General features: G+C 71.4%; 47 protein-coding genes (2 of these 47 cut by a window edge). 18 read left to right on the plus strand and 29 right to left on the minus strand.

Going from position 1 to position 57671, the window contains the following annotated elements:
* A protein-coding gene (locus WMF29_RS27000) for a protein kinase domain-containing protein (RefSeq protein ID WP_437323016.1) crosses the window boundary here: on the minus strand, positions 1–936 show its 5' portion. It extends 936 nt beyond the left edge of the window; the window shows 936 of its 1872 coding nt (coding positions 1–936); it begins with the start codon at positions 934–936; its stop codon lies off the left edge, out of view.
* Between the two features lie 191 nt (positions 937–1127).
* Positions 1128–2690: a serine/threonine-protein kinase gene (locus WMF29_RS27005; RefSeq protein ID WP_437323017.1), complete on the minus strand. Its 1563-nt coding sequence runs from the start codon at positions 2688–2690 to the stop codon at positions 1128–1130.
* 168 nt (positions 2691–2858) lie between these two features.
* On the opposite strand from WMF29_RS27005, the gene WMF29_RS27010 reads away from it, so the two are divergent.
* Together WMF29_RS27010 and WMF29_RS27015 are read left to right on the plus strand one after the other, a co-directional pair.
* Positions 2859–3164 carry a hypothetical protein gene (locus tag WMF29_RS27010; RefSeq protein ID WP_437323018.1) on the plus strand — a complete coding sequence of 102 codons (306 nt, stop codon included), beginning with the start codon at positions 2859–2861 and terminating at the stop codon, positions 3162–3164.
* A complete protein-coding gene (locus WMF29_RS27015) occupies positions 3161–3895 on the plus strand; it encodes a sigma-70 family RNA polymerase sigma factor (protein WP_437323019.1) in 735 nt (244 codons plus the stop codon). Before WMF29_RS27010 ends, WMF29_RS27015 begins: the two co-directional genes overlap by 4 nt.
* A 30-nt stretch (positions 3896–3925) precedes the next feature.
* Here the strand turns inward: WMF29_RS27015 and WMF29_RS27020 are convergent, their stop codons facing one another.
* From WMF29_RS27020 to WMF29_RS27045, 6 genes are all read right to left on the minus strand, one after another.
* Entirely contained in the window at positions 3926–4726 is an 801-nt protein-coding gene (locus WMF29_RS27020; protein ID WP_437323020.1) for a hypothetical protein, read from the minus strand.
* Entirely contained in the window at positions 4723–5808 is a 1086-nt protein-coding gene (locus WMF29_RS27025; protein ID WP_437323021.1) for an AAA family ATPase, read from the minus strand. Before WMF29_RS27025 ends, WMF29_RS27020 begins: the two co-directional genes overlap by 4 nt.
* Before the next feature lie 232 nt (positions 5809–6040).
* On the minus strand, positions 6041–6994 hold the full coding sequence (locus WMF29_RS27030; protein WP_437323022.1) for a hypothetical protein: 954 nt from the start codon (positions 6992–6994) through the stop codon (positions 6041–6043).
* Between the two features lie 687 nt (positions 6995–7681).
* Entirely contained in the window at positions 7682–8662 is a 981-nt protein-coding gene (locus WMF29_RS27035) for an extracellular catalytic domain type 1 short-chain-length polyhydroxyalkanoate depolymerase (protein WP_437323023.1), read from the minus strand.
* Between the two features lie 136 nt (positions 8663–8798).
* Positions 8799–9794: a serine/threonine-protein kinase gene (locus WMF29_RS27040; protein ID WP_437323024.1), complete on the minus strand. Its 996-nt coding sequence runs from the start codon at positions 9792–9794 to the stop codon at positions 8799–8801.
* Positions 9795–10210: 416 nt separating this feature from the next.
* Complete coding sequence (locus tag WMF29_RS27045) at positions 10211–11242, minus strand: synaptic vesicle VAT-1 family membrane protein (RefSeq protein ID WP_437323025.1); 1032 nt, start codon at positions 11240–11242, stop codon at positions 10211–10213.
* A 237-nt stretch (positions 11243–11479) separates the two neighbouring features.
* Here WMF29_RS27045 and WMF29_RS27050 point away from each other — a divergent pair, with 237 nt between their 5' ends.
* The gene (locus WMF29_RS27050) at positions 11480–12571 is read left to right on the plus strand and encodes a DUF2169 family type VI secretion system accessory protein (RefSeq protein ID WP_437323026.1); all 1092 of its coding nucleotides are present in this window, start codon (positions 11480–11482) and stop codon (positions 12569–12571) included.
* Positions 12572–12631: 60 nt separating this feature from the next.
* Here WMF29_RS27050 and WMF29_RS27055 read toward each other — a convergent pair whose 3' ends face one another.
* The 9 genes from WMF29_RS27055 to WMF29_RS27095 form a co-directional block, all read right to left on the minus strand.
* Positions 12632–13396 (minus strand): Imm49 family immunity protein, encoded by a 765-nt coding sequence (locus WMF29_RS27055; RefSeq protein ID WP_437323027.1) that lies wholly within the window; start codon positions 13394–13396, stop codon positions 12632–12634.
* 8 nt (positions 13397–13404) lie between these two features.
* Positions 13405–14406, minus strand: a complete 1002-nt coding sequence (locus WMF29_RS27060) for a hypothetical protein (protein WP_437323028.1) — start codon at positions 14404–14406, stop codon at positions 13405–13407.
* A gap of 130 nt (positions 14407–14536) precedes the next feature.
* Positions 14537–15118: an imm11 family protein gene (locus WMF29_RS27065; protein WP_437323029.1), complete on the minus strand. Its 582-nt coding sequence runs from the start codon at positions 15116–15118 to the stop codon at positions 14537–14539.
* A 31-nt stretch (positions 15119–15149) separates the two neighbouring features.
* Positions 15150–15833 (minus strand): AHH domain-containing protein, encoded by a 684-nt coding sequence (locus tag WMF29_RS27070; RefSeq protein WP_437323030.1) that lies wholly within the window; start codon positions 15831–15833, stop codon positions 15150–15152.
* A gap of 121 nt (positions 15834–15954) precedes the next feature.
* Positions 15955–16428: a DUF4150 domain-containing protein gene (locus WMF29_RS27075; RefSeq protein ID WP_437323031.1), complete on the minus strand. Its 474-nt coding sequence runs from the start codon at positions 16426–16428 to the stop codon at positions 15955–15957.
* 77 nt (positions 16429–16505) lie between these two features.
* Entirely contained in the window at positions 16506–17759 is a 1254-nt protein-coding gene (locus WMF29_RS27080; protein WP_437323032.1) for a TIGR02270 family protein, read from the minus strand.
* Entirely contained in the window at positions 17756–18238 is a 483-nt protein-coding gene (locus WMF29_RS27085) for a DUF6484 domain-containing protein (RefSeq protein WP_437331173.1), read from the minus strand. The genes WMF29_RS27080 and WMF29_RS27085 overlap by 4 nt, the downstream gene beginning before the upstream one ends.
* A gap of 217 nt (positions 18239–18455) precedes the next feature.
* Entirely contained in the window at positions 18456–20594 is a 2139-nt protein-coding gene (locus tag WMF29_RS27090; RefSeq protein ID WP_437323033.1) for a type VI secretion system Vgr family protein, read from the minus strand.
* Between the two features lie 192 nt (positions 20595–20786).
* Entirely contained in the window at positions 20787–22595 is a 1809-nt protein-coding gene (locus WMF29_RS27095) for a DUF2169 domain-containing protein (RefSeq protein ID WP_437323034.1), read from the minus strand.
* 127 nt (positions 22596–22722) lie between these two features.
* Between WMF29_RS27095 and WMF29_RS27100 the strand changes: the two genes are divergently transcribed.
* A complete protein-coding gene (locus WMF29_RS27100; RefSeq protein WP_437323035.1) occupies positions 22723–24774 on the plus strand; it encodes a B12-binding domain-containing radical SAM protein in 2052 nt (683 codons plus the stop codon).
* Between the two features lie 106 nt (positions 24775–24880).
* The gene (locus WMF29_RS27105) at positions 24881–25465 is read left to right on the plus strand and encodes a Uma2 family endonuclease (protein WP_437323036.1); all 585 of its coding nucleotides are present in this window, start codon (positions 24881–24883) and stop codon (positions 25463–25465) included.
* A 49-nt stretch (positions 25466–25514) separates the two neighbouring features.
* Here the strand turns inward: WMF29_RS27105 and WMF29_RS27110 are convergent, their stop codons facing one another.
* Complete coding sequence (locus WMF29_RS27110; RefSeq protein ID WP_272093945.1) at positions 25515–26822, minus strand: DUF362 domain-containing protein; 1308 nt, start codon at positions 26820–26822, stop codon at positions 25515–25517.
* 424 nt (positions 26823–27246) lie between these two features.
* Between WMF29_RS27110 and WMF29_RS27115 the strand changes: the two genes are divergently transcribed.
* The 3 genes from WMF29_RS27115 (at position 27247) to WMF29_RS27125 (ending at position 32728) form a co-directional block, all read left to right on the plus strand.
* On the plus strand, positions 27247–27411 hold the full coding sequence (locus WMF29_RS27115) for a DUF1328 family protein (RefSeq protein WP_437323037.1): 165 nt from the start codon (positions 27247–27249) through the stop codon (positions 27409–27411).
* Positions 27412–27476: 65 nt separating this feature from the next.
* The gene (locus tag WMF29_RS27120; protein ID WP_437323038.1) at positions 27477–27794 is read left to right on the plus strand and encodes a hypothetical protein; all 318 of its coding nucleotides are present in this window, start codon (positions 27477–27479) and stop codon (positions 27792–27794) included.
* A 5-nt stretch (positions 27795–27799) separates the two neighbouring features.
* Positions 27800–32728, plus strand: coding sequence for a translocation/assembly module TamB domain-containing protein (locus WMF29_RS27125; RefSeq protein ID WP_437323039.1), 4929 nt, complete (start codon positions 27800–27802; stop codon positions 32726–32728).
* Between the two features lie 71 nt (positions 32729–32799).
* On the opposite strand, the gene WMF29_RS27130 is transcribed toward WMF29_RS27125, so the two are convergent.
* Entirely contained in the window at positions 32800–33426 is a 627-nt protein-coding gene (locus WMF29_RS27130; protein ID WP_437323040.1) for a hypothetical protein, read from the minus strand.
* Between the two features lie 302 nt (positions 33427–33728).
* Positions 33729–35729 carry a hypothetical protein gene (locus tag WMF29_RS27135; RefSeq protein WP_437323041.1) on the minus strand — a complete coding sequence of 667 codons (2001 nt, stop codon included), beginning with the start codon at positions 35727–35729 and terminating at the stop codon, positions 33729–33731.
* Positions 35730–35940: 211 nt separating this feature from the next.
* Here WMF29_RS27135 and WMF29_RS27140 point away from each other — a divergent pair, with 211 nt between their 5' ends.
* Positions 35941–36102 carry a hypothetical protein gene (locus WMF29_RS27140; protein ID WP_437323042.1) on the plus strand — a complete coding sequence of 54 codons (162 nt, stop codon included), beginning with the start codon at positions 35941–35943 and terminating at the stop codon, positions 36100–36102.
* 65 nt (positions 36103–36167) lie between these two features.
* On the opposite strand, the gene WMF29_RS27145 is transcribed toward WMF29_RS27140, so the two are convergent.
* Genes WMF29_RS27145 through WMF29_RS27155 form a run of 3 tightly spaced genes read right to left on the minus strand, consistent with a single transcriptional unit; the run spans position 36168 to position 38883 of the window.
* Positions 36168–37325, minus strand: a complete 1158-nt coding sequence (locus tag WMF29_RS27145; RefSeq protein WP_437323043.1) for a hypothetical protein — start codon at positions 37323–37325, stop codon at positions 36168–36170.
* On the minus strand, positions 37322–38047 hold the full coding sequence (locus tag WMF29_RS27150; RefSeq protein WP_272093953.1) for an RNA polymerase sigma factor: 726 nt from the start codon (positions 38045–38047) through the stop codon (positions 37322–37324). Before WMF29_RS27150 ends, WMF29_RS27145 begins: the two co-directional genes overlap by 4 nt.
* Positions 38047–38883: a hypothetical protein gene (locus tag WMF29_RS27155; protein WP_437323044.1), complete on the minus strand. Its 837-nt coding sequence runs from the start codon at positions 38881–38883 to the stop codon at positions 38047–38049. The genes WMF29_RS27150 and WMF29_RS27155 overlap by 1 nt, the downstream gene beginning before the upstream one ends.
* A gap of 703 nt (positions 38884–39586) precedes the next feature.
* Between WMF29_RS27155 and WMF29_RS27160 the strand changes: the two genes are divergently transcribed.
* The 3 genes from WMF29_RS27160 to WMF29_RS27170 are packed head-to-tail and all read left to right on the plus strand — an operon-like array spanning position 39587 to position 41204.
* Positions 39587–39964 carry a hypothetical protein gene (locus WMF29_RS27160; protein WP_272093955.1) on the plus strand — a complete coding sequence of 126 codons (378 nt, stop codon included), beginning with the start codon at positions 39587–39589 and terminating at the stop codon, positions 39962–39964.
* Complete coding sequence (locus WMF29_RS27165) at positions 39964–40671, plus strand: DUF4166 domain-containing protein (protein WP_437323045.1); 708 nt, start codon at positions 39964–39966, stop codon at positions 40669–40671. Before WMF29_RS27160 ends, WMF29_RS27165 begins: the two co-directional genes overlap by 1 nt.
* Positions 40668–41204, plus strand: a complete 537-nt coding sequence (locus WMF29_RS27170) for a hypothetical protein (protein ID WP_437323046.1) — start codon at positions 40668–40670, stop codon at positions 41202–41204. Before WMF29_RS27165 ends, WMF29_RS27170 begins: the two co-directional genes overlap by 4 nt.
* A gap of 36 nt (positions 41205–41240) precedes the next feature.
* On the opposite strand, the gene WMF29_RS27175 is transcribed toward WMF29_RS27170, so the two are convergent.
* The 3 genes from WMF29_RS27175 to WMF29_RS27185 form a co-directional block, all read right to left on the minus strand.
* Positions 41241–42119 (minus strand): carbohydrate ABC transporter permease, encoded by an 879-nt coding sequence (locus WMF29_RS27175; RefSeq protein ID WP_437323047.1) that lies wholly within the window; start codon positions 42117–42119, stop codon positions 41241–41243.
* Between the two features lies 1 nt (position 42120).
* On the minus strand, positions 42121–43053 hold the full coding sequence (locus tag WMF29_RS27180) for a carbohydrate ABC transporter permease (protein WP_437323048.1): 933 nt from the start codon (positions 43051–43053) through the stop codon (positions 42121–42123).
* Between the two features lie 114 nt (positions 43054–43167).
* Positions 43168–44571, minus strand: coding sequence for an ABC transporter substrate-binding protein (locus WMF29_RS27185; protein WP_437323049.1), 1404 nt, complete (start codon positions 44569–44571; stop codon positions 43168–43170).
* Positions 44572–45313: 742 nt separating this feature from the next.
* Between WMF29_RS27185 and WMF29_RS27190 the strand changes: the two genes are divergently transcribed.
* The 3 genes from WMF29_RS27190 (at position 45314) to WMF29_RS27200 (ending at position 51151) form a co-directional block, all read left to right on the plus strand.
* Positions 45314–46594, plus strand: a complete 1281-nt coding sequence (locus WMF29_RS27190) for an isochorismate synthase (protein ID WP_437323050.1) — start codon at positions 45314–45316, stop codon at positions 46592–46594.
* Positions 46595–46691: 97 nt separating this feature from the next.
* Entirely contained in the window at positions 46692–48908 is a 2217-nt protein-coding gene (locus tag WMF29_RS27195; protein ID WP_437323051.1) for a chorismate-binding protein, read from the plus strand.
* Between the two features lie 89 nt (positions 48909–48997).
* Positions 48998–51151 carry an anthranilate synthase component I gene (locus tag WMF29_RS27200; RefSeq protein ID WP_437323052.1) on the plus strand — a complete coding sequence of 718 codons (2154 nt, stop codon included), beginning with the start codon at positions 48998–49000 and terminating at the stop codon, positions 51149–51151.
* A 489-nt stretch (positions 51152–51640) separates the two neighbouring features.
* Here the strand turns inward: WMF29_RS27200 and WMF29_RS27205 are convergent, their stop codons facing one another.
* The gene (locus WMF29_RS27205) at positions 51641–52468 is read right to left on the minus strand and encodes a GNAT family N-acetyltransferase (protein ID WP_437323053.1); all 828 of its coding nucleotides are present in this window, start codon (positions 52466–52468) and stop codon (positions 51641–51643) included.
* Positions 52469–52780: 312 nt separating this feature from the next.
* Between WMF29_RS27205 and argG the strand changes: the two genes are divergently transcribed.
* Both argG and WMF29_RS27215 read left to right on the plus strand, forming a co-directional pair.
* The gene (gene argG / locus WMF29_RS27210; RefSeq protein ID WP_437323054.1) at positions 52781–54133 is read left to right on the plus strand and encodes an argininosuccinate synthase; all 1353 of its coding nucleotides are present in this window, start codon (positions 52781–52783) and stop codon (positions 54131–54133) included.
* A gap of 150 nt (positions 54134–54283) precedes the next feature.
* Positions 54284–54643, plus strand: a complete 360-nt coding sequence (locus tag WMF29_RS27215) for a phage holin family protein (protein ID WP_437323055.1) — start codon at positions 54284–54286, stop codon at positions 54641–54643.
* A 19-nt stretch (positions 54644–54662) separates the two neighbouring features.
* On the opposite strand, the gene WMF29_RS27220 is transcribed toward WMF29_RS27215, so the two are convergent.
* Positions 54663–55646 carry an aldo/keto reductase gene (locus tag WMF29_RS27220; RefSeq protein ID WP_437323056.1) on the minus strand — a complete coding sequence of 328 codons (984 nt, stop codon included), beginning with the start codon at positions 55644–55646 and terminating at the stop codon, positions 54663–54665.
* A gap of 49 nt (positions 55647–55695) precedes the next feature.
* Complete coding sequence (locus WMF29_RS27225; protein ID WP_437323057.1) at positions 55696–57411, minus strand: MutS-related protein; 1716 nt, start codon at positions 57409–57411, stop codon at positions 55696–55698.
* Between the two features lie 190 nt (positions 57412–57601).
* Here WMF29_RS27225 and WMF29_RS27230 point away from each other — a divergent pair, with 190 nt between their 5' ends.
* Positions 57602–57671: the 5' portion of a BON domain-containing protein gene (locus WMF29_RS27230; RefSeq protein WP_437323058.1), read on the plus strand. 839 nt of this gene lie beyond the right edge of the window; only the first 70 of its 909 coding nucleotides appear in the window; the start codon lies at positions 57602–57604; its stop codon lies off the right edge, out of view.

Consider the following 57671-nt stretch of genomic DNA (forward strand, 5'->3'; position numbering starts at 1 on the left):
CGCGGACAGCAGCGGTGACAGTGGCCCTGCTGCCGCGGGTACGCCGGCTGCCTCCGGATCGGCGTGCGCAGCGCTCGTCCGCAGGATCTCCAGCAGCGCCGCCCCGTTCGCCGGCCGCTGGAGCGGCGACAGCGCGAGACTAGCCTCCACCGCCGCGCCCCACGGCCCGGCGAGCCCCCGCGGCGGCCACACGATGCGCCCCGCCTGCGCGGCTTTGTAAGCGCGTGCGTAGTCGACAAGCGTCGCGCTCGACGCAAGGCCGGTGGGGTGATTGTGGAACAGGACCTCCCACGCCATGATGCCGAACGCGAACAGATCGCGCGAGGGTCCCTCGGCTCGGCCCCACGTCGCCGGATCGACGAGCTCCGGCGCCATGTACGGGATCGTGCCCACCACCGCCCCCAACGACGTCAACGGCCGCGGATTGCCCGCCGACGCCGCGATGCCGAAGTCGAGCAGCTTGACCGCGCCAGGTCGCCGCGGGTCGGACCAGAAGCTGTCCGCGAGCAGCACGTTGTCCGGCTTCAGATCGCGGTGCACGAGCCCCGCGCCGTGCACGTACGCGAGCGCCGAGGCGACCTGCTCGAGCGCGGCCAGCGCGCGCTGGCCGTCCAGCTGCCCGTCGCTCGCCGCTACGCCCAGCGACCGGCCCCGCACGAAGTCCATCACCAGGCCCACGAGCCCAGCGTGCATATCCTCGAAGAAGCCGTGGCAGGCGACAAGCGCCGGGTGCTTCGCCGACGCGAGGATCTTGGCCTCGCGCCGGGCGCGGTCGAAGCTCTGCCGTCCGGCCTCCTCGAGGCGGACGAGCTTCAGGGCCCGGACCACGCCGCCTTCCCGCGGGTCGATAACCTTCCACACCGCGCCCTGCCCGCCCTCGCCGAGAGGCTTCACCAGCGTGTAGTGATCGACCCGATCGCCTGCGCGGAGCCGCATCCTGCCCCCTTACCCGCGCGCTGGCAGCATTGCCTGCAGCTCGCCCCACGCCACGATGATGACGGCCCCCTCTGCCGGCCTGCGCTCCTCCCCCTCCGGCGCGGTAAATAGCGCACCAGCGAGAGCCACGGGACCGCTGTCGCTGATCTTTGCCATCGTGGATCGGCGGATCGCTGGCATATGGTACGGCCTTATACCTCCACGAGCATAACCGCGAGAACGGCAAGGAGCGCCACGAGACCGAGCAGCAGCGCCACGACCAGCCCCCATCTCGTCCGAGAGAGCGCCACCCGCGTCGCCTTCACGCCGGCGCCAGCCTTCGCCTGCTCCCAGGGTTCCGTCCTCGCCAACCGCTCTCCCGCCGTGACACCCGCCATGAGGGCGGCCACCCCTTCCCACTTCTCCGTGCTCATCGGCGAGCCCGCCCCCGGCCCGACCGCGGCCGCTCCGTTCTGCTTCTCCGTGCTCACGAGCGCGCCCGTCCACATCGCGCGCGCCGCCGCTCCCGGCGCAATCTGCGCCTCAACCTCGGTTCCCGCTGCCCCGCCCTCCCCCGGCAGCGTCGGTGAAGGTGCCGTCTCCGCGCCAGCTTCGCTCCCGGTCCCAGGCGCGTTCCCCGCGCGCGCCGCACGGAGCCCCCACGCCGGCTCCACCCTGAACCGCTGCGCCATCGCCAGCCTGCTCCGCGCATCCGCGCCCGGCGCCGCGCTCCCCGGCATCACGCCCTGTCCCGGCAGCGCCGCCGCCAGCTGCACCGCGCTCGCTGCCCTCTCCTCCCGACGTGTTCCCGCGCGCTCCCGGATCGCCCGCTCCCTCGCCGCGTCCGCCGCCTCGCGCAGGAGCTGCCGCGCGCCCGCGTCGTCCGCAGCCCTCTCTGCCGTCACCGCGTTCCGCGCCACCTCGCGCAGCGCCGCCGCGAGCTCCGCCGCCCGCGCAAACCGCGCTTCGGGCCGCTTGGCAAGGCACCTGGCCACCGCGCTCCAGAGCGCCTCCGGACAGCCCGGGAGCACCTCGGGCAGGGGCGTCGCTTCCAGGTGCACGTGCGCCGCCTGGATCTCCGTCTCCCCGATGCCCGACGCCTCGTCGAGCACCGCGTACGGGTGCGCGCCGGCCAGCATCTCGTACAGGACCACGCCCAGCGCATACAGATCCGCGCGCGCGTCCACGGCGCCCCCGGCGACCTGCTCCGGGGCCATGTAGCGCGACGTCCCGACCGCCCTCCCTTGCCCTGTCAGCCCGAGGCCCACGCCCCGCGCGTCCTTCGCCACGCCGAAGTCGACGAGCCGCGCGCGCACGCCGTCGCTCACCAGGATGTTCTCGGGCTTCACGTCGCGGTGCACGAGGTCGGCCTCGTGCGCCGTCGAGAGCGCGTCCGCGATCTGGATCGCGTAGTGGAGCGCGCGCACCGCATCGAGCCGCGCGCCGCCCGCGATGATCTCCCGCAGCGGCACGCCCGAGGCGCGCTCCATCACCATGAAGAGCCGCCCGTCCGCGGCCCTGCCGGCGTCGTACAGCCGCACGATGTTCGGGTGCGCGACCCGCGCGGCGAGCTTCGTCTCCCGGAGGAAACGCTCGGCATAACGCGCCTCCCCCGCGAGGGAGCGGTGGATGATCTTGATCGCCACCGGCCGCTCCAGCACCGTGTCGACGGCGGCCCAGACCTCGCCCATCCCGCCGCGTCCGAGGAGGCGATCGATCAGGAAGCGCCCCTGGAACAGCGCCCCGGGGCTCAGCGGCTCATCGACGCTCGTCACCTCGCGACACCCTACCTCGCAGCAGCCGACGATGGCGAAAGAGCGCCCCGGCCCTCCTCGCTTCTCTGCCCTTGTTGACCCTCCCTGGGAAAGGTAGCGTCGGGTGTCCATCGCGCGAAGCGCGCCGAGCGCATGCAGCGCCAGCGGGCAGCGCGCCCCCGGAGCCCGATGTCGAGCCCCCGCCCCGACCCCGATGACGGCGATCCGACCCTCGAGGCCCGCGTCGCCCACGCAGTCGCGCCGTACGCCGATCTCCTGCCCGCCGAGGATCTCGAGGCGTTGCGCGCGCTGACCGCGCGCTTCCTCGCGACGCACCCCGTCGCGGCCCCGCTCGTCGACCGGCTCCGCCCGCGCGCGCCCCCCGCCGCGAGCGGCGAGGTCGACCGGCGCGAGCCCGGGGCGCTGGCCGAGGCGGCGCAGCGGCTCGCAGCGAAGGCGGGCGCCAGGGGGCGAGGGCAAGGCGGCGCCCGATGAGCCACGGCGACCGGCCGCGGAGGCCCCTGAGCCCCGAGCAGCAGGCGCTCGTCGCGGAGGCCGTGCCGCTCGTCGAGAAGCTCTGCGGCCACTTCCTCCGGCGGACGCGCGCGCACTACGTGGCCGACGATCTCCGCTCCGCCGCGGTCCAGGCGCTCCACGAGGCCGCGCTCGGCTACGATCCCGCCCGCGGCGTCCCCTTCCAGGTCTACGCGTGGCGGCGCGTCGACGGCGCGCTGTCGGACGCGCTAAAGCAGGAGTCGAAGCACTGGCGCGCCGCCCGCGAGGACGGGTACGAGGCCGCCGATGCGGCGCAGGACACGAGCGACGTGCTCGCCGACGGCGACGCCGAGACGACCGCGCAGGCCGACGGGATGGCCGACCAGGTCGCGGCCGCCGCGGTGCTCGGCCTCGTCGGCCGCGCGCTGACAGCGCAGGGCGAGGAGGGCCCGCGGCTCCGCGCCACGTACGACCGCGCCATACGCGCGGTGGAGGCTGCCCTGTCGCGGCTCCCGGACGAAGAGCGGCGCATCCTCGTGCTCCGCCACGTCGAGGAGCGGACCTGGCAGGCGATCGGCGCGGCGCTCGGCTGCTCGGAGCGGACCGCGAAGCGGCGCAGCGCGGAGGCCCAGAGGCGGTTCGCCGGCGCGCTGCGAGCGGACCGGGAGCGCGCGCAGGGCGGCGCCGCAGCGCCGGATCGGGTGGGGATGGCGGGCGCGACCTCCGGGTAGAGCACCAGGCGGAGCGTCTCCCCGCTGCCGCTATTCTTGCCGTCGAGCATGCCGAACGCTCGCAGGGGGCCCTTGGATCAGCGGCACGACGCGCGCCTTCACCTCCCCGAGAAACTCGCGCAGCCCAGAGACGGCGCCCCGCTCCTGCAACCGCTCGAGCGGCGCTTCGGTCAGGCAGCGCGCCTCACGCTCACGATCGTCGCCCATGAGCCGGCGGACCACCCGTTTCGGGTTCCGCTTCGCCTGCTCGTCTTTCGCGTTGAGCTGGTGCGCCTCGTCGCAGGGGGAGAAGCCGAGGTCGCGTCGAAGCTCGCCGAGGCGAGCGTGCTCTTCGTCCGACTCTGGCTCGAACCCGGCGAGCACCCAGGCCTCGCGCATCGGATCGGGGCAGCCGAGGACGATTTGAAAAGGCGCCCACCGCGAGGCCTCGGTCCGGGCTTGAGCAAGCCCTTTCCGGCGGAGCTCCCCCTGATCATCCATGTCCCAGACGATGAAGACGGCTCCCAGGCGGGTCGACGGATCCCGCTTCCCTACCTCGCGCGCGATCGCGAACGCGTTCCTCGCGGCCTGGGCGCCCGCCGCCCCCGGCTTTCCGTCGAAATGCCCCGGCATGAAGCGCACGTTGCCGAGGTCTCGCCTGTACGCCTCGAGTTTGTGGATGTCGAAGAACTCCTTGCCGTGGCCGTCGCTCGCCCATTCACGGACGGACTCCGGGTGGGAACGCAGCAGGTCGCTCACCCAAGCGGACCCCTCGTCGTGAAGCACGCGGTCCACGAGAGCGCTCGCTGTCAGGAAGTCAGCGGTGGCCTCACAGAAGACCAGGAGCTTCACGGCGCGCTCTCAGCGAGCACCCAGTCTCGCTCTGGATCCATGCTCCAGAGCTGGCCCGCCGAGAGCGTGCCTTTCACCTCGTTCGCCTGCGGGTGCTCGGAGAGGCGCTTGAGGGCGACGGTGCCGTCGTCGCGGAGCGCGAAGGCGTAGATCTCGGAGGGGTCGAGCTCGTCGAGGATGTAGGGAGAGTGCGTCGTGGCGACGATCTGGAGATCGTTGAACTCCTCGAGCAGGCGTCGGACCAGCCGCACCAGGTCCATCTGCGCCTGCGGGTGGAGCGACTCGGCGAAGTCATCCAGGAGCAGGACGTTCGGGCGGTTCGGGCCATGAAGCACGGTCAGGAGCGCCAGCGTGATGAGGGTCCCCTCGCTCGCCGCGTGCGCGGGGACGGAAGGGGCGCCGCGAAAATCGAAGTATACCTTGCTTCCGACGACGTCCTCGGCCTTATGAGGCAGCTCTGGATTCGGGCGTACGACCTTGGCCTGCCGGATGCGAACCCGCTCCACGTTCGGAATGATCCGACGGAGCGACTCTTCGATACGATCGAACACTTCGTCGTAACCGAGCTTGATCGCGGCGAGCGCGACAGCGGTGTTGGTCCCATCGTAGTCGACGTTGGGCGCGAGATCATCGCTGTATGCTGCGGCGGCGATGCGCTCCGCATTGAGCTTGTAGACGGTCGTGGGTGCGACGGCCTCGCCCAGCCACGGCAGCTGATCGCGGAGGGGCCGGGCGCTGTAAGCGGTGAACTCCTGCCCTTGGCCGCCTCGTTGCCAGTCGACAAGCACCGACGATTCCGAAAGCACGGTTCGGAAGCGCCAGGGCCCGTCGTCCAGTCTGCCCCATGAAGTCAGCTCGATCGGCCCCCCCTTGGCCCCCCGGCGCAGCAAATCCCCGGGCGACCAGTCACCCGTCAACACGTTCCAGGGCGCGTAGCCGACGAGGCGGCTCTGAAGCGCGAGCGCCTCGAGCACGCTCGTCTTCCCGGACCCGTTCGGGCCGACGAGCACGGTGAGCCGGCCGAGCGCGACGGTGCTGTCCCGATGGCCCTTGAATTCCTGGAGTCGAACGGACGTGATCATGCGGAAATTCCTACAGGTCGAGCTTCCCCTGGCCGGAGAGCAGCGGCATCCGGGTCCGCCCGCCGCGTCAGGCGCCACGGGCAGGCGGAAAGGTACGCCCGTGGGACCAGCCGGTGAAGCCTGTCCTGTGAAGGCCTGGGCGTCCTTCGGCCGTTCGGCGGAGGCCCGGGGGCGCTTCGCCGCCGCGCTGCGCGCTAACCGGGAGCGCGCAGCGCAGCGCCTCGGCACCAGCTCAGCCAGGGCTCTCCGTCACGAGCTCCGGGACGACAGGCGTCGCCCCCGGCTCCTCCCCGCTGCCGCTCCCACCACCGCCTCCGCCGTCACCGCGCCCGTCCCCCTCGCCTCCCTTCGGCGCCTCCTTCCTCGACGACCGGGCCGAGTTGGGCCTGCCCACCGCGAACAGCGACGGGAACCGCTCCTGGGTGCGCGAGCTCTTCCGCCACAGCCACAGCGCTGCCGCCCGCACCTCCTCGTAGCGCAGGCAGAGCAGCGTCCAGACCCGCACGTACCGGTCGAAGGCCTGCCGAGCCCTCGGCGTCATCGCCGTCGAGAGCTTCTGGATCATCACCCCGGCCAGCTCCCGCGCGCGCGCCGCGTCGTCGGCCCGGTAGTGCTTCGGGTCCGCCTTCACGACGTCGGCGCGCAGCTCGTAGATCCGCGCGTAGCCGAGCAGATCGTTCGCGAGGTCGCGGTGCCCGGTGCCCGGCCGCAGCCGGTCGAGCTCCGGCTTGATCGCAGGGTCGTCCGCGAGCTGGTACTCGCACAGCGCCTGCATGCGCGCCTCGACCTCCAGCCCCTCGGTGACCAGCGCGACCGGCAGCCGCGCCTCCGTCTCGAGCGCGCCGGCGGCCCGGGCCTCCGCGAGCGCGTGTAGCGCGGCGAAACACGCGAGCTCCAGCTCGTCGACGTGCGTGACGTCGAACTCCTCCCGGGGCAGCCGCGCGAAGCGCGCGCGCACGTCGGGAGAGGACACGAACCCGACGACGCCGAGCGCCGCATACGTGGCCGCCTCGACATCGATCCTCACGGTGATGAGCTCGGCCTCGGCGAGGCGGTCGAGCTCCGGGGCGAGCGCCTCGAGCGCCTTCTTGCCAGCCGCGGGATCGTAGATGGGCGGAGCGTAGGACGGCTCTCCAGAGGCGGCAGCGGTCACGGAGCGCTTCTTCGACTTCGTCACAGCAGGCATATCTCTCCTCCTGAAATCTCCTCGAAAAGGGAGGCTGTTGGTTGCGTTCGACCCGAGCCGCCGCCGCGCCGCGCAGGCAGCGCGAGCGAACGATGGACCAGGGCCACCGGGACCGAGCGCGTCGCGCGAAGGGGATCCGTCGCCCGGCGTCCTTCCGTCCCGTCGAGGAGATCAATCGGGAGCGCGACCCCGATCGGGTCACGAAAATCGACCAGGGTCGGTCGATTTCTTTGCGGCTCCGGCGGGCACGGGCCCTGCGTGCGCGGAGGTCCGCTACTACGAGAAAAAGCGGCCAGCGGGGCTCTCGGCAGCTCTCGACAGCCTCCGCCCAGAGCTTCAGCTCTCCCGGCGGCCTCCGACAGCCTCCGCCCAGAGCTTCAGCTCTCCCGGGAGCCTCTCCACAGCCTCCGCCCAGAGCTTCAGCTCTCCCGGTGGCCTCCGACAGCCTCCGCCCAGAGCTTCAGCTCTCCCGGGAGCCTCTCGACAGCCTCCGCCCAGAGCTTCAGCTCTCCCCGGCGCCCTTCACCGCAAGCCGCCATGAAGCACGAGGGTGATCGCGGGCGGCTGCGACCAGCAGGCGCAGCAGGAGACCGGGGGCGCGACGCGACGCGACCCAGCCTGGCCTCCTTCCGCGGATCGCCGCACCGGAGACGCGGGGCGCAGGCTCCCGTTCGGCGGGCTCGCCCGTCACATCGGGTGCTCCTCGAAGAAATCGAGCAGCCGTTCGCTCGCGTGGAACGTCTCGCTCTTCGGCCCGAACACCGACGGCAGATCCCCTCCGCCGGGCCACGTGTGCCCGCCCCCCTCGACCGCGCAGTGCTCGACCTCGACCTCGTCAGCGCAGATCGACCACGCCCTGCAGGTGGTATCGCCATGCGCATGGGTACGGTGCGAGACATCGGCGCAGCCGTCGCGCTCGCGCCAGACGGCGAGGCTCTGGGCCACGGAGATGAACTCGAGGCTCCCCGGCACCGGGACCGGGACCTCCCCCAGGCCTCCGCCATAGGGAATGACCGAGTCCGCGGTCCCGTGCACATGCAGGACGGAGATGGGGCGCACCGGCTCGCATGTCTCCGGCGGCACGTGCAGGACGCCGGCGATCGGGGCGATCGCCGCGATCCTGTCCGCGAGCTCGCAGCCGAGGCGGTGCGCCATGAGCGCGCCATTGGACATGCCGGTCACGAAAATGCGGCTCGGGTCGACGCTGTGCTCTGCGGAGATCGCGTCGATCAGATCTCGTGTGAAGCCGACGTCGTCGACGCCGTCCTGCCACGCCTGGCCGCAGCACTGGCCTGCATTCCAGCTCCCGCCGATACCGGCGGGATAGGCGACCAGGAGCCTTCGTTCGTCCGCCAGCGCGCTGAGGCCGGAGAGCGCCGCTTCGCGCTCGGGCGTGCCATTGAAGTGATGAAAGTCGAGCACCAGCGGGGCGCGTTTCTTCTTGTTCTGAAGAGAGCTCGGAACGTGCAGGAGGGCCGCGCGGTCGCGGCCCCCGCTCGCCACGTGGATCCAGATGTCTCCAGCCGGGCTCGGCTCGCGGGCGCTGCCCTGATCGCCTGCCACGGCGCGCTCCGCGGCCGTCCCCAGGGGCTCCGGCGATCCGCAGCCAGCGAGGATGGCGGCGGCGACCATCAAGGAAGACCCTTTCGTGCGCTCGATGGGATCCATTCACCTATCTCCGGAATGAGAACAGTACGAGACGCACCGGAAGCCCCGGACGCACACCTCTTGGTGAAGCCAGCGCGGTGCCCCCTGCGAGGCGTGTCCGGGTCGCCGGGCGCGCGGATGGCGATCCGTGGACGGGTCAGGGGCGCTTGAAGAGCTCGACCGCGGGGAGAGCGTCGCCCATCGTGCCGGGTTCGTGGCCGCGCAGCAGCGCGTCGCCCAGGCCGAGCTGGCCGAAATGGTTGCGCCCCAGCACTTGACGTGTCCGGCTGCTCCGCGTCCCGCGGAGGAGCGTGGTCAGCGCGGAAGAGAGCTCCTCGATGCGCTGGTATCGAACCTCGGGCATCTTCTGCAGACAGCGCGCGATGATGGCGTCGAGCTCCGCGGGCAAGCCAGGGCGAAGCCGGCTCGGCGGAGCGGCATCCTCCTGGAGCACGCGGCCGACGAGCTCGGGCAACGTGTCCGCCCGGAAAGGCAGCGTGCCCGTGACCAGCTCGTACAGAGACACTCCCATCGCCCAGATGTCGCTCCGCCCGTCGACCTCCTTCGTGCGCACCATCTGTTCTGGGGACATGTAGAGCGGCGAGCCGAGCAGGGCGCCGGTCCCCGTGAGCTCCATATCGTCCGAGGCGATCTGCTTCGAGATGCCGAAATCGAGGACCTTCACGCACGGTGAGCCGTCGGGCCGCTGGGTAAGGAAAAGGTTGGCCGGCTTGATGTCACGGTGGACGATGCCGAGCGCGTGCGCCTCGGCGAGCGCCTTCGAGGCCTGGATCGCGTACGTCGCGGCCTCCTCGACAGGCAGCGGGCCGCGCGCTTGCACGATCTGCTTCAGATCCGCGCCCGAGAGGAGCTCGAGCACCATGAACAGCTCGCCGGTCGGCAGCTCCCCGATATCGTGGACACGCACCGCGTGCTCGCCCCTGACGCGAACCGCCGCGCGCGCCTCGCGGAGGAATCGCTCCTTCGCGTGCGCGTCTCGAAGGGTCTGGGGCAGCAGGAGCTTGATCGCGCGGAGCTCGTCGAGATCGACGTGGCGTGCCGCCACGACGACTCCCATTCCCCCCTTCCCGAGGACGCCCTCCACACGGTATTTGCCGAGCAGCAGGGCCCCCGGACAAATCAGCGCTTCCATGACGCTCAAACGCGCTCCCCCCTCGGGGCTGCGGGCGAGGAATACGCCGCAGCACGTCGCAACGGCGCTACGGTATCAGGGCAAGGATAGTTGTCCAGCCATGTCCCTTATTTCTCAAATCGAGTATTCCGAGAACGAATGTCCGCATCCGTCTCCTCCAGAAATACTCGACTCCAGCGCCGGCCTGGACGAAGCCGCGCCACAGCCGCTCTGGGCAAGATGGCTCATGGCCTGCGGGGCGGGCGCCTGTACTCTCGTCCTCCACTTGGGGCCCCTCCCGAGCGTCCCACGCGGGGAAGCAACGACAACCGCACGCGGCCGCGCTGCCGCGCAGCAGCGGTCGCTCGAGGTGCGCGCGAGGTCGATCCAACGCCGGCGGAGCTAGCAACCCCTCGCCCCCTCCGGCAGCCACCGCCCTACAGCGTCAGCACCAGCTTGCCCACGGTGCTGCCCGACTCGATCGCCCGGTGCGCCTCGGCGGCGCTCTCCAGCGGGAACGTCTTCACCGGCGGCGCCGAGAGGCGCCCCTGGTCCAGCCAGCCCACGAGCCGCTCCATCGCCTCGCGCAGGATCTCCGTCTTATTGAACAGGTACGAGAGGTTGAAGGCCAGCACGCTCTTGTTGTCGTTGCAGAGATCGAGCGGGTTGAAGCGCGGCATCCGGAGGAAGTCGACAGCGAGCTTCGGGTAGCTCGGCCGGCCGCCCTGCCGCGGAAGCATCGTGTGGAAGCCGTACACGACGAGCTTGCCGGCCGAGGCGACGTGCCGGTAGCTCTGCCGCAGCGTCTCGACCCCGTTCGCGTCGAGGATCACGTCGTAGCCCTCGGGCGCGAGACGCTCCGCCGCCGCCCAGAGCGGCTCGCTGCTCTTGTCGATCACCGCGTCGGCCCCGAGGCGCCTCGCCGCCTCGACCTTGTGCGCCGCGCCCACCACGCCGACCACCCGGCAGCCGGCGATCTTGCCGAGCTGCACGAGCGCGCTGCCGACGCCGCCGGCGGCCGAGTGCACGAGCAAGGACATGCCCGGCCGCAGCCGCACGAGCTCGAAGAGCGCGTAGTACGCCGTCATGAACACCGCCGGGAAGCCGGCCGCCTCCTCCGGCGTGAGCCGCGCCGGCAACGGGAAGACCTGGTGGCGCGGGACCGCGACGCGCGAGGCGTAGCCGCCGAAGCGCGTCACGCCGAAGACGGGCGCCCCGGGCGTGAGATCGGTGACGCCCTCGCCGAGCGCGGCGACGGTGCCGGCAAACTCGAAGCCGGGCGTGATCGGCCAGCCGACGTACTTCTTCGCCGACTCGTAAAGGCCCATCCGGACGACGCAGTCGGCATAGTTGACGCCGGCCGCCCGCACATCGACGAGCACCTCGCCGCGCGCGGGAACCGGATCGGGGTGCTCCTCGACGCGGAGCTTGTCGTGGCTGCCGGGCTCGTGAACGACGATCTTGCGCATGGGCACCTGCTCTGCCGAAGTGGCCTCACCGCGGATCGGAGACCGCGGAGACGGCGACGGCGGTTGTACACCGATCGGGGCGGGAGAGCGCGGCGAAGCGGCGGGCTTACTGCGCTCAAGGACTCGCCAGCAGCCGCAGCGGCGCGCTCGGGGCGATGCGCTGAGTTAGCCGAGGAATTAGGAGCACCGCGCTGCAGCTGTTGCGCCGTTCTGGCGGATCGGAGATCCTCTCGACGCATGGGGCATCCTGCGGTCGACAACACGACGCCGTTTGCCCTGGAGCCCGTCTTCCTCACCGACGAGGAGGGCCGCCCACTCCTCGTCGTCCTGGTTCAGGCGACCTTCGACCTGCACCCCGTGCGCGGCATCGACCTCGCCGAGCGGCAGCCGCCGCTGAGCATCGCAGGCGAGCTGTGGGGGGCCGACGCCGCCACGTCGAGCTACAAGATCGAGCCGGCGTTCGCCTTCTTCAAGCCCGCCACGGACGTGGTCTTGATCGGCCATGCACAAGCGCCGCGGCATGCCGTCCCGGAGCTCCAGGTGGTGTTCCGCGTCGGTCCGGTCGGGAAGGCCGTGCGCGTCTTCGGCGATCGGGCGTGGGTGCGGAGCTCGGGAGGGCTCGTCCCGTCGAGACCGCGGCCGTTCGATCGCATCCCGCTCACCTACGAGCACGCCTTCGGCGGCTGGGACCGGAGCCCTCCTGATCCGGCGAAGCACGCGTACGAGCCGAGGAACCCGGTGGGGATCGGCTTTCGTGCGCCGAACGCGGCAATCGAAGAGGGCCTCCGCTTGCCAAACATCGAGGATCCGGACGACCCGCTGCAGCATTATGGCCAAACGGTCGCGCCGGCGGGCATGGGGTTCGTGTCGCCAGGCTGGCAACCCCGGGCCGCGCTGGCCGGGACGTACGACGAGGCGTGGTCGAAGGCGCGGAAGCCGCTCCTGCCGAGAGACTTCGATCGGCGCTTCTTCAATGCCGCGTCGAGGAGGCTCGTCGCGCCGGGATACCTGCGGGGCGATGAGCCGGTGCTGGTGGAGAACGCGTCGCCATTCGGAAGGCTCTCGTTTCGGCTGCCAGGACTCCGCGCGCCGAGGTGCCGCGTAGGGCTCGTGCTGCAGGACGATGCCCCGGTGGAGCTGCGGCTCGACACCGTGATCGTGGACACCGACGCCGATCGGGTGCTGCTGCTGTACCGAGGGCACGTCGTGCTGCGGGACGGGCCGCACGACGTGCGCACGATCGCGCTCGAGGACGATCTGGGCCCGGCACGAAGACACGCGCTCCCGAGCGCCGTCGTGAGAGAGCTCGGCGTAGGCAAGGCGCTCTGAGGATCCCCCGCTGGAGGGAACCACGAGATCAAGCACGGAGACTGGCTTTTGCGGAGCTGCTCAGCTCCCGACGACCTGCCAGGCGTCGGGCGGCGCCGCGGGCGCGCCCCGCGCGCGCGCCGCGGACGGGACCAGAAGGTAATCGCTCGACGTCTTCATACCGGCGCTCTCCGCCAGAGTCACCAGCGCGAGCCCTTCCACGGAGAGCCTGCCCTCCGTCGCCAGCTCCTCGTCCGCGATGGATTCGGCCTGAGCCAGCCGCAGGTAACGGGCCTCGACCTGCTCCAGAAAGCGCCGGAGGGCCTCGTCAAACAGCGCGTCATCTCGTCGCAGCAGCGCCCGGCAGAGATCGAGCCGTGGATCATCGGCGCCCTCCAGGACCGACTCGTAGCGCTCCAGCAGGCCTGTCCCCTCCTCGTGAGCCCGCCTCAGGAGCCAGGACCTCAGAAACGCAAAATAGAGAAAATCCTCCTCGTACTCCGCGTCGCTCCGGCTGGTCCGAAGGCGCAGGGCGATCTCCCGTGCCCCATCGAGATCGAGCGCCGCGATTGCGTCGAAGAGCGGCTTGCATCGGCTCAGAACCTGGTCGGCCTCGGCCGCCCTCAGAAGGTAGTGCGCGAACGAGCGGCCGCTCTTGAACATGTAGATCTGAAATGCAGGGGCATCCATGTACAGGAACAGCGCGCCGATCGCGATGACGCGATACTGCTGGCTGAAACTGAGCGCCTGCCTGAAGCTCAGCCGGTGGGCCACCGCCGCGGGGAGCATCTGTTCACAGTCGTGGTGGGCATTCCCCATGTAGGCCCGCAGGAACTTCGATGCCATGGCGACCTCTACCTCCCCGCTCCAACGAGCACCGCCCCAACATGGCCCCAGCCGGAGCTGGAGAGCACGAGCGACCGCGCGCGCGAGGCGTAGCCGCGCTCCAATGAGCGCGCCGCGATCAAGAGCCCCAGCACCCCGCTCGCCGCGCCGACGTGCCCGAGCGAACCGCAGGGGAGCACCAGCCTCACGTACGGCCCGAGCACATCGGCGCACCGCACCTGGGCGTAGCCCCACTCCGCGGCGCGCCAAGGCACACCGTCGAGATCGAGGATGACGTCACCCTCGAAGCGGGCAGGGGCGGAGCCGTGCAAGGCGGCCTGATGGATGGCGCGAGCGAGGCCTGCACCGGCGCTGCTCTTGCCGGCGAGCACGTGGGCCTCCTCGCGGTCGGTGACGGCCGCGTGCACCGCTGCCATGATCGGCGCGCCCCGCCGCTGCGCGGCCGAGCGCGACTCGAGCATCACGCACGCCGCAGCCTCGCCGGGGACGAGCCCGACAGGGTTCTGCGGCGACTTCAGCCACCCCCGATCCAGCAGCCACTCCAAGGTGATGGTGTCAAGGCATGAATCCGCCGCGACGAGGAGGACGCGATCGAGCTCCCGCTGCGTGATGCGCTGAGCAGCCAGCTTGATCGCCTCGGCCGCGCCAGCCGGACCAATGTCGAGGAGCGCCACCGAACGCTGGGGTATCGGCAGCCCGAGCGCGCGGGCGAGCTGAGCCGAGAGCGACGCCTTCAGCTCCTCGACGTCGCCCTCGGCGTCTTCGAAGCGCTCTTCGTTGAGGGGAGGCCCGATGAACGCGAGCCCCGTACGCTCCCAGGTTCGCGCGTCGACCGCCGCGGGGAGGCTCGATTCATCCCGCAGGCTGTGCACGGCCCCCTGAGCGAGCCGGATGAGCCTCCCGAGCTCGACGAACCCCTCGGTGTAGCCCCGGATCGGATAACCGGTGAGCGGGACCGACACTTGCTGCTCCTCGTCGAGCACGCTGAACCAGGGGATCTCCCGTGGCACGCAGAGCCCAGCACGTATCGATGCGCAGGTCGTCGCGGCGCTCCGGCCGACACAGGAAAGTGCACCGTAGCCTGTAATCACCAGGTCCATCGCTCTCCCAGGACTTCCACGAGCAACGCTTCACCGGCGCTCAGCCGACCACATCCAGCGCTTCGAGCAGCACGTTCGTGAAGCCGCCCGCCCTCAGGGCCTGCGCCAGGTCGGCGCGCACGATGTACTCGGTCACTTCCTTGTCCACACGGAACAACGCCGGCAAGGCGTCGATCTTGCCCCTGTCGAGGACGAGCTTCTCGATCTTGGTGACACTCCCCTGCTTGCCGTACTTCACCCCGCTGGCACCCTCATCGAGGCAGTCGAACGCTCCGATCGGATTGACGATCCAGTAATCTCTCGAGTACACCCGCTTGCGATGATCGTACAGCGTGAACGTGAGGTACTCGATGTCGACCCCTTGGCAGTGCTGCTCGATGACGTCCTTCATCGCCGATGAGACGATGAGATAGCTCTCCGTGTTGCCAAGGAGCGACGAGAGCTTGATGCCCGGGTTCTCCTCTCTCAGATCGATCTTGGCGTTCTCCGGGTAATGCGGCACGGCGCGGACACCGCGGGCCATGCAGTAGCTCTTCATGCCCATGCCCCGGGGAGGGTCCTCGATCAGGACCAGATCCTCGTCCGCTAGATCGCCCGTCGTCGACAGCAAGTGAAAGCTCATCGCGTCTGTCTCCTCGGCCCGCGCGCGGCCCTCATTTGAACCTTTGTCTGCTCATGTCGTCGAGGCTGGAGACCTTCTCCTTGCCCGCCGTGACCACGCGCCCGAACAGCGTCTCCGACAGCGACACGAGCTGGTCCTTCATATCCGAGTACTTCGTCAGCTCGCAGTTGTCGATGTTCTGCTGATTCGCGCTGAGTATCTTATTGACCTTCGTCTTGACGTGCTTGCTGTAGGTCCGGTGGCTGTACGAGCCGAACTCGCGGTGACGCGGCAGCTCGAGCTGGCGCGCGATCGCGGCGTCGAGCGGGAGCAGGATCATGTTGTCCTTGTGGTTGATGTTGTAGCCCTCATCGAGCAGCCCCGCGCGCACCGCCCAGAGGACCGCGTCGATGCTGCCGAACTTGTCTTGAATGCAACCGTTCAGGACGCCGTTCGGTATCAGGTGATGCGCCTCATGATAATAGGGGACGTTCGCGCTGTCCTTGTGGTTGACCTTTCCACGCCGCCCCGGCTTCCCGACGTCCCATTCGTGCGGACGAGGCGCCTTGCGCTCTCGCCACTGGAATCCGCTCGTCCCGCAGCGGACGGCCAAGGTCGTCTTCTTCATGCCCTCGTATTTCGGCCAATCGTAGAGCCCGCTCGTCAGCTCTGCCTTCTTGAAGCCCTGCCAGCTGTGGCTGCAGGAGACCTCCATCCTCCCGACATGCCGGTTCAAGCACTGGCCTCCCTCGGTCGCCCTCGGGACGGGATGGTGATTGAGGTCGTGTGCGATATCCGCCGTGTGCTGCTTCTGGGACATAGTTTGATCTCCGTCCGCTCCGCCGTGGCCCCTCCGCTCAGCCGAGCGACTCGGAGCAGCAGGCGCACTGCTTGGTCACGGCGGGCCCCGGCGCCGGGATCACCACCACGGGCCCCTGCACCAGCGGGAACGGCGGCGTGTTCTTGTCGTTATGAAGCATCATGTCGAGGGCTCGCGCCACGCCCTTCCCCTCGAACTTCACGTCGAAGGAGTAGTTCACGAACTCCGCCTTCCCCTTCGTCTTGTTCGACGCCACCCCGCCCCCCGCGGTCCCCGCCTCATCGCCGGTGCTGGTGCTGAAGTTCGAGTCCGCCACGCAGACGGGGTTGCCGTCGCACTTCACCTTCTTGGTGCCCTTGGCGGTGTCGCTGGCGACGGCGATGTTGGGGTACGGGATGGGGATCGGCCCGCCCGGGCTCGGGGTCTTGCAGACGTCGGGGAAGCTCGGGGTAACCCCACCGCTGTCCTTGTGGACCACCGACATCGAGTTCACTCCCACTGTCACGCCCATCGAAACCTCCCTCTCACGAGATTCGATTCCTGCCCGGTTGCCGATGTGGCCTTGCTCGCCAGCCGCCTGGGCAGCGTTCAGCAGCTCGCGGGTCCCCTGTCGTGCCCCAACACCGGCCCCCGCACCTCGACCACCTCGCGCCGCACCCTCCGCATCGCTATCTCCACCGCCGCCGCACCCCTCGCCGGCTGGCTCCCCTTCTGCAGCACCTCCCCGAGCCACTCCACTGCCAACGGCCTGCCGAGCAGGTGTCGCGTCCCCCGCTTCAGCTCCTTCCCCCGACTCCCCCACCACGTGGCGATCTTCTCCCTGTCCGGCCAAGGCAAGCTCTCGTCCGGATCCATCGCCACGTCCTCGTCCTCCGGATCGTCGCTCGGCCCGCCCTGAAACCCCGCCGGCGGCTCCCCCCGCAGCTTCGCCTCCTCGAGATCCACGCCGGTGATCATCGTGAACGCCCCGCCCGCCACCCGCGCGAGCTCCGGCGTCCCCATGCACTCGATGATCCACGGCATCAGCGCCGGATCCCCGAGCGCCGCCGCCCCCGCGAGCGCCACGCGCGCCCCCCGCATCGTCCCGGCGATCGCGCGCAGCCATGTGGACGCCATCCCCAGATCCGTCTTCCGCATCGCCACCGCGCAAGCCCGCTCCGCGAACGGCCCTCCACGATCCGCGATGGTCCCGAGCACCCTCAGCGCCGCCGCATCGCCGAGCAGCGCCGCCGACCACGCCGCCGCAAACCGGCACGCCTCGTCCTCGCTGCCCAGCGCTCCGCGCACCTCGTCCAGCAGATCCCCCCGCCCGAGCTCCCCGACGGCGCGCAGCGCCCGCGCCCTCAGGCGCAGGTCGCTCGACATCACCGCATATCCCAGGGCCGCCCCCGGATCCTGCCGGTGGACCGCGCACCCCGCGATCCCGATGCGGTGCAGCTCCGGCCCGACCCGGTGTGAGAGCAGCCCCGGCAGGATCCCCCGCACCTTGTCGAAGCTCACCCACCCCAGCGCCGACACGATCGCCCGCGCCAGCGCCGGAACGCCGCCACCCACGTCGAGCACCTGAGCGATGCCCTTCAGATCCCTCCGCTCCACCGCGAGCACCATGGGCGCAAACAAGCTCCCGGGCTCCTCCTCGTCGATGGCGCCCTTGCAGATCTCCCACCCCGCATCACCCGCCAGCCGCAGACCGTCGACATGCGCCTCCAGCCGCTCGTCCAGCTCACCAAGGCTCTGCAAATCGTAGAGCGGATCCACCGCCGCGGCGTCCCGGTACGACCACAGGAACGCCGCCTCCAGGGCGTGCTGCTCGAAGATCTCGGCCTCGATCGTCGAGATCAATTGATCTGCACCGATCCACCCTGGATCCGGTTCACGCCGGACGACCGGGTCAGCAGATACGCCCCACGAATCAAGATCTTCCCAGCGCGCGTCAGCGTGATGCTGGCCTTCCCGCACTGGAGCACGATCTCCTTCTCCGCGGTGAACACCAGCCGCTCACCATCGGCGGTCGCCGTCGCCCCAGCCTGCACCGCCGCACCGGCGCTCTCCCCCGCCACGTGCATCCGCCCCATCACCACCGGCCTGTCGCGCCGCCCGCCCTCGAACAGCAGCGCCACCTCCCGCCCCTCGTCCTCGGGCCCGAGCGCCGTCATCGCCCGCGCCGGAATACCCCCGCGCGCCCCCTCTCCCAGGACAGCCGCCTCGACGAGCGGCTCCCCGCTTGGCCCAAACCCCACGATCCGCCCCACCACGACGCCCTCGATCGGCCCAGCCTTCTCAGCCTCCGCCCGGACGCGCTCCTCGTGCGCCGCGACCACCAGCTCGATCAGCCCCTCCGCGCCCTCGATCGCTCCCGCTTCTCCCCCGCCCTCGTCCGCCACTTCCCCGCTGGCGGCAGCAGCCTCCCCTTCCCCCTCCTCGATCAGGATCGCCTCGCCGCTCGCCTCCGCCGCCGGTGCCCGCCCGTCGTCTCTCATCACCCAGCTCCTCTCCGCTCCCCCTCATCCCGAAGCGCCCGCGATCCCCCCATCGACCTCAGTTCACCCCCACATTGCTCCCCTTGATCTTCACGTTCCCCGACGCCTCGACGTTCACCGCCCCCTCGCTCTTCACGTCGAGCTTCTTCCCCTCGACCCGGATCGGCCCCTCGCCCTTGACCGTGATCTTCTTCCCCTGCACCGTCACGTTCCCGTTCTTCTCGACCGTGATCGTGGCGTCCCCGCACTGGATCGAGAGCTTCTCCCCGATGATCATCGTCTTCTTCTCCTTCACCTCCTCCTTCGCGCTCTTCCCGATCGTCACCGTCATGTCCTTGCCCACCGTCACGGTGTAGCCCTCGTCCACGCTCGTCGACTTGCCCTTGGAGACGCTCTCCGAGCTCGAACCGCCCACCGTCTCGCTCTTGTTCTTTCCGATCGACGCGCTCTGGCTCTTTCCCACGTCGATCGACTGGCTCCCCCCGACCGACTCGGTGTGATCCCCCTCCACGCTGACCGAACGGTTGCCCCCGACCGAGAGGGTCTCGTCCTCGCCGATGCTCTCGGTGTGGTTCTTCGCGACGTCGATGCTCTTGTTTCCACCGATCTGCTCGCTCTGGTCGTTCCCCACCACCTTGCTCCGGTCGTGGTCCACCTCGAGCGCCTCGTCGTTCCCGATCCACTGCTTCTTGTCGTGCTCGATCGCGATGTTCCAGTCCTTCTGACCGTGCAGGAAGATCTCCTCCGAGCCCTTCTTGTCCTCGAACCGGAGCTCGTTGGATCCCCCGCCGCCCTTCGAGCTGTTCGACTTGATGGTGCTCTTCGTCTTCTCCGCAGGGAGCGAGTACGGCGGCACGTTCGTGCCATGGTAGACGCTCCCCACCACGAGCGGCCGGTCCGGATCGCCCTCAAGGAAGTCGACGACCACCTCGTGGCCGATCCGCGGAAGGAACACCGCGCCCCACGCAGAGCCCGCCCAGATCTGGCTCACGCGGATCCAGCACGAGCTCTGCGCGTCCTTCTTGCCCTCCCGATCCCAGTGGAACTGGACCTTGATGCGGCCGTGCTCGTCCGTATAAACCTCCTCGCCAGAAGGACCGACCACGATCGCGGTCTGGATCCCCTTGATCGTCGGCCATGGCGTCACCGACTGCGGGCGGAAGGGGACGTCGGACGGCACGACCTGGAACTGGTTCCGGTAGGCCGCGGCGTCGCCCTCGGAGACAGCGTCCACCGCGGGCTCGTGGCCCTCATGGCGCACGGACACCAGCAAATACTCCCGGTTGAAATCGTCGCGCGCGTGCTCCGCGAGCGTGAAGGTCTGGCCAGGGACGAAGCGCGGGCAGACGCCCTCGCCGCTGCCGGTCTTGCGTGATGTCTGGATCTGCTCGAGCCGGATCTTGGCGATGCTCGATCCCGCGCCGGGTGCGTCGTAGTCACCGGGATAGTCGTAGACCTCGAGGTCGTCGTCCGCCTCGGCCTGGGCGTTGCTCTCGAGCGACAGGCTGGGCTTCTTGAAGTTGTAGTCGCGCAGCGTCACCTTCCCGGAGCGCACCCGCTCGACATAACGGAAACGGGAGACGTGCTCGCTCTGGTGGAGCGCGCCGAGCGGCGGCCGGAACACGACGGTGCTCTCCCCCGCGATCGGCCCGTGCCCCGACGCACCGTCAGAGAACACGAGCACGTGGCCGCCCTCGTCGTGCTCGAAGAAATAACAGATGCCCTCCTCCTCGAGCAGGCGCGACACGAAGGCGAAGTCGCTCTCCCGGTACTGCACGCAGTACTCCCGCGGGCGATAAGCGCCGCTCAGCACGAAGCGATAACCCTTGCTCGAGATCCCGGCCGCGCGCAGGACCTTCTCGATGATCTCCGGGGTGGAGAGCGCCTGGAAGATTCGGCTGTTCCTGCGATGCTCGAGGCGGGAGACGTCGGGTACGACCGTGGCGTGATAGGCCGTGACCCGCTTGCCCTCCTCGCCTTGCTCGAAGCTCGCGACGACACCGTGCAGGTGCCGAGGCAGCTCGCCGACCTGCCAGGTGAGCAGCGCCGTCTTGCCCACGACATCGGCGAACGCGATGTCCCTGTCCGCGCAAGCGACGAGCACGTCGAAATGGAAGAGCTCGGAGATGCCCTCGCGCCCCTCGAACCGCGTAACACGGAGCTCGTGCTCCAGTCCGTCGACCTGAAACGAGTGCATGGCCTCTCCCCTGTTCAGAGCGCGTGCGCGGACAGACCGCGGGCAGCATTCAGCCCGAGCCATCCTACATGCTGCGACCGCTCGACCGCAATGGACGGCTGAGCCCGATGCAAGCGAAGCTGATCGGGAGAGCCGACGCGACATCGGCGCCGCCGCTCGGAGCGACGCTGGCTCGGCGGTTCCTGGGGGGTGTTAGCTGTGAAGCAGCCCTGCGGCTGCCATCGCGGCAAGGAACTGAGCACCGAGCCCCTCGGGCAAGGCGCTCGCCTCGCCGGGGCCCGGCGGATACATGATGGACGGCGGGGCATGGGCCTGCACGACGACGGGAGGCGCTGGCGAGAGAAGCGAAGGGGGCGCTGGAGGCGCGCTCGATGACGCTGCCTGGCGCGGAGGCTCGACCGGCGCGGCGACCGGTGCTCGGGGCGCATCGAACGGCGTCGCGGCGGAGGCGATCGCCCTCGCCGCGTCCTCGGGCTCGAGCGAGGTCGTCTCCTCGAGCAGATCGCGAACGCCGCCGGGCCGCGCCGGTGCGACGGGGGCAGCGGAGGGCGGCGATATCGCCGGCGTCGCCGGGCGCGCAGGCGCCGAAGGCCCTCGCGTTGCGCTGAACGGCATCGCGCCGGCGGCCACCACCCTGGCCGCGTCCTCGGGATCGAGCGCGTCCGTCTCCCCGAGCAGATCGCGAACGCCGCCGGGCCGCGCCGGTGCGACGGCTGCCTCGCGCGGGGCGACGGCCGGCTGCGACGTCGAGAGCGGCGCCGAGCGAGCAGGCTCCGAAGGCCCTCGCGTCGTGCTGAACGGCATCACCCCGGCGGCCACCACCCTGGCCGCGTCCTCGGGCTCGAGCGCGTCCGTCTCCCCGAGCAGGTCGCGGACGCCGCCGGGCCGCGCGGGAGGGGCCGCAGCAGCGCGCGGGGCGACGGCCGGCTGCGACGCCGCCGGGGTCACCGAGCGCGCAGGCTCCGAAAGCCCTCGCGTCGCACTGAACGGGGTCGCCGCCGCCGCAACCAACCTGGCAGCGTCCTCGGGGCTGAGCTGGCTGGTGCCGTCCAGCGTGATGGCCTTGGGGTTTTGCTGCGAGGCCGATCCCGAGGGCGCAGCGCGCGCAGCGGAAGCGCCGCCGGCGGCGAACGGATCGGCCCATGCGATCGGCTGCGCCGGGAGCTCCACGCCCGCGAGGACGCGCAGCGACTCGATCTCCGCCTCCTCGACGGGCGTATGGCCGCGCCACACCACCGAGCAGCGCCGCCGATCCACGTCGATGTGCGCCGTGTCGGCGCGGAGCGAGATCGGCTCCCCGGCGCGCGGCGAGGCAAGCTTCTGTCGGTACAGCCGCGCGACGCCGCGCGCCTCGGGCAGCTGCGTCCGGAGCTTCGGTCGCTGCGCCATCATGCCTCCGAGCACGATCCACTCGTCGCCGCGCAGCGCCGGGATGCGCTGATCCATGGGCGCCGCCTGGAAGTAGCTCCAGTCGAGCCCCTCGGGGATGTCGAGCAGCGCGCCGTGGACGCGGCGCGCGTCGACCGCGCCGAGCAGCCGGCTGCGCAGCGGCGAGGTGCGGGGAAGCGGCCCCAGGCCGTCGATACGGACGTGGGAGCGGGCTGGCCCGACGCGCGCGGAGCCGTCGAGCTGAGCTTGCTTGTCGATGCGGAGCTGGCCGTCCTGCACGACCGTCAGCCGGACCATGGCGTGCGGCGACGAGAAGCCCGGCGGCAGCTCTGCATGGCCGGTCACCACGACGCCGCACGGATCGAGGTACGGCGCGAGGTCGCTCGCGACCTGGAGGCGCTGGCCAGAAGGATCCGGCTGCTCCTCCGCCGCGATCGGATCCGGGGCGACGAGCGACATGCGCCCCTCGGGGACGAGCGCGAACGTCGCCTTCACGACGACGGTCACATGGAGCCGGCCGCGAAGGCGGAAGCAGACCGTCGCGGCGGCGGAAGGGCCGAGGGGGGTGACAGCGACTCGCGGGCTGGGCGCAGACATCGAAGCGCGTGTCATGTCGGAGACGATACTACGTCGGAAGCTCGGAGTTGCGCCGTCGGGCGCGCCCGTGCCCTGCGCCGCGCCGCGGGGCCGGCCGCACGGGCCGGACACCCCTCCCGCCCTGTGCTAGAGCGGCGCCCGAATGCGCATCGCGCTCGTTTATCCGCCGACCTGCGATCCCACGGCCCCGTACCTCGCGGTGCCGATGCTGACAGGCTTCCTCCGCGCGAACGGCGTGGAGGTCCTGCCCGTCGACGCGAACATCGAGGCATTCGACGCGCTCCTCACGCCGCAGCGCATGGCCGACCTCCGCGACCGCCTCGAGGCGCGCCTCGGCGAGCTCGACCGCCGCCCCACGCTCCCGCACACAGGCCAGCTCGAGTACGTCGCCCTCGCCCGCGCGCGCGGCGACGCGCACGCCGTCCCGGATGCGGTGGACCTCGCCAAGGCCACGCTCCGCTCCCCTGACGCCTTCTACGATCCGGACGCCTACGCCCGCGCGGTCGCGACGATCGAGGCGGCGCTCGGCGTCGTGTCCGCCACGCACCACCCGCTCAAGCTCGACTTCACGGCATACCGCACGCCGTTCGGCCTCACGTCGATGGACGAGATCGCCCGGTCGAGCCGGCCGGAGCACGACCCTTTCGACGCCTGGGTGCAGCAGACGCTCGTGCCCCGGCTCCGCGACGCGCGCGCCGACATCGTGGGCCTCTCCGTGTGCTTCCCGGGTCAGCTCCAGCCCGCGTACGCGTTCGCGCGCAAGATCAAGGAGGCGCTGCCCGGCGCGCACGTCACGTGCGGTGGCCCCGGCGTCACGCAGCTGCTCCTCCGGCTGTCGGGCGAGCGGCTCGCGCGCGCCCTCGGCCCGTTCGACTCGGCGTGCCTGTTCGAGGGCGAGCACACCCTCCTCGCGCTCGCGCGCGCGCTCGACGAGGGCCGGCCGCTCCGGGACGTGCCGAACGTCGTCGTGCGCGATCGCCTGATGGGCGCGCGCTGGACGTCCGGCCACGGCATGGAGGACCTGAAAGCGCTCCCCCCGCCCGACTTCGATGGGCTCCCCCTGGAGGCGTACCTCGCGCCGGCGCTCGTGCTCCCGTACGACCCGACGCGGGGCTGCTACTGGGGCAAATGCACCTTCTGCCATTACGGGCTCGCGGAGGTCGGCACGGCGGCGTACCGCGAGCGCGCCGTCGAGACGATCGTGGCGCACCTCGGGGCCCTCGCCGCGCGGCACGGCACACGCCACTTCTACCTGTCGCAGGACTCGGTCGCGCCGAAGACGCTCGTGAAGATGGCGCAGGCGATCCTCGACGCCGGCCTCGACGTGCGGTGGGCCACCGACCTCAAGCCGGAGAAGTACCTGACCAGGGAGCGCGCGGACGTGCTGCGCCGCGCGGGCGCCGTCGCGTGCGCGCTCGGCGTCGAGTCCGCGTCGCCGCGCGTCCTCGGCCTCATCGACAAGGGCGCTCCCGTCGAGGTCGTCTCCGACGTCATCGACCACCTCGCGTCCGCGGGCGTGGCCGCCGAGGCGATGTGCTTCACGGACTTCCCCACCGAGACGCACGCCGAGGCCGTCGAGACGCTCGACTTCCTGCGCGCGCGGCGGGAGGCGCTCGCGGTCTACATCGTCGGCGAGTTCGGGCTGACGCACGGCGCGCTCGTCGCGCAGACCCCGGAGCGCTTCGGGATCGACGAGGTGTTCGCGCTCGAGGGCGACGAGCTCGGGCTCGGCCTGTTCTTCGTCCCGCGGGAGCCGTGGAAGACCGACGCCGAGCGCGCCGACGTGGACGCGCGGCTCTCCGACCTGTCGCGCGGCTGGACCCTGCGCAGCTATCCGTGGGCCGGCGCCGTGTCGACCGCGCACACGATCCTCCAGTACGACCGCTTCGGCCCCGGCGTCTTCCGCGATCGCGCGGCGCGCCGCCCCGACGAGAGCATCCCCGGAGCCAGCGCCATCGAGCGCGGGCTGCGCTTCGATCCGCGCGCCGCCGAGCACGCGGAGGCGCGCGAGGCGGAGATCTGGGCGACGCTCGTTTACGAGGAGCGGCGCGTGGGGCGCGACGCCTACGAGCGGCTCGCCCGGTCGTTGCCGCCGCTCCGGCCGAAGCCCGTGCGCGTCAGGTTCGTCGCGGGCGCCGCGCCGGCCGTGACGTCGGGGCGACGGCCGTCGCACGCGAGCAGCGCGGCACGCTGAGCCTCGGCCAGGCGGCGCTCCTGGGGCCGCCCACCCCGCGGTATCCAGCCGCCGCCCCGTCCCCCCGCCTGCCGTCTGCGCTCGGGAGGGCATGGTAGGATCTGGCATGGCCCAGAAGGCGCCCCAGGCGAAGCTGTCGCCGGAGGAGTACCTCGCGCTCGAGCGCTCCTCCGAGGTGAAGCACGAGTACGCTGGCGGCGAGGTGTTCGCGATGTCGGGCGGCACGCGCGAGCACAGCCTCATCGCCGCCAATGTGGTGGGTGAGCTTCGCAGTTCGCTGAGAGCGCGTCCCAGTGAGGCGCACGCGTCCGACCTGCGGATCAAGAACGTGACGACCGGCCGCTACGTCTACCCCGACGCCTCGGTCGTCTGCGGCCAGCCCCTGTTCGAGGACGAACACCGCGACACCCTGCTCAACCCCACAGCCGTCTTCGAGGTGCTCTCCGACTCCTCGGAGAGCTACGACCGCGGGGGCAAATTCGCCCTGTATCGGGGTATTCCATCGATCGCCGATTACGTCCTGCTGTCCCAGAAGCAGGTAGAGGTCGAGCACTTCCGCCGCCAGCCGGACGGGACCTGGCTGCTCCGCGTGCTCGGCCCGAGCGAGCGGCTCCAGATCGCGTCGATCGGATGCGACCTGGCAGTCGACGAGCTCTACCTCAAGGTCTTCGCTCGGCCCACCGGCGGTTGAGCGGCTCCGCTCGGCTCTCGGCCCGAAGCGCGGAGCCACCGCTCCAGGACTACACCGCCGCCGCCCCGCCCCCGCTGGCCGCCTGCGCGCGCGCCCGCTTGCGGACCATGATCTCCGGGGACTCCGCGACGGCCATCCCCACGAGGCGCATGCCCTCCAGGAAGTGCTTCACCCCGCTCCGGACGAGCTCGTGGCTCGCCTCGCCGACCTCCGGGTAGCCCCGCCCCTCCGCGTCGGGCTGCACCTTGCCCCAGTTCGCGAACAGGCGCCCCCACGGGCTCTCCAGCACGGGGGCCATCTTCTCCTTCGCGTAGCGCGGATACCAGAACATGTCGTGATACGTGACCGACGCCACGTAAGCCCAGGGCGCGAGCCATGTCTTGAGCGACCACTCGATCGGCTTCTTCAGGGGACCCCAGTAGATGCGGTGCTGGTTGCGCGAGGCGAACGTCATCTCCTTGAACGGTCCATCGAAGTTCCACTGCTCGTTCGCCGCGTCCACGTCGCCCACGAGCTCGATGTCGCGCACGTCGCCCGTCCCGAGGCCGAGATCGTGCGCCAGCCGCACGAACTTGAGGTCGCGCAGCGGATCGAACCCCATCAGCTTCGCCGCCACGGCGTCGATCGCCACCTGGTCCGAGGACGCGAGCAGCACGTTCTTCACGTGCGGCACCATGCAGCGCGGCCCCGGGCCGTCGCCCGCGAACGTCCCGTCCATCACCGCGAAGACCCCGCGGTGAATCTTCTTCTGGATCATCAGGAGATCCACGAGCGTCTCGTGGATCACCGGGTGCGTCCAGTGCCGGTGCTCGTTCAGGAGGCCGCCGAACGCGTTCTTCATCGCGCCCGTCGTCGTCGTGAAGATGTGGGTCTTCACCGTCGGCAGGTGGATGATGTTCTCCCCGATGAAGCGCTTCGGGATCGAGAACCCCTTCGGGTACACCTCGTTCAGACAGAGGAACTTCTTCCGCAGATCGCCGACCGCGTCCCCGATCGGGATCCACTCCTCCCCTTCGTAGAGGTGGACGTTGCGCAGGCCGTGCGCCTGCACGACGTCGATCTGCTTGTTCTCGCGCTCGCCGAGGTGGGCGTCGATGACGACCGTGCGGTTGTGGCAGGCGTGGATCAGGTCCTTCGAGTACCCGTCCTGCGTCATCGCCCGGATGACCCCCTCGAGCTGCCAGGGCGTCGTGGATGAGCTCGGGTAGAAGAAGTGCCAGGAGATGTTCACCTTGAGCGCCGTGTCGGCGTCCTTGGCGACCACATCCTGGTAACCGGCCAGGTTCATCAGCCGGTGGTAGTCCGAGAGCACCGTCGCAGGCGACGTGCGGATCACAGCGACCTTCGATTTCGGCATGGCCGGGCCCTTATAGCCCGTCCGGAGTCGCCCGTTCCGGGAAGTTGCAGGGCGTCCGCGTGGAGGCTCCGTGCAGGCGCGGTCGGCACGGAGCAGCAAGGCGCGGGCGCGCGGCTCGCCCGACGCCCGCGTTCCGCGCTCCGCGCAGATCCACCCTGTCACGATCGAGGCATCTTGCCCCAGGCGCGAGGCGCCGCACGCGCGCCCGGACGGAAGCGGCTGGGGCCGATCTCGACGCTGCCCGCCTCGCGCTGCCGAGAACGCGCCGGCCGACAGCCTCTGCCGCCGGTCGGCACGGGGGCTGCAATGCTCCAACAGCAAGGAACCGCAAGGAACCGCGGCGAACAGCCGCCATCAGGAACCACGTTGAGGTCGTCTCCACGAAGACAACGGATCGACCCCTGAAACCCCTTTGGAGGACATCATGCTCGGCTGGACTGTCACCTTCTTCATCATCGCGATCATCGCTGCAATCTTCGGCTTCGGCGGGATCGCCGCCAGCGCCGCGGGGATCGCGAAGATCCTGTTCGTCGCGTTCCTGGTGCTCGCCGTGATCTCGCTCGCGCTCGGGCGCCGCATGCCGGCATGACCGGAGACAGGGTGGAGGCCATGAAGAACGCGTCGCAACCGCGGAATGGTGAGAGGAACGGTACGTTGGACAGCACGTTGGACAGCACGTTGAACGGCGCGCCGAACATCGCGCCGAACGGTGAACCCTGGAAGCCCGGCGTGCCGCCGCCGGCGGCGAGCCCCCCCGGCGAATCGCCGGCGACCCCTGATTCACCAGGCTCGCCGGGCCGCGCGTCGCCGGACCGCGAGATCCAGCTCCCGGGGACGGCGCAGCCCGGAGGGGATCCGGGGACGAGGCACCAGCCCGAGGTGCCAGCGCCCGCGCACACGCAGGAGATCCCGGCGCCGCCGCCTCACGAGGTCCCCGGCCACGATTTCCCGCGCGCTCGGAGCGGTCCATAGGCGATATGCCAGAGACTCCCGCCCTCCCTCCCGCGCCCGGCGCCGGCGCCCCGCGCCGGCAAGGCCGCTTCCGCCGGGCGCTGGCCCGCGCGGCCGCGGTGTCGGCCAGCGTGATCGGCCTGGGCGCCGTCTTTGTCACGGCGGTGGCGGTCGGCGCGGTCGTTCACCTGAACACCTCGTCGACCCGCAACCTGACAAGGCAGCTCGTCAACGACACGCTTCGGTCCAGCCTCGAGGGACGGATCGCGATCGAGCACATCGACCGCCTCGGCCTCTTCACCGCCGACATCTCCAGGGTGACGGTGAGCCACCCGAACGGAACCGAGCTCCTGCGCGTCAGCGGCGTCCACGCGGACTTCAACGCGCTGTCGATCGCGACGGAGCTCCTCCTCGGCGACGGCGACCTCGCCGTCACGATCCCGCTCGTCCGGGTGGCGGACGCGGACGTGCTGCTCGAGCAGGACGAGCAAGGCGCGCTCACCCTGGCCGAGGCGTTCACGCCGACGCCGTCGGAGGAGCCGCCCACCGAGCCCGCGCGGCCGCTCCGCCTCGAGCTGTCGCGCGTCGTGCTCGATCGCGCGGCGGTCCACGGCACCGTCGCGCCAGGGAGCCCCATCGACGCGACGATCGAGGACCTCGCCGGCGGCATCGTCGTGGCGGACCGGAGCCGGTACGCGCTCGAGCGCGTGCGCATCACCGAGCGGCGCCTGCTGCCGGTCCCGGTCGAGGCGACGAGCATCTCCGGGAGCGTCAGCGTGCCCGCGGACGCGCCGATGGAGCTCACCGCGAAGCTCGAAGGGAGCGTCGGGGCGATCCCGCTCACGGCCGAGGGGACCCTGAAGGACGAGCGCCTCACGGCGCGGGTCTCGTCCGCGCGCGTGACGCCCGAGGCAGCCCTCGCGATCGATCCGAGCGCGCCGCTCGCCCGGCCGCTCTCGGTGCTGGTGACGGCCGACGGAGCGCTCTCGGACCTGGCCGTCACGGCGCACGTCGCCGTCCTCGATCCGCTCGTCGCGGGCGACGCCGTGACCGGCGAGGTCACCGCCCACGCCCGGCTGGACGCGCTCGATCCGAAGCGCATCACGGCCGAGGTGCGGATCGCCGAGCTCGACCCGCGCGCCTTCGTCGGGACGGCGCCCGCCGCGCGGGTGAGCGCGGAGGCCCGAGGGGAGATCCACCTCGACGAGGAGGGCGGGCCGCGCGTCATCGCCGAGGCCAGGACGGAGCCGTTCCTCGTCGCGGGGCAACGCGTGCCGGCGACCGAAGCGCGCGCGACCCTCGAGCGCGGCGCGCTGCGGGCCGCGGCGACGATCCACGAGCCCGGCGCGCCCATCGAGGCGAGCGTCGCCCGCTCGAAGGAGGGGGTGCTCCAGTTCGAGGCGCAGAGCGAGATCCCGTCGCTCAGCGCGGTGCAGCGCGTCCCGCGCGGCATCCACGGCAGCGCCGCGCTCCACGTCGAGGGCGCGCTCAGGGACGACGCGCTCGACGCCAAGGCGACCGTGCGCGTGGCCGGGCTCCGCGTCGGGTCCGATCTACAGCTCGGGCGCGGCGAGGTCCGGGCCAAGGCCACGGGGCCCCTCGACAAGCTCACGATCGGCGGCGCGTTCCGCGGGGCGGACCTCCGCGCCCAGCAGTACGCGTTCCGCAGCGTGGCGGCGAGCGCCGCGGGGCCCGTCACGGCGCCGCACGTCCGCGTGTCGCTGACCAGCGCGGAGCGCCGGATCATGGCCTCGGCCCACCTCGATCTGCCGCGGAGCGAGGCGCGGCAGCTCCGCGTGGAGGTGGCGCGCGGGGAGGACGAGGTGACCGCGCAGGCCGCCCGCGTCGCGTGGGACCGCGGGATCGCCCTCCGCGGGCTCGCGCTGCGCGGCGACGGCGTGGGGGAGCTCGAGGGGAGCCTCTCGCTCGCCGGGGACGAGATCGAGGGCGACCTCCGCGGCACCGCGCTCGACCTCGCGCGCATCGCCGACATCACCGGGGCGCCGCTCGGCATAGGAGGCCTCGCCAACCTCGACGTGTCGGTGCACGGCCGGGGGGCGCGCCGCGCGGGGCGCGTCCAGATCGAGCTCGAGGACGGCTCGGTCCCGGGCGTGGCGCCGCGGCTCTCGATGAACGTGACGGCGCGCCTCGACGGGGAGGCGCTGAAGGCGGACGGCCTGGTCCGGCTGCTCGCGCCGCCCGAGCCGCCGCCGGCGCAGGCGCGGGAGGCCCAGCGCCCGGGCGCGACGCCCGAGGAGGCGTGGACCACGGCCTTCGACACGGCGCCGCAGCGGAAGCCGCCGCCCCCGCCGGTGTGCCACGGCGCCATCGCGCGCGTGCTGGTCGACGGGAGCGCGGCGAGGCTGCGCGGGCCGCTGCTCTCGGCGCGCACCTGGCAGACCGTCACCGGCTCGGCCCGCATGGACGCCGACGCGTGGCAGCTCGGGTGCCTGGCGCAGGCGTCGCCGGTCCCGCTCGCGCTGAGCGAGCTCGCGGGCCGGCTCACCGCGCGCCTCGCGGTCGCGCGCGAGGCGGGAGAGCGGCTCCCGTCCGTGCGGGACCTCCTTGTCCGCACGGAGGGCCTGCGCGCGGCGGGGCCGATCGACGAGCAGACGGGCGCGCCGGCGTGGGTGTCGAGGAAGCTGGACGCGCGGATCGCCGGGGATCTCGACGCGAAGACCGGCGACGCCCACGTCACGCTGTCGGTGTTCGATCGCCAGCTCGTGGCGGAGCTCTCGGCCGCGCTCGACGCGGATCTGCCGGCGCTCCTCGCCGATCCGGCCGCGGCGCTCCCGCGGACGGCGATCGCGGCGCACCTGCGCGTGCCGCGCCGCCGGCTCAACGATCTCACCGAGCTGGCCGCCTTCGGGAAGCGGACGCCGGTGCTCTCCGGCTCCGCGGGGCTCGACGTGTACTTCGCGGGCAAGCTCGCCGATCCCCGGGTCGTGGCCCGCGCGACGGCCGCGAACGTGAGCGGCACGACCGGCCCCTCGCTCCTCGGCAAGCTCCGGGTCGACACGCTGCTGGTCTATGACGGGCGCGACGCCGCGCTCGACGCGTACGCGTTCCGCGGGCCGATCACCTACCTGACGGCGAAGGCGAAGCTGGGCGCGGACGCCGCCGCCTTCCTCGGCGGGGCCCCTTCCGCTCGGCGCTTCAGCAACGGCAGCCTCGAGGCGAAGATCGCGGATCTGCCGCTCGCGGAGGTCCCCGTCCTCGCCGACATGCAGATCGGCGGCGAGGCGCGCGGCGAGATCTCCGTGCGCGGGCTGTTCGAGGCCGCGCCCGAGGTCAGGGCGCACCTTCAGTTCCCGGGCCTCACGCTCGGCCCCGACGCGCGGTACGAGACCGCCGAGGCGTCGCTCGACATCGCGCCTCCGGGCGGCGCAGGGCGCACCGCGGCCGTGGCCAGCGTTCGGCTCGCGGGGCGCGACGGCGGCCGGCTCGAGGCCAAGGCCCAGGCGCCCATGGTGTGGGACGCGAACGCGATCCCGACGCTCACCGACGATCGGAACGCCTCGGTGTCGCTCGCTGTCGATCGCTTCCGCCTGAGGGCGCTGGAGCCGTTCGTGCAGGGCTCGGTGAACCGGCTCGACGGCACGCTCGACGGCGAGGTGCGGCTCGGGCTCGGCGCGCAGGCGGGCTTCTCCGGCGAGATGCGCCTCGAGGGCGGCGTCGTCCAGGTGGCCACGATCGGCCAGCCGTTCGAGAACGCCTCGTTCCGCGTCGCCGCGAGCCCCTCCGGCGAGCTCCGCATCGACGACCTCCGCGCCGACGCAGGCAACGGCCAGGTCCGCGGGAAAGCGACCCTCCAGATGGAAGGGTTCGCGTTCCGGAACGCCCGCGCCGAGCTCTCCATCCCGAGGGGCCGGGCCCTCCCGATCGCGCTGGAGGGCGTCCCGATGGGCGAGGTGCGCGGCCGGGTGGAGCTCGCGGCGGAGAAGCGGGCCGAGGAGATCGCCGTCCGCGTCGACGTGCCCTCGCTCGATCTGACGCTGCCGCCCACGATCGGGCGGAGCGTGCAGCCGCTCGGCGAGAACCCGGACATCGCGACGTCGGCGCCGCTCAGCCAGAAGGACTACGAGGCGCGGCGAGCGCCGGCCGAGCCGCCGGAGCAGGCGAAGGAGAGCGCGGGCGGCACGCCGATCGCCATGGAGGTCCACCTGGGCAGGATCGGCGTCGAGGGCGACATGGTGCAGGCCTCGCTGTCGGGGGATCGGGCGCACCCGCTCCGCATCAAGATCGCGGGAGAGACCGAGATCCGGGGCAACGTGAACATCGTGTCGGGCAGGCTCCAGGTGCTCGGCAAGGAGTTCGAGATCGAGCCTGGCGTGGTCGCCCTGCAGGGGGATCCGTCGAATCCGTTCCTGAACGTGAGGGCGTACCACGACACGCCGGAGGGGACGCGCATCTTCATCGACTATGTGGGGCAGCTCAACCCGATCACCGAGGACAAGATCACCTTCCGTTCGGAGCCGCCGCGCCCGGAGAACGAGGTGATCGCCGAGCTCCTGCTCGGCAGGGAGTTCGCGGAGGGGACGCTGGCGGGCGGCACGTCCGCCGGGCAGCCCGCGTCGGGCGGCGGCAGCGCCGCCGGCGGGGTCGCGGCCAGCGTGGGGACGGGGCTCGCGTCCGCGCAGATCAACATGATCCTCCAGAGCATCGGTCCGCTCCGGAACTTCGAGACGAAGCTGGGCACGACCGAAGAAGGCGCGCTGAAGACGACCGTTGGCTACCAGCTCGGGCAGCAGGTGACCGCGAGCGCGAGCTACGAGGCGGGGCCGACGGGGCAAGGACAGGGGCCAGGGTCCGGGGGCGGCAACACCGGCGCGCAGGCGCGCACCGAGGTGAGCCTCGAGTGGCGCTTCCGCCGGGACTGGTCCGTGCGGGCGGCGATGGCCACCGGCGCGAACCCGGCGACGAGCCTCGACCTGCTCTGGAAGCACCGTTACTGAGCGCCGCCGCGCGCCGGGCGCGCCCGTTCGTCAGGACGGCGCATCCCGTTCGGCAGCGGCTGCGCGCCGGCTCAGCGCGCGACGCAGATGCCGCCGCAGTCCGCGCCGATCGCCGGATCGCAGTCGTCGCCCGGATCGTCGATGCAGGTGAGCCCCTTGGGGCACTGGCGCGCCGTGATGCCGCCGCACGCGGGGGGCCGGGGCTCGGGCACCACGCAGATGCCGCCGCAGTCCGCCCCGCCATGCCTCGGATCGCAGTCGTCGCTCGGATCGTCGATGCACTCGAGCCCCTCGGGGCACGCGAACCCAGCGAACCCCCCGCACATCGTCGGCTTGGGCTTCGGCTCCACGCAGATGCCGCCGCAGTCCGCCCCGCCATGCTTCGGGTCGCAGTCGTCGCTCGGATCATCGACGCACTCGAGCCCGTCGGGGCACGGGAAACCCGCGAATCCCCCGCACATCGTCGTCGACGGCTCCTCGACGCAGACGCCGGGGCAGTCCGCCCCGCCGTGCTCGGGGTCGCAGTCGTCGCTCGGGTCGTCGACGCAGGCGAGCCCGTCGGGACAGCTGGTCCCGAGGAAGCCGCCGCACGTTTCTGATTCGGACGGATCCACCGATTCACCGGTGTCGCCGTCGTTCCTGCCGCAGCCCACGAGCCCGATCACGATCAGCAAGAGAGCCAGCCCTTTGTGGCGCATCAGAACCTCCGCGTTGCGTTTGTCCGAACGCCGCATTGAAGCACCTTCGGTGCCACGGGGGGCGGACGCAATTCGGGCGGAGCGCGCGATCCTCGTCGCGGGCACCGCGATCGCGGTGTCTTGCTGTGTCGCGGTTGTGCCAACGGCTTGACGGTAGGATCTGCGGGCGCGGGTGGAGGTCGTCTCCTCCGCGAGCCCAGGGGCGGCGTATGCATTCGTATGCATTCGTCTGCATTCTATGCATTCCGCGCGCCGCCCCTGGGCGGGCCGCGTCGATGGGGGCGTCGACGCGTCAGAGGGCGTCAGAGGGCGGTGGAGAGGCGGTCGAGCACGGCGTTCATGACCGGCCGATAGCCGTAGTCGGGCGCTGAGGGGTCGGCCAGCTGCGCCGGGCAGATCGAGCCTGCGACCCCGCGCTCCCCGAGGCTCCGGATCAGCTGCAGCTCGCGGAGGCCGGGGTAGGCCTTGGCGTGGTCCTGCGTCGTGGACCGCGCCCCGGGATCCGCCGGGTCGTTCGTGCCTTCGGGCTTGCACAGCGGGCTGTCGACGTTCATGCCGGCGAGCGGCCTGCAATCACACGACTGGGCCGTACCTTCGCAGATGCGCTCCTCGGCGAGGGGGAAGATGCAGGCGTACTGGAGATCTCCAGTGCTGCCCGCTGGGATCGTATATTCGCGGCCGTTGATCGCGTTCCAGCCCGCGGAGCTCGGGTGGATGGTCGCGGCACCGGTGATCGGGTTCATGCCCGAGCGGGGCGCCGTCGACTCGATCATGAACGGATCCCCGGCCACGACGTGGTTCGCTGGATCGCCGAGGAAGACATCCCACGTGCTGCTGAACGTCGTGGCGTACGGCGGGTCGAGGAGCTCGGCGGCGCTCTTGAGCCCGCCGACCGACTGGCCGAGCTGGTTCAGGCCGCCCCGGAGATCGGGCTCGCCGAGCGCATTCTGGCGCGCGAGGTCCTGCCAAGGCACGCCGACGATGCCGGTGAACACGACGTGCTGCGGCCCTCGGGTCCGGGTGTTGTCATCGCTCGGGTCCAGATCCGAGAAGATCGGGTTCGGCACGAGCTCTCCGCTCCTCGATACCACCATGCGCTCCGTGAGCGCCCGGGTGTACCGCTCGATCGGGTAGAGGAAGTCGATCCCGAAGCGGCGCTTCTGGTCCCAGCACCGGAGGTTCACCGGGTCTTCCGCCGCGCTGAGCCTGGCGGGGTTGCCATCGGGGCCGATGCAGGCCGGATCCGCGGGGCAACCGTCCTGCTGCTGTGCGCAGGACGTGCAGCACGGATGGTTCGGGTCGGTGGCGCACTCGCTCCGCGGCCGCCACAACCTGAAGCCCGCTCCCGTCTCGGCGACGAGGTAGTTCTTGCCTTCCTCCTTGATCGAGCAGTCGTTCTCGTCGGAGAGCATCACGATGAGCAGGAGCGAGTCCGGCCGGAGGAACGCCTTCCGCTGCCCCAGGAGCGTCGTGTCGAGCCCGGTCACTGCAATGTCCTCGCTCGACGACGACACGCCGATCGTCGCATACGGCTCGGGATCGACGAGGAAGCGATAGAAGCTCTCCAGCGGCGCCTCGAAGCCGCACCCGGATTGCCCGACCCCTTGCACGATGTCGCTGAGCTTCTCGGCGAGCGCCACCGGATCGGAGTCTCCCGCGGGGACGTGGCTTCCGGTCGGGTCCCACACGAGGAAGCCCTTGTCCTGGTAGGTCGGCAGGTCGTTCTCGGCCGACGCCTCATTGGAGCGCGCGAGGAGGTGGGCCATGTCGACGTTCGAAACGGACGTTGTCGCCTGACAGGCGGCCGACCCGTGGCCGCCGAGGCTGCTGCTGATGACACCGATGTGCATGTCCTGCACCGGAGTGCGCACGCGCAAGGTGCCGGCGGGGCATGCGCTCAGCCCGCTCGGGGGCTGGAAGGGGGGAGCAGCGCCCGTCGGATCGACGCAGAACGGGTTGGTCATACCGTCGACGAAATCGGCGAGCACCAGGCGCATCAGTTCCTGCTTGTCCGACATGGATCCGGAGTTGTCGACCACGAAGAGCAGATCGACCTTGTCCGGCGTGAACTGCGGCGGAACCCAGCCGCCCGTGCCCGTGCTGGAGTCGCCCCCGCCCACCCCGGTACCATCGCTGCCGCCGGTACCGTCGCTGCCGCCGGTACCGTCGCTGCCGCCGATCCCCGTGCTGGTGGTTGAGCTGGAGCCGGGTCCGCCGAGGGAGACATCGACTTTACATGCAACGAGCGAGACGGCGCTCAGGACGAGAAAGGGAGACAGTGCTCTTGATAGCCTCGAAGACATAATTCCTCCTTGCGCGGTGCCGTGACGCGCCGTCCAACACCGGCAGTGACCGAACGTGAAGGGACGCCCGCCCCGCTTCCCATTTCAAAAAAAACCACCTGGTCCCAAAACGACGCGGATAGCCCCTTTCCCACCGCCCATGGGCGTTAACCAAGCTCGTTCGGTCACGCTCAGAGCACGAAGCCTGCCCGCTCCCCCCTCGGCCACCAACGTGAACGTGAACGTTTACGTGAACGTGAACGTGAACGTGAACGTGAACGTGAACGTGAACGTGAACGTGAACGTAATCGTGGTCGTGGTCGTGGTCGTTCACGGCCTATCGTTGACGACCACGACCACGACCACGACCACGATTACGACCACGACCACGTAAACGTTCGAATGTAGGAGAATGCGACGCGACGCTTGGTTAACGCCTATCTCTCACCCTGCCCCGCGCTAGGGGGTGAAGGAGCGGAGACGGGGTACGTGCGGGCTCGACGGATAGGCGAGGAGGAACGCCGACGCGCGCTGCGCGGCCGACGCGCGATCGCCGCTCTGCCAGAGCGCCTCGATGGTGAGCGCCTCGCGCTCCTGCGCCAGCGCGCCGCCGGGGAAGCGGAGCCGCGCCTGCTCTGCGATCCTCAGCGCGCCGGCGGCATCGCCGCGCCGGAGCGCCGCGCGCGCGTCGCCGAGGAGCGTCAGCTCCTCGCGCAGCCGGCTCTCCCGCAGCGCCGGGCTGGACGCGCTCTCCGCGCCGACCGCAGCGCCCGTCGCCTCCGGCACGGGCGCCGCTTCGAGGACGTCCGCCCCGGCCGCGGGCGACGCGCTCGCGGCGCGCTCCGATAGCGACGCGCCCGGGCTCGCGGGCGTCGCGGCCGCGCGGGGGCCGGTCCGCGCGGGTGACCTGTCCGGCAGTGGTGCCTCGGCCGGCGGAAGCGGCCTCGATCGCAGCGGCGCCTCGACATGCGGCGGCGGCTCGGCAGGCGGCGCCAGCTCGACAGGCCGCGGTGGCTCGACAGGCGGCGGCTCGGCCTGCGCGGCAGGCCCACGCCTCTCCAGCAGAGGAACTGGCCCGGATGCCGGCGCCGCGACGACCTCTGCGGCCTCGACGATCCGAGCCGGCGGCGCCTCGCTCGACGGGGCCACGACGACATAGCCGGCGACAATCAGGCCCCCGCAGGCGGCGCCGAACAGCATCGCCTTCACGATACCCGCAGCGCCCGCCGCTGCGGCCACGCCGCCGGTGGCCGCTGCGCCGGAAGCGCCGGCGCCCGCCGCAGCGGACACCACCTTGCCTGCGGACACCGCCGCGGCGATCTCGCCAGCGCCCGCAGCCGCGCTCGCCGCGCCGCCCGCGCTCGCCGCACCGCCCGCGCTCGCCGCGCCACTTGTGCTCGCCGCGCCGCCCACGTTCGCCGGGAGCGCCCCTCCCGCCGCGCCTTGAGCCCCTCCGAGCGCGGCGGCTCCGGCGAGGCCGATCTGCGCGGCCATCGCGGCCCACACCCGCTCCTGCGCCCCGTCGGGCGGGTCCGCCGAGGGAGCTGCGCGCAGGAGCTCGCGCTCCATCTCGAGCGCGTTCGCCTCGGCGTCGAGCCAGCGCACCGGATCGCTCATCGCTCTCCTCCCGCGCGCTTCCAGACGGGTTGCCGCTCCACCTCCGGCAGCGGAAGGACGACCGAGGGATGCCCCTCGGGCGCCGGCGCGCGCTCGGCGGCCGCCGCCTTCAATACGGGCTGCGACCGCGTGGTGACCCGGGCCCCGCCCACGTGGAACTCGTCGCGCGCCTTCAGGCGCGCGACGGCGCGGCGAAACGCATCGCGGGCGAGGCGGAGGCGCGAGTAGACGGTCCCCAGCGGGACGTCGAGCAGCTCGGCGACCTCCTCGCCGCCCATGCCGTCGAGCTCGAAGAGCGTGAACACGGCGCGCTGCTCGAGCGGCAGCTCGTCGAGGATCGCCTCGAGCAGCGTGATCGCCTGCCGCCGCTCCGCCTCCGCGCCGACGTCGGCCCGGTCATCGGCGCAGTCGAGCAGCGGCTCGTCGTCGTGAGCGCGCCGCCTCATATGCGCGAGCTTGCGCCGGTCACGGGCGGCGTGAAAGCAGATGCTGTAGAGCCAGGTCGTAATCTTCGACCGACCCTCGAATTCGGACAGCCGCCGATGGACGACCAGGAACACGTCCTGGACCGCGTCGGCGACGTCGCTCTCGGGCACGCCGAGGCGTCGCAGCGAGCGCCACACGAACCGGAAGTGCTGCGCATAGACCTCTCCGAAGGTCATCCTGTCCTGCCGCTTCTCGCCATGCCCATCGCCTCCGTGGTGGGTCCCGTGGTTCGCCATCAAAAAATCGACACGCGGGCGCTCAGGCCGACGAGCAGCCCCACCGGGGAGGGGTCGAGCGCCACGTCCTGCGTCAGGGGCGCGCCGGCCTCGCCGCCCGCGCGGCGCTCGACCGTGAAGCGCGCCCGCGCGACCGGCGCGAGGAGCGTCGCGCGCGCGGACCAGCCCAGCGCGCTGGAGCCGAGGAGGGTTCCTTCCGCGACGGCCGAGCCGCCGAGGGCGAACCAGGGCGCAGAGGCCTCGCGATCCGGGACGAACCCCTTGCCTGAGCCGTAGGCGGCGCCCAGCACCGCCGCCGCGCAGGCCGAGAGCCGGAGGCCGTCGAGGCCGCCGGCGATCGTCGCGCAGCCGCGCGCCGTGGCTGCGACGAGCCCGAGGGAGACGACGCCCGGAGCGACCTCGGTGTCCTGGGGAGGCAGCCACACAGCGCCGACGCCTGCGGACCACGCGCGGCGCCGCAGGGAGACATCGGCCATCGCGGCCGCCCGGAAGGGATCCAGCATGCCCACGGTCTGCGCGGCGCCGAGCTCCATCGAGACGTCCCCGCGCGCCGCCCGTGGCGGAGGACGCGGCGGCGCGGGCACGACAGGAGCAGGAGCCGCCGCGGGCGCGACAGGGGCCGGCGCGGGCACAGGCACGACAGGAGCCGCCGCGGGCGGATCGCTGTCGAGCAGGATGGCGATGGTCAGCGCCACCGCCTCGACGAGCTCGCCGCAGGACGCCCCTACCTCGGACGAGAGCTGCCGGGTGCGACCACCTGCCTGAAGGACGGCGGTGTAGGTGGCACCATCGCGGAGAAAGCGGACCTCGAGCTCGGCGGCCCCGTCCGCGCTCACGAGAGCGCCTCCCGCGTTCGCAGGCGCATCACCGGGAGGAACGCCTCCCGCGTTCGCAGGCGCATCACCGGGAGGAACGCCTCCCGCGTTCGCCAGCGTATCACCGGGAGGAACGCCTCCCGCGTTCGCCAGCGTATCGCCGGGAAGGGCGCCATCCGCGTTCGCGGGCGCCTCACCGGGAGGAACGCCGGCGCCAGCGGGAGCGCCGGAGGTGCTCACGGGGTCGAGAGCCCGCCTCTCCATCACGCGTTCGACCGCGATGGCGAGCGAGGGCGCATCCGGGCAGTCGGCCGCAGAGGGCGCCCGCTGGACCGCGAGCCGCGGGAGCGGGGCGGCCACGACGACGCTCGGCCAAACGAGGGAAAAGGCGCACACGGCCAGGACGCAAAGCGCGCCCCGACGCGAGGGATGAGGGCAGGTCACAGGATGCCTCCCATTACCGCAAGGAACGGCGCAAGCGGAATTAGGACGCGCAGAGCGCCGTGGGCTTGGGCGAAATCGCTGCGAGAGGGCGAGAGCGCCGGACGACCGGGCCCCCGGCGTCGGAGGGCGACGCCGGTCGCGACGGCGCGCGTTCCATGCCGGAGGCGTCACCGCCTGCCATGCCGGAGAGCACGACGCCGCCTGTGGCGCGACGCGCGACCGACGCAACGACGGCGACGCCGGTCGCGAGCACGGCGCAGGATCGGATAGAGTGCGCCGCATGAACTCCTACGAGCTGGTGACGTGTGCGAGCTGTTATGGCGAAGGCGAGATCAACACGGACTCCGGCCCCTATCTGTGCAAGGACTGCCAAGGGAACGGCCGCATCCTCCCGACCGGAGAGCAGATCGAGGAGCGCATCCGCGAGATCGAGGTCGAGCTGGAGCGCCACCCCCACGAGGTGAAGCCGGAGACCCGATGGCTCGTCTTCGAGCTGCGGCGCACCCGCAAGCTGCTGTGGCAGATCCGGTCGTACTGCGAGGAGGCGCGGAGCGACGCCGACGACGCGATCATCGTCAAGATCCGCGATCTCGCCGACGCGGCCGTCGCCCCGAGGAGCCCTGCGATGCCGCGAGAGATGCTGCCAGAGGACGCCTGATGCCCGGCTCCGCCGGGGAGCCGGACAGTCGACCCACGGGAGCTCGCGCGCCCTGCGCTGGCGCGGCGCGGGCTGTTCCGGCGGCTGCTCTCTACCCTTCCCTCCTCGGCGCCGCGTGGGCTGCGCTCGCGCCGCCGGTCCAGCGTCTCCACGCGGGCGGCGCGCGCGCTCGCGGCCGCTTCCGCGTGCGGCGCGGCCGGGGGCTCGCGGCGCGCCTGGTCGCCGGCCTCCTGCGCATGCCGGAGGCGGCCGAGGACGTGGCCGTGACGCTCGCCGTCGAGCGGGCGGGCGACGGGGAGCGGTGGCTCCGCACCTTCGGGGCTCGCCCGCTCTTCTCCTCGCAGTGGCGCTCGGGTGATCTGCTGGTCGAGGGGCTCGGCCTCGTCCAGTGCTGGTTCCGGCTCCGCGCCGAGGGCGGAGCGCTCGTGTTCGAGCAGGTGCGGTCGACGCTCGGGCTCCGCCGCCTCGGGCTCCCGCTGCCCCGGTGGCTCGCCCCGCGGGTCGAGGGGCGGGCCGGGCCCCTCCGGGACGAGGTCCACGTCGACGTGCGGATCTTCGCGCCGGTCGCCGGGCTGCTCGTCGCGTACGAGGGGCGCGTGGCCTACGAGGCGGGCGGCGAGGCGCCGCCTGCTCGCGCCGGCGCGTCCACGCCGGCGTCGACCGCGCCGTCAGCGCCGGAGCCCCGCGCGCTGGAGCCCCGCGCATGATCACGGCGCTCGTGCTCCTCGCCGTGCAGGGCGCGCTCGGCGCCTTCGACACGCTCTATTACCACGAGTGGCGGGCGCGCCTGCCCGGCGGCGTGCCGGGCACCGCGCCCGAGCTCGTCCTTCACGGCGCGCGCGATCTCCTGTACGCGGCGCTCTTCGCCTCCTTGCCGTTCGTGCGCTGGGAGGGGCTCGCCGCGTGGGCGCTCGCGGCGCTGCTCCTCGCGGAGATCGCGATCACGCTCCGCGATTTCGTCGTCGAGGACACGGTCCGGAGGCCGCTCGGCGGCGTGTACCCGGGAGAGCGGGTGATGCACGCCGTGATGGGCATCATTTACGGCGGCGCGCTCGCCCACCTCGTCCCCGAGATCTGGCGCTGGGCGCATGACCCCACGGGCTTTTCCCGCTGGGACGCGCCGCCCTCGCTCCGCGTGATCCTGCCGCTCATGGCCGCAGGCGTGCTGCTCTCGGGGCTGCGCGACCTCGGCGCCGCCTACGGGCCTCGCTGGCTCCGCTTCCCCTGGGGGCGCGCGTGAGCCGCCGACCGCGCCGGCGCGTTTTCAGCCGCGCCTTCAGCCCTTCACCGCGCCCGCGGTGAGCCCCGCGAGGATGCGCCGCTGGAAGACCAGCGTCAGCACCACGAGCGGCACGGTCACGACGATGGAGGCCGCCATGGTCTGCCCCCAGGGGATCTCGTAGAGCCCGCTGCTCGTCGTCGAGAACGCCTGGATCGCGTAGGTCACCGTGCGCTTGTCCGGCGTCTGGGTGAAGGAGAGCGCGAACAGGAACTCGTTCCAGGCGGCGATGAAGGCGAGGATGCCCGTCGTCGCCATCCCGGGCACCGACAGCGGCAGCATGACCCGGGTGAACACCTGCCAGTGCGTCGCGCCGTCGACATAAGCCGCCTCCTCGATTTCGCGCGGGATCGCCTTCATGAAGCCGGTGAGCACCCACACCGTGAAGGGGAGCGTGAAGATGAGATACGTCAGGATCAGCGCGGTGAGCTGGTTGTACAGCTTGAAGAAGTTGATCATCTCGAACAGCGCGCCGAGGACGGCGATCTGCGGAAAGATGGTCATCCCCAGGACCACGTACAGCACGAGGCTGCGCCCGCGGAAGCGGAACCTCCCCAGCGCGTAGGCGGCCAGCGAGCCCACGGCGAGCGACACCGCGGTGACCGAGACGGCGACGATCACGCTGTTCAGGAGCGCCGTCTGGAACTCGCCGTTCGCCAGCACGAGGCGGTAGTTGTCGAGCGTCGCGCGGCCGGGCCAGTAGCGGACCGGGGTCGTGAAGAGCTCGTCGTCGGGCTTGATGGAGGAGACGAACGCCCAGACGAACGGGAAGACGGTGAACACGAGCACCGCGGCGACGAGCACGTAGAGCAGGGCCCGCGAGGCGCCCTGTCCCAGCGAGCGCCGCCGCGCTGCCCTTCGCGGAGCGCCGCTCATCTCACGCCTCCTCGGCGCGGAACACCGCGAGATAGATCATGATGAACACCGCGATGATGAGGAAGAGCGCGACGGAGATCGCCGAGCCGTAGCCGATGTTCGAGACGCTGACGAGGGTCTGTTGGGCGTAGGTGGCCATGGTCTGCATGTCCGGCCGGTTGCCGAACATGACGAAGAAGACGTCGAACACCCGGAGCGCGTCGAGCGTGCGGAAGATGAGCGCGACCAGCATCGAGGGCCTGAGGAGCGGCAGCGTGATCCGGGTGAACTGCTGGAGCGCCGTCGCGCCGTCGACCCGCGCGGCCTCGTAGAGATCGTGCGGGATGAGCTGCAGCCCGGCGAGGAGGAGGAGCGCCATGAACGGCGTCGTCTTCCAGACGTCGATGAGCGCCACGGCCCAGAACGACACCGCAGGATCGGCGATGAAGGCGACGTTGCGATCCAGGACGCCGAGCTGGTTGACGAGCAGGTCGTTGAAGACGCCGTAGACGTCGTTATACATCCACTTCCACATCTGGGCCGAGATGACGGTCGGTATGGCCCAGGGGATGAGCATGGCCGCGCGCACCGCCGAGCGGCCTTTGAAGCGGGAGTTGACGACGAGCGCGACGCCGAGCCCGAGGGCGAGCTCGCCGAGCACGGTGACGACCGTGAAGAGGACCGTGAGCAGGACCGCGTCGAGGAAGTAGCTGTCCTGCACGAGCTCGACGTAGTTCTGCGCGCCGATGATCCTCGCCGGCTCCCCGGTGCCGAGGCGCGCGTTCGTGAAGCTCAGGTAGAACGTCTGCGCGAGCGGGTAGAGGGCGATGAACGCGACGACCGCGAGCGTCGGCAGGAGGAACAGCCAGGCGCGCCGCTGTCGCCGCGCGTCGAGCGATGGGGGGTCTAGAGGGGCCGCCGCGCTCGTGGCCGCTTGGTTCGCCGGCATGCTCATGGGATGTCCGTTCTCGCGAGGTGGTCTGGCCGGGAGCTCTCGTGGACCGCGCCGCGCGCCGCGCGCCAGTCGACCGCTGGGCGAGGCGCGCGAGGCGGCGTGCGGCGTGCGGCGTCAGCGAAGCGCGCGCGTGAGCCGCTGCTCCACCTGCCCGAGCGCCTCCTTCGGATCCTTGCCCTGCAGGACCTGGCTCACCCCCTGGAAGAAGGCGATCGACGCCTCGTTGTACCGGGCGCCGGTGCTGTTCGAGGGGCGCGGCACGAGCGCGATGTCCTTCGCGCTCGCCAGGAAGGGCAGCGACTTCACCACCTCGGGGTCCTGCTGCACCGATCGGATCGTCGGGAGGAAGGAGCCCGAGGTCGCGCGGAACCGCTGCGCCTCGGGGCTCGTCATGTAGCGGACGAGCTCGATCGCCGCGTCCTTGTTCGGCGAGAACTTCGACACCGCGAGCTGCCATCCGCCGATGGTGCCCGCGCTCTTCTGTCCGGGCTCGTGCGGCAGCGGGCCCGCCGCGAACTTGCCCTTGATCGGCGACCGCTCGGCGTTGCCCGCAGCGTAGGCATAAGGCCAGTTGCGCATGAAGGCGGCGTTGCCGCCCTGGAACGCGTTGCGCGCGTCCTCCTCCTCGTAGCTCGTCACGCCGGCGGAGGAGATCGAGCCCACCCAGCCCCTGGCGCGCGCGAGCGCCTTCTGGGCTTCCGGGTTGTTCACGGTGATCTTGCCCTCCTCGATGATCGCGCCGCCGCCGTGGGAAGCTATCCACTCCAGCGCGTTGCAGGTCAGCCCCTCGTAGGCCTTGCCCTGCCAGACGAAGCCGAGGAAGTTCGGGCTCGCCGCCCGCTCGCCGTCCTGGATCTTCTTCGCCATCTGCTCCAGCTCGTCCCACGTCTCCGGCGGCTTCTGGTACCCGTACTTCTCCAGGAGATCGGTGCGGTAGTAGAGCAGCCCGAAGTCGGTGAACCACGGCATCGCCACGAGCTTGCCGTCGACCGTGTTGTTCTGGACGATGCTCTCGATGTGCTGCTTCGCCGCCTCGCCGAGCTTCTCGCTCAGATCGACGAGGTTCGGCGCGAAGGCGCCGGGCCAGATGACATCCAGCATCATGACGTCGATGTCCCCGGACTGTGCCTGGAAGAGGCGCTGGTAGACGGAGTAGGTCTCCGTCGCGTCCTTGGGACGGGGGATGATCGTTACCTCGATGCCGGTGTCCTTCTGGAACTGCTGGATCATCACCCTGTCGAGCTCGGCGCCGACGCCCACCGGCTCGCTGTAATACTTGAGCTTGCTGCCGGCGTATCGCTTCGCCTCGGCGGCGTTCGGCACGGCGGGGGGCTGCGCCTTGATCGCCTTCTCGCCCGGCGCCTCCGACACCGCGGCCGCCGTCGTGGCAGCGGCGCCAGGGCGGTTCTCGCGGGCAGGCGGGCTCTTGTCGCCACGGCAGGCGCACAGCCCGACGACGAAGAGGAACAGCGCTGCGGTTCGCCATGCGCGGCGATCATGCTGCCGAGTGGGGTCCATCGCAGGATCCTTTCTGAGCTCTGTTCTGGAGATTTTCCACATTCCCGGTCGCCGGCAGAGCTATCGAGACGTGCCGCTCACGCGCGCGCCGCGAAGGGCGAGTGCCCGCGGCAGCATCGACCAGATGCGCGCTCGGGGGCAAGGGTTCGCGCCGCCTCTCCATGGGTAAAAAACCCAGGAAAGAGCCGTCGATCACAGACGGGACGGAGCGCGCGCTGCTCGGCACTGCTCTGCTCGCTGCTCGCCGATCGCGGGCAGCGAGCGCAGCACAGCAGACGGCGCGCGGCGCGCCGCACACGACGCGTGGAGAAGGCGCGTGGCGCGAAGGGAGATGCGCCGCGCGGGGACACGACGCGCGCTGGCGGCGAGGCGAGGTGAGACGAGACACCAGCGCTGGCGGCGAGACCCAACACGACGCGCGCCGGCGGCGAGATGAGGTGAGGAAACGCGATGCGCCTGCGTCGCGCGGAGACAACGCGCGCAATGCGTGCGCGCCCGCGCGCCGACGCCGACACCTCGCCTCGAAGCGCAATTTCAGCGGCAATTCGAGCGGTGGACGCGCGTCGCCCGCGCCCGGAACGTGGGCTGCTTTGCGCTTGCGGAGCCTTTCCGGAGGCGGTAGAGCCGATGCTGCGTGGCCGGCGCTCGCGATCCGGCACGGTGCCGCGGGCTCGTGGCCTGCTGGCTCCAGGCTGGTCCTGCCGAGCAGGACGAGCCCGAACCGGCCTGCGCACGGCGGTGCATGACTCCCCTGACGTTCTCCTCCTCGGCCGACGCCCCCCGCCAGGCGGCGCGGCTCGTCGCCCGCACCTTCCGGCTCGACGCCGACACGCTCGCGAAGCTGCCCGGCGGCGTCTCGTCGCTCATGGGAGACGGCGCGCGCGTCTGGCTGCACCCCGGCACCCAGCTGGTCGCGCACGGGGTCGCCGCCCGCCTGGAGCTGCCGCACGGCATCGAGGGCGGCGTGGCGTGGATCAAGGAGGCGCTCGCCTCGATCGAGGCCACCGACGCTGTTGGCCGCCCGGGCTGCGGCCCGGTGGCGCTCGGCGCCCTGCCGTTCGACCGGACGGAGCCGGCCGCGCTCGTCGTGCCGGCCCAGATCGTCGGCGCGGCTTCCGACGGGACCGCGTGGGTCACCACCATCGGCGAGGGCGCCGCCCCCGCGCCGCACCTGGAGCGAGCCGAGGGCCACCGGCGCTCGCCCGACAGCTTCACGCTCCGCTCGGCGCTCCCGCACGAGGAGTGGTGCGGGCGCGTCGCGCGCGCGGTGGCCGACATCCAGCAGGGGGCCCTCTCCAAGGTCGTGCTGGCGCGCGCGGTCGACGTCGAGGCGAACCGCCCCATCGTCGTCGAGGAGGTCCTGCGCCGCCTGACCGCGCTCTACCCCTCGTGCGCGATCTTCCACGTCGACGGCTTCCTCGGCGCGAGCCCCGAGCTCCTGCTCTCGCGGCGCGGACGCGCCGTCTCCTCGCACCCCCTCGCCGGCACCTACGCGGTCTCCGCCGACGTCGACGCCGACCGCCGGTTCGCCGAGGTCCTGCGGCGCTCGGCCAAGGACCAGCGCGAGCACCGCTTCGTTGTCGACGCCGTGGCCGCCGCGCTCGCGCCGGAGTGCGCGTCGCTCGAGGTCCCCAGCGAGCCGTCGATCCTGAGCCTCCGCAACGTGATGCACCTCGGCACCCCGATCCACGGCCAGCTCGCGGAGGCGGCGCCGGACGCCCTCACGCTCGCCGCGCGGCTGCACCCGACGCCCGCCGTGTGCGGCACGCCGCGCGAGGCGGCGGAGGCCTGGCTGAGCGCGCACGAGGGCATCCGGCGCGGGCTCTACGCGGGGCTCGTGGGCTGGGTCGACGCCCGCGGCGACGGCGACTGGTTCATCGGCATCCGCAGCGCCACCGTCGACGGCGCGCGCGCGCGGATGGTCGCGGGCGTCGGGGTCGTCGCGGGCTCGAGCCCGGACGCCGAGCTGGTCGAGACGCAGCTCAAGCTCCAGGCCATGCTCGCGGCCATCATCCGCCCCTGATGCCGCGCCCGCCGCCGGCGCGCCTCACCCGAGCCGGGATCCGCGCCGGCTCGCCCGCATTGACGGCCTCGATGCGGGCCCCAAGGCGAGCTTCGCCGTGAAGACACTCCTCATCGACAACTACGACTCGTACACCCACATCCTCGGGCAGTACCTCTGGGAGGCGAGCGGCGAGGAGCCGATCATCGTCAGGAACGACAGCCTCTCGCTCGCCGAGATCGAGGGCCTGGAGCTCGACGGCATCGTCATCTCGCCCGGCCCCGGTCGCCCCGAGCGCCGGGCCGATTTCGGCGTCTGCGCCGAGGTGATCGAGGCGCTCGCCGGGACGCCGATCCTCGGCGTCTGCCTTGGCCACCAGGGGCTCGCCGCGCGCTTCGGCGGGCGCGTCCAGCACGCCCCGCGGGTCATGCACGGCAAGATCGTGGAGATCGAGCACGACGGCGCCGGGCTCTTCGAGGGCGTGCCCAGCCCGTTCCAGGCGGTGCGCTACCACTCGCTCATCGTCGGTGACGGCGGGCTGCCGGCGGAGATCCAGGTGACGGCGCGGACGCGCGGCGATCGGCTCATCATGGCCCTCAAGATCAAGGACCGGCCGTTCTACGGCGTGCAGTTTCACCCCGAGTCGATCGGCACCGAGCACGGCAGGAGGATCATCCGCAATTTCAGAGATATCGCCCTGAGCACGCCGCGCGACCGGAGGGGCGCGGCGCTCCACCGGAGCGCACGCGCGCCGGGCCTCTCCGCAGGCGCGCTGGGCGGCTGCGCGCCGGGCGCGCCGGCGGGCGCGCAGCGACGCGGGCGCGTGCGTCACCTCCGGCTCCCGTGGGTCGATCCCGAGCGGGCGTTCGCCGGGCTCTTCGCCGCGGCCCCTTACGCGTTCTGGCTCGACTCGAGCGCGACAGGCCGTGACGGGCGCTTCTCGTTCATGGGGAGCGCGACCGAGGCCATCGAGAGCCGCGGCGCCGCCGTGACGAGGTGGAGCGCCGGCGGCCCCGGAGACGCCCTTACCTCGACCACATCCGAGGGGAGCCCGTTCGCCGCGCTCCGGCGGGAGCTGGCGTCGGTGTCGCTCGATCCCAGCGGCCTGCCCTTCCACTTCACGGGGGGCCTCGTGGGCTACCTCGGCTACGAGCTCAAGGAGCACCTCGGCTTCGGCGCGTCCGCCCACCCGCGCCGCGCGCTCCCGGACAGCGCGATGATGATCGCGCGGCGGATCCTGGCCTTCGACCACGTCGAGCGCGCTGTATACGCGTGCGCGATCGACGCAATCGACGCAAGCGACGCGATCGACGACGACGAGCCTGCGAGGCCTGCGCCGCCCTCGTCCGCATCGTGGCTGGACGAGATCGCGGCGCGCCTCCGCGGCCTCCCGGCGCTCTCGGAGCCGCTCCTGCCGCCTGTCCCGGAGGGCTTCGCCGACCGGATCGCGCACGCGCCGCGCCTCTCGCGCCGGGAGCACCTCGACGCCGTCGGCGCCATCCTCCGCGAGATCCGCGAGGGCGAGACGTACGAGGTGTGCCTCACGAACGAGTTCCACGTGCCGACCTCGCTGGATCCGTTCGCCCTCTACCGCGTCCTGCGCCGCACGAACCCCGCGCAGTTCTCGGCCTTCCTCAAGCTGCCGGAGGGCGCGGTGCTGTCGTCCTCGCCGGAGCGGTTCCTCGCGGTCGACCGGGAGCGTCGGGTGCGCAGCGAGCCCATCAAGGGGACGCGGCCGAAGGGCGCCACCGAGGAAGAGACCCTCGCCCTGCGCCGCGATCTCGCGACCAGCGACAAGGACCGCTCCGAGCTCCTCATGATCACCGACCTCGTCCGCAACGACCTCAGCCGCGTCTGCGCCATGGGCTCGATCGACGTCGAGGCGCTCCAGCGGATCACCGAGCACGCGACCCTGCTCCAGCTCTCGTCGGTGGTCACGGGCGCGCTGCGCGAGGGGAAGGGCGCGCTCGACGCGCTCGAGGGGTGTTTCCCCGGCGGATCCATCACCGGCGCGCCGAAGCACCGGACGATCGCGATCATCGACGCCCTGGAGCGGCGCACGCGGGGCGTGTACACGGGCTCGATCGGGTACCTCGCGTACGAGGGCCCCATGGACATGAACATCGCCATACGGACCCTCGTCGCCGACGGCCGGGGGCTCAGCTTCGGCAGCGGCGGCGCGGTGGTCGCGGAGTCCAGCGCGGAGGCCGAGTACGAGGAGGTCCTCGTCAAGAGCTTCCCCCTGCTCCGCGCCATCTACCTCGCGGAGCGCGCCGCGGACGGGGGCCGAGCGTCCGCGCAAGAAGTGCGCGCGACGAGTGCGCAGCGCGGATGACGCGCACGACGGAGACGTGCACGCGGCAAAGATGCTGGTACGGCGCGCATGCCGCACCGCGTATACTCATCGCATAAGGAGACGCGGTCGTGAAACGAGACAGCAACATCACGCGGAGAGGCGTCGCGGTGCGGCGGACGGTCGAGGACCTCGCCGTCGACGGCGCCATCCAGCCCATCGTCGAGGCGCTCGACAGCCACCTGGGCGTGGTCCTGGCGTCCAGCTACGAGGTCCCGGGCCGGTACACGCGCTGGGACATCGGCTTCATCGATCCGCCGCTCGTGCTCGTCTCCCGGGGCCGCGACTTCCGGTTCACCGCGCTGAACGAGCGCGGGCGCGTTCTGCTGCCGGCCATCGACGAGGCCCTCCGGGATCTCGACGCTGTCGCGGCCCTCGAGCGGCGCAGCGACGAGGTGGTCGGCGCGGTCCGTCCGCCGGGCGAGCGGGTGCCGGAGGAGCTGCGCAGCCGGCAGCCGTCGATCTTCTCGGTGCTGCGCCGGCTCATCGAGCTCTTCGGGGTCCCGGGCGACCCGCTGTTCGGGCTCTACGGCGCGTTCGCGTACGATCTCGCCTTCCAGTTCGAGCCCATCCGGCTCCGCCTGGAGCGCCCGGCGGATCAGCGGGATCTCGTCCTCTACCTCCCCGACGAGATCATCGCCGTCGACCACCGCCGCGAGCGCGCGACGCGCACGCGCTACGAGCTGAAATTCGGCGATCGCTCGACCGACGGGCTGCCGCGCGAGGGCGCGACGCGCGCCTATGTCGGCGCCGACCGCGCGCCCCAGAACGAGTACGCGCCGGGCGAGTACGCCGAGCTCGTCCGGGTGGCGCGCGAGTCCTTCAAGCGGGGCGATCTCTTCGAGGTCGTGCCGGGACAGACCCTCTACGAGCCGTGCCCGGTCGCGCCCACGGAGCTGTTTTACCGCCTGCGCGAGCGCAACCCGGCGCCCTACGGCTTCCTGATGAACCTCGGCAACGCCGAGTATCTGATCGGCGCCTCGCCGGAGATGTATGTCCGCGTCGAGGGCAATCGCGTCGAGACTTGCCCCATCTCGGGCACGATCCCGCGCGGCAGCGACCCGCTCGCCGACGCCGCGCAGATCGCCCGCCTGCTCGCGTCCGCGAAGGACGAGTCGGAGCTCACCATGTGCACCGACGTCGATCGCAACGACAAGTCCCGCATCTGCGTGCCGGGGAGCGTGCGGGTGATCGGGCGCCGGCAGATCGAGATGTACTCGCGGCTGATCCACACGGTCGATCACATCGAGGGCCGCCTGCGCGACGGCTACGACGCGCTCGACGCGTTCCTCGCGCACACGTGGGCGGTCACGGTCACTGGGGCGCCGAAGGCCTGGGCCATGCAGTTCATCGAGGATCACGAGCGCTCGCCGCGCGCGTGGTACGGGGCGGCGGTCGGGATCGTCGGCTTCGACGGCAGCATGAACACCGGGCTCACGCTGCGCACGATCCGGGTCAAGGACGGCGTGGCCCAGGTCCGGGTCGGCGCGACGCTGCTCTTCGACTCCGATCCCGACGAGGAGGAGCGCGAGACCCAGGTGAAGGCGTCGGCGCTCCTCGACGCGATCCGGAGGCCGCGCGGCGTCGCCACGCCGCCTCCGGCGGCCATCCACCCGGTGCCTGGCGGCACGCGCAAGGTCCTCCTCGTGGATCACCAGGACTCCTTCGTGCACACGCTGGCCAACTACCTCCGGCAGACGGGCGCCGAGGTGGTGACGCTCCGCGCCGGCTTCCCTCTCGCGGAGCTCGACGCCTACGCTCCCGACCTCGTGGTGCTCTCGCCCGGCCCTGGCTCGCCGAGCGATTTCGATCTCTCGGGCACGCTCGCGGCGCTGCTCGAGCGGCGGCTGCCCGTCTTCGGCGTCTGCCTCGGCCTGCAGGGCATGGTCGAGCACTTCGGCGGCAAGCTCGGCGTCCTCGACTACCCGATGCACGGCAAGGCCTCGAACGTGCGCGTGCTCGGCGGGCGCCTCTTCGAGGGGCTGCCGCGCGAGTTCCGCGCGGGGCGCTACCACTCGCTCTACGCGTTGCGCGACGCGCTCCCTGCGTCGCTGAAGGTCACGGCCGAGACCGAGGACGGGGTCGTGATGGCGATCGAGCACACGGAGCTGCCGCTCGCGGCGGTTCAGTTCCATCCGGAGTCGATCCTGTCGCAGGACGACAACGTGGGGCTCCGGCTCGTGAGGAACGCGGTGACCGAGCTGCAGCGGAGCGGCGGGCGGTGACGGTCGAGCGGTAAAGCGGGGCGCTTGGGGGCGAAACCCATGTCGCCCCGCTCCGGGTGAGGGAGTCGACCCACGCAGCGTAAGCGCGGGGCGGCGCACTCCCTCGCTCAGGGCCTCACGTCTGCTTCATGATCCAACGGACCGTCCACCCCCACCGGCGCGGCGGGGAGCACTCCCTCGCTCGGAGCGGGCGTTGAGGGGAGTCCGCGCTTCCCGGCTGGAGGATTGCTGATCTTCCGAAAGGCGATGAGGGCCCGATCGCTTCGCGTCAGGCCACAAAATGAAAAAGCGCCGCCGGGGCCTCGGGGGGGGAAAGGCCACGCCAGCGACGCTGAACCGGAGTATCAGCATGAGGCGTGCCATGGCGTACTTCCGTCATGGTCGGGCATTTCGGATGGATGTCCCGGGCGACCATTTCGGTTTTGCACGATCAGCGCTGCACGCCTGAAAGGTGCGCCGCCGGCGAGGCCCGGGGCGCCCGGGAAGGGCTCAGGCAGGCGACTCTGGGCTCTCGCTCCGCCGCGTGAAGATCCCCTTGCTGTACGCCATGAAGAAGCCGAGCCGCATCGCGTTGCGCTCCGTGGGGATACCGGGGCTCGCGCTGATGCACGCCAGCTGGCAACCCTGCTCGCGCACCCGCTCCAGGCGGCGGACGATGAGCGCCTGCTGGATGCCGCGCTCGCGAAACCGGGGGAGCACCGAGGCGCCGAAGAGCGCGGCGCCCTCGCCGTGGATCTCCACGCTGCCGCCGCCGGCGGGCTCGCCGTTCACGAGCGCCAGGTACGAGTCGCATCCGGGGTGCGCGACCAGGCGGCGCGTGATCTCGAAGAGCGCCGGCGACAGCGGCACGTCGTCAGGCCGGAAGCCGCTCGTCGCGATCTCGATGAACACCCGGACCTGCGCCTCGTCGCCCGGATCGATGCGCACGATCTCCAGCCCCTGGGGGCCACCACGCGGCACCAGCGCGCGGAGGTCCTCGTCCGGCGCGAGCTCGCGCGCCAGCACGTTCTCGAACTCGCGCAGCACGAACCCTCGATCGGCGAGGCCGCGCACGAGCGACCCGTGCGCAAAGGGGCAGACCTGTATCTGCGGCTCCGCGCCGCGCGCCGCGTAGAACCGCACGAGGCGATCGAGATCCTCGCCGGAGACGGGCCCGTCGAGCCCGAGCCCGACAGCGAAGTTGCCCCAGGAGCCCTCTCCATCGAAGGCCATCCACCCGCCCGCGATGGGCTCCGCGACAGCGACAACGGCGGCGGTGCCGACCGCCAGCCGGCGCTCCTCGATCCGGGCGATCTCGGCGTACGACAGCTTCGGCATGGACTTGCACCTCGTTGGCGAGCAGGGCTCGCGTGGCACGGTGTCCTCCATCCTAGTCCGATGAGGCCCGGTCTGCGCCGTTTCGTGCAGGCCAGCGCGTTTCCGGCGGAGGCGCCGTCCGCCTGCCGGCGCGCGCGGGCAGGCGGACGGACCGACATCGCGCATCGCGCGGCCGCGCCGTCCCGGCGGAGCGGGCGGGCGGAGATGGCGGAGATGCCTGACGGCGCGCGCGTGCACGCACCGCCACGCGCCTCCGCTGCCCCGCGATCTCCGCTCGCGTGCTCGCGGGCGTTGCGATTATGCTGCGCCGCCATGAGCAGGATCTTCCGTTCACTCCCCCCGCCGGGCACCCACCTCGGCATCGCGTTCTCGGGCGGTCTCGACACGCGCTGCGCGGTGGCGTGGCTCTCGCGCAACGGGCTCAAGGTGCACGCGTACACCGCCGATCTGGCGCAGCCGGACGAGGACTCCCCCGGCGACATCCCGCCGATCGCCCTGCAGCACGGCGCGGTCTCCGCCAAGCTGGTGGACTGTCGCGAGGCGCTCGTCCGCGAGGGCATCCTCGCCATCCAGTGCGGCGCCTTCCACCTCTCGACGGGCGGCAAGAAGTACTTCAACACCACGCCGCTCGGCCGCGCGGTGACAACGACCGCGATCGTCCGCGCGATGCGCGACGACGACGTCCACGTCTTCGGCGACGGAAGCACGCACAAGGGCAACGACATCCAGCGGTTCTACCGCTATGGCATCTTCGTCGACCCCTCTCTCAAGATCTACAAGCCCTGGCTCGACCCGAGGTTCGTGGGAGAGCTCGGCGGGCGCAAGGAGATGAGCGAGTACCTCGAGCGCCACGGGCTGCCCTACCGCATGGGGACGGAGAAGGCGTACAGCACCGACGCCAACGTGCTCGGCGCGACGCACGAGGCGAAGGACCTCGAGCACCTGAACACCGGGATCAAGATCGTCCAGCCCATCATGGGCGTCGCCTCCTTCCGGCCGGAGGTCGCCATCGAGGCCGAGACGGTGACGCTCGGGTTCGAGCGCGGCGTCCCGACGACGATCAACGGCAAGCGCTTCGCCTCCCTGTTCGAGCTGTTCGTCGAGTGCAACCGGATCGGCGGGCGCCACGGCCTCGGCATGAGCGACCAGATCGAGAACCGGGTGATCGACGCGAAGAGCCGCGGCATCTACGAGGCGCCGGGCATGGCCCTGCTCCACGCCGTCTACGAGCGGCTCCTGTCCGCCATTCACAACGAGAACACCCTCGACGTGTACTTCACCCAGGGAAGGCGCCTCGGGCGCCTGCTCTACGAGGGCAAGTGGTACGACCCCGAGGCCATGATGCTGAAGGACGCGCTCTCGCGCTGGATCGCCCCCGGCGTGACCGGCGAGGTGGCGCTCGAGCTGCGCCGCGGCGACGATTACAACATCCTGAGCACGCGCGCCGACTACATGGCCTATGCGCCGCACAAGCTCTCGATGGAGAAGGTCGAGGAGGCCTATTTCACCCCCGAGGACCGCATCGGCGCGCTCGAGCTCCAGAACCTGTCGGTGACGGACAACCGCCAGTTCCTGATCCACCTCATCGAGAGCACGCAGGCCCTCGGCCCGGGCGGCGCCCCGGCCATCGGCGAGCTGCTCGGCGGCGACAAGCCGAAGGAATGAGCCGGGGCGGCGCCGCTGACGCTGAGCGGAGGCCGCGCGCCGGCTCCGCCCGCGACACGCCGTACGAGGTTGCGCCCGGCACCTGCCTGGGTCACGAGGAAGGTGCGAACGCCGGCCCGCCAGGAGCGGTGCCGGCCCAGGGAGGTGGTCATGAAGGCGCTCATCATCCAGGCACTCGCCGCGGGCCTCGCGGTCCTCGTCGGAACGAAGATCCTGCCCGGCGTGCGGATCCGCACGACCCAGACGGCGCTCGTCGTCGCCGCCGTGTTCACGGTCCTCAACCTCCTGCTCGGCTGGCTCGTGAAGTTCCTGGTCGCGGTGGCGCTCCTGCCCGCCGCCATCCTCACGCTGGGCCTCGCGTATCTCCTCTTCGGCCTGGTCGTGAACTCGGTGCTGCTCTACGCCACCGACAAGCTGATCGACGATTTCGAGATCCGGGGGCTAGGGCCGCTCTTCGGCACGGCGGCCCTCATCTCGTTCGCGGGATGGCTGTTGCCGCGCCTCCTGTGAGCCTTCGCCCGGGCGGCGTCTACCATAGCTGGTGAACGTGAGGCCGGAGCCGCCGGTCGTAGATCTCGCGGATCTTCGCCATGGTCTCCTGCGGCACCGGCGGCAGGTCCGCCGCGCCCGCGTTCTCATCCACCTGATCGGGCCGCTTCGCGCCGGGGATCACGCACGTCACCGCGTCCTGCATCAGGATCCAGCGCATCGTCCACGCGCCCATGCTCACGCCGGAGGGCACGAGCGGGCGGAGCTCCTCGACGACCTCGAGGCCCAGGTTGTAGTCGACGCCCGAGAACGTCTCGCCCTTGTCGAACGCGGCGCCCTCGCGGTTGAAATTGCGGTGATCGTCGGCCGCGAACCGGGTCGCTGCGCTCATCTTGCCGGTGAGCAGCCCCGAGGAGAGCGGCAGTCGCGCCAGGATCCCGACCTGCCGGCGCTTCGCCTCGGGGAAGAAGAGCTCGGCCGGGCGCTGCCGGAGGACGTTGTAGATGATCTGCACCGACTGCACGCCGGGGTACTCGATGGCCTTGAGCGCCTCTTCCACCCGCTCGACGCTGACGCCGTAAAACCGGATCTTGCCCGCCTTCACGAGCCGATCGAGGACGTCAAACACCTCGGGTCGATAGTAGACGTCCGTCGGAGGGCAGTGCAGCTGGACGAGGTCGAGCGCGTCCGTCTCGAGGTTCTTCAGGCTGCGATCGATGAAGGCCGTGAGGTTCCCCTCGTCGTAGCTCGCCGCCGTGTGCGGGCTCAGCCGCCGGCCCGCCTTCGTCGCGACGACGATCTCCTCGCGCCGCTCGCGCCTGAGGCGCGCGAGCAGCCGCTCGCTCCGGCCGTCCCCGTACACGTCCGCGGTGTCGAAGAAATTCACGCCGCGATCGGCGGCCCGGTGCAACGCCGCGAGCGACTCCTTGTCGTCGACGTCGCCCCAGGTACCCCCGATCGCCCAGGCCCCGAAGCTCACCGAGGAGACGCGGAAACCCGTCCTGCCAAGAGGTCGATACTCCATGGCGGCGCATACAACCAGATTTCCCCCGGTACGGCGAGCGTGACCGCGCTCAGGCGGGCTCGACCCCGCGGCGGCGGTGTGCGCGCTTGCTGCGCTCGACGAGCGTGACGAGCTCCTCGCGCGTGACCCCGAGCCGCGCCGCCGTCCGGTGCGCGAGCGAGGTCCGGGCGACCCCATCGACGAACTGGTACGTCGGCCACTGCTGCGCGTCGAGCTCGACCTGCAGGAACACGAGCCGATCGACCGGCCGCTCCCGCTCGAGCCGCGCCGCGAGCTCGAGGAAGTGCGTCGTGATGAAGGCCTGAGGGCGGAGCTCCGAGAGGAGCGAGATCACGAGCTGGAAGATCTCCTCGCCTTCCGACGGGTTCGTGCCGGAGCAGAGCTCGTCGAGCACCACCATGTCGCCGACCTGCATCGCCTCGAACAGCGACCTGATGCGGAGCAGCTCCATCCCGAGGCGGCCCTCGCTCTGATCGGCCTGCGCCTGCTCGATCAGCGACACGAAGAGCCCGTGGCACGGCGAGAGGCGCGCCTCCGCGGCGGGCACGAAGAAGCCCGCCTGCCCCATCATCTGGGCCAGCGAGAGCGCCTCGAGCAGCCGGGTCTTCCCCCCCGAGTTCGGCCCGGTCACGATGACGGTCGCGTCGTGGTGATCCGTCGCGATGTCGCACGGGACCGTGCTCGCCGAGCTCGCCAAGAGGAGCGGGTTGAACAGCCCCTTGAGCTCGCGCCCGGGGCCCTCGCCGCGCGCGCCGTGCGCGCCGTTGGAGACGCCCGGCGAGGCGAGCTCGGGCAGGCAGACGGCGAGCCCGGCAGCGCGGGCGCGGTCGCGCAGCGCGAGGCCGGCGAGGTAGAACTCGAGATCTCCGAGCAGCTGGACGAGCGCGACGAGATCGTCCTCGATGCCGTCGAAGACGCTGTTGACGTGGCGGGTGAGCAGCTCGTCGTCGCTGAACCGGTACCCCCTCCACAGCATCACGAGCTTCGTGACGAAGCGCCCGAGCGGCGACTGGTAGAAGCGGTTCTCGCTGTTCTCGCGGATCGACAGGGCGCTCAGATCGCGGACATGGCCGTCGGAGCCGACGCGGATCCGGACATCCAGCGTCGCGATCTCCTCGTCGTACGCGAGCAGATCCGCGAGGCGGCGGTACGCCTCGCTCTCGCGCACGGCCGCGCCGAACGCCGAGAGCCGCGACAGGCCCGAGCGAGCGCCCGCGAACCCACCCGCGAGCGCGTCGAACGCGTCCTTGGCGGCGGCGAGGATGTCCAGCCGGCGCCGGCTGCCTTCGCCGCGAGAGATGGGGATCGTCTCGAGCTGGGCCACGCAGCGGCGCAGCGCCGCGTAGGCGCGCTCGAGATCGCGGCGCTGCGCCTCCGACCCGGTGAGCTCCCGGAAGATCGCGCGCCGGAGCTCGACCGTGTCGCGATCGCTCGGCGGCTGGGAGAGGGCGCGGCCCAGCAGCGCCGGGCTCGGGATGTACGAGCGGCCATCGCTCGTGAAATGGAGGCAGCCCACGATGAGCTCGCGCAGGAAGACGTGCTGCGCGAAGCGGGCTGGATCCCACGTCGACGCGGGCAGCGACGCCGACTCGACGTGCCGATCGAACGCCCCCGCGGGCGCGCCGCCCGCGAACGCGAACGCCAGCGACTCCTTGACCGCCCGCGCGTCGACGCGGAGCGCGGGCCGGTGCGAGAGGAGATCGGGCGCGGCGCGCTGTCCGGGCGGGGCGTCAGGCAGGGCGGGTTCCGGCGGCGCCGCGCTCACGACCTCGAGCCTACTACGATGCGTGGGGCCGGAGCGCTCGTCCGGTGTCCGGTGCCGCCGCCGCGCGGTGGCCAGGGAGGGTCTCGGCATGACCCCGTCGACACGCGCGGCGCGCCGTTGTTCCCGGGCGGCCGGGAACGACCAAGTCCCTGGCACGACGTCTGCCTCGGTGTGCACCTGGAGATGCACCATGAGCTATCGCTGCACGATGAGCAGAATACGCTGGTTCTCCGGCCCAACCGTCCTCGCGCTCGCGCTCG

It is taken from the genome of Sorangium sp. So ce381 (assembly GCF_051473845.1).
In the GTDB taxonomy this organism is placed as follows: Bacteria; Myxococcota_A; Polyangia; order Polyangiales; family Polyangiaceae; genus Sorangium; species Sorangium atrum.

Bases quoted from the DNA above. Each gene is read 5' to 3' on its own strand.
- WMF29_RS27190 (WP_437323050.1), top strand. From the start codon at position 45,314: ATGACTCCCCTGACGTTCTCCTCCTCGGCCGACGCCCCCCGCCAGGCG.
- WMF29_RS27100 (WP_437323035.1), top strand. From the start codon at position 22,723: ATGCGCATCGCGCTCGTTTATCCGCCGACCTGCGATCCCACGGCCCCG.
- WMF29_RS27015 (WP_437323019.1), top strand. From the start codon at position 3,161: ATGAGCCACGGCGACCGGCCGCGGAGGCCCCTGAGCCCCGAGCAGCAG.
- WMF29_RS27145 (WP_437323043.1), bottom strand. From the start codon at position 37,325: ATGAGCGATCCGGTGCGCTGGCTCGACGCCGAGGCGAACGCGCTCGAG.
- WMF29_RS27010 (WP_437323018.1), top strand. From the start codon at position 2,859: ATGTCGAGCCCCCGCCCCGACCCCGATGACGGCGATCCGACCCTCGAG.
- WMF29_RS27055 (WP_437323027.1), bottom strand. From the start codon at position 13,396: ATGGCATCGAAGTTCCTGCGGGCCTACATGGGGAATGCCCACCACGAC.
- WMF29_RS27035 (WP_437323023.1), bottom strand. From the start codon at position 8,662: ATGGATCCCATCGAGCGCACGAAAGGGTCTTCCTTGATGGTCGCCGCC.
- WMF29_RS27030 (WP_437323022.1), bottom strand. From the start codon at position 6,994: ATGCCTGCTGTGACGAAGTCGAAGAAGCGCTCCGTGACCGCTGCCGCC.
- WMF29_RS27135 (WP_437323041.1), bottom strand. From the start codon at position 35,729: ATGTCTTCGAGGCTATCAAGAGCACTGTCTCCCTTTCTCGTCCTGAGC.
- WMF29_RS27025 (WP_437323021.1), bottom strand. From the start codon at position 5,808: ATGATCACGTCCGTTCGACTCCAGGAATTCAAGGGCCATCGGGACAGC.
- WMF29_RS27150 (WP_272093953.1), bottom strand. From the start codon at position 38,047: ATGGCGAACCACGGGACCCACCACGGAGGCGATGGGCATGGCGAGAAG.
- WMF29_RS27215 (WP_437323055.1), top strand. From the start codon at position 54,284: ATGAAGGCGCTCATCATCCAGGCACTCGCCGCGGGCCTCGCGGTCCTC.
- WMF29_RS27125 (WP_437323039.1), top strand. From the start codon at position 27,800: ATGCCAGAGACTCCCGCCCTCCCTCCCGCGCCCGGCGCCGGCGCCCCG.
- WMF29_RS27095 (WP_437323034.1), bottom strand. From the start codon at position 22,595: ATGACACGCGCTTCGATGTCTGCGCCCAGCCCGCGAGTCGCTGTCACC.
- WMF29_RS27130 (WP_437323040.1), bottom strand. From the start codon at position 33,426: ATGCGCCACAAAGGGCTGGCTCTCTTGCTGATCGTGATCGGGCTCGTG.
- WMF29_RS27090 (WP_437323033.1), bottom strand. From the start codon at position 20,594: ATGCACTCGTTTCAGGTCGACGGACTGGAGCACGAGCTCCGTGTTACG.
- WMF29_RS27065 (WP_437323029.1), bottom strand. From the start codon at position 15,118: ATGAGCTTTCACTTGCTGTCGACGACGGGCGATCTAGCGGACGAGGAT.
- WMF29_RS27165 (WP_437323045.1), top strand. From the start codon at position 39,964: ATGCCCGGCTCCGCCGGGGAGCCGGACAGTCGACCCACGGGAGCTCGC.
- WMF29_RS27175 (WP_437323047.1), bottom strand. From the start codon at position 42,119: ATGAGCGGCGCTCCGCGAAGGGCAGCGCGGCGGCGCTCGCTGGGACAG.
- WMF29_RS27180 (WP_437323048.1), bottom strand. From the start codon at position 43,053: ATGAGCATGCCGGCGAACCAAGCGGCCACGAGCGCGGCGGCCCCTCTA.
- WMF29_RS27220 (WP_437323056.1), bottom strand. From the start codon at position 55,646: ATGGAGTATCGACCTCTTGGCAGGACGGGTTTCCGCGTCTCCTCGGTG.
- WMF29_RS27185 (WP_437323049.1), bottom strand. From the start codon at position 44,571: ATGGACCCCACTCGGCAGCATGATCGCCGCGCATGGCGAACCGCAGCG.
- WMF29_RS27040 (WP_437323024.1), bottom strand. From the start codon at position 9,794: ATGGAAGCGCTGATTTGTCCGGGGGCCCTGCTGCTCGGCAAATACCGT.
- WMF29_RS27050 (WP_437323026.1), top strand. From the start codon at position 11,480: ATGGGGCATCCTGCGGTCGACAACACGACGCCGTTTGCCCTGGAGCCC.
- argG (WP_437323054.1), top strand. From the start codon at position 52,781: ATGAGCAGGATCTTCCGTTCACTCCCCCCGCCGGGCACCCACCTCGGC.
- WMF29_RS27115 (WP_437323037.1), top strand. From the start codon at position 27,247: ATGCTCGGCTGGACTGTCACCTTCTTCATCATCGCGATCATCGCTGCA.
- WMF29_RS27160 (WP_272093955.1), top strand. From the start codon at position 39,587: ATGAACTCCTACGAGCTGGTGACGTGTGCGAGCTGTTATGGCGAAGGC.
- WMF29_RS27205 (WP_437323053.1), bottom strand. From the start codon at position 52,468: ATGCCGAAGCTGTCGTACGCCGAGATCGCCCGGATCGAGGAGCGCCGG.
- WMF29_RS27110 (WP_272093945.1), bottom strand. From the start codon at position 26,822: ATGCCGAAATCGAAGGTCGCTGTGATCCGCACGTCGCCTGCGACGGTG.
- WMF29_RS27105 (WP_437323036.1), top strand. From the start codon at position 24,881: ATGGCCCAGAAGGCGCCCCAGGCGAAGCTGTCGCCGGAGGAGTACCTC.
- WMF29_RS27045 (WP_437323025.1), bottom strand. From the start codon at position 11,242: ATGCGCAAGATCGTCGTTCACGAGCCCGGCAGCCACGACAAGCTCCGC.
- WMF29_RS27170 (WP_437323046.1), top strand. From the start codon at position 40,668: ATGATCACGGCGCTCGTGCTCCTCGCCGTGCAGGGCGCGCTCGGCGCC.
- WMF29_RS27075 (WP_437323031.1), bottom strand. From the start codon at position 16,428: ATGGGCGTGACAGTGGGAGTGAACTCGATGTCGGTGGTCCACAAGGAC.